The sequence below is a fragment of the Caballeronia udeis genome, from assembly GCF_044909315.1.
GTDB classification, from domain to species: Bacteria; Pseudomonadota; Gammaproteobacteria; order Burkholderiales; family Burkholderiaceae; genus Caballeronia; species Caballeronia udeis_A.
In genome coordinates, this window is the sequence record NZ_JBIYEB010000024.1 from 1 (window position 1) to 56,586 (window position 56,586).

The window sequence follows — 56,586 nt, forward strand, 5'->3', positions numbered from 1 at the left end:
TGCAACTCTTCGCGCGTGATGCCGTAGTTCATGTAGCGCTCAAGATACAGCGCGGTCATGCCGGGGTCGGAGGGGTCGTCGAACCAGCGGCGGCTGCGCAGGCGGGGCGTTGCGGTTTCGTCCGCGCCGTTTGTATGGGTGAGGTTGGGTGGGTTCATAAGCGTGAATGTCTCAGGTTCGTTTTATAGGGGAACAACTGGGCGGTTTGGCGCGTGTATTCGGCAAGCTGCGATTCGCGTTCAAGAGCGCTTGCAGATTGCGTGCAACGAGGCAGGCCATTGCCGTACGGGTTTCTACCGTCACGCCGGATCTGTGCGGTTGCAGCACGATGTTGTCGAGTTCAGCGAAGCCCGGATCGATCGGCGGTTCATTCCAGAATACATCGAGTCATGACGCCGTTCGAGTTCACGCATGGGCTCGTCTGGATACCGATCGAGCACCAGTAAATCCGGCGTGCGCATGTTGTTTCCTCATGCCAAATTGCTTTGCTATTGTTACCGGTAACAGTATCAAACGCATACCGGGATGTCCAGAACAAAAGAGACACGAGAGAGGAGGGCTCGCACGCCCGTTCGGTGGCCTGTTTTTTGGTTCGGTCGGCGACCGGAAGGGGCGCAAGTTCGTGCTGCTCGTGATCATGGCCACCGTTGCTCGGTGTCTATCTGATTGATTTGTCGGTGGCGCGTTCTGGGTGATGGGCGTGTATATGGCAGTGCTATGCATATTGACGCTTACCGATATGTTCCTTTCCACCGAGACGCGCGAGCGGGACCTGACCTTGCTTAACGACGCCGTGGGCAAGGGCAGTTAAGGGAATCGCCGGCAAACCGTTCCGCGAACCAGGGGTTGGTTGTGCGGCAGGTTCCGCCAAGCAATGCAACAAGACACCTTCGATAGCATGTGCGGTTTGCCGAAACCGGCAAACCGCACATGAAGCGTTCGACTGGCTCGCGACGCGTTGTCCTTGCAACGCCGCCTTGCATTAAGCCTAGACAGTAACCTTGGCGACGAGTCCTTCTGCTTCCAAAGCTGCGCGAACGTGCGGCCTCGCAGCCACTCGTTGCTGGAACGCTGCCAATGCCGTGTAATCGCCGAGTTCAAGATTCACGTGGCTTGCCCAATTGGTCACAGCAAAGAGATACGCATCAGCAGCGGTGAAGCGATCGCCCACCAGCCAAGGATGCGATGCCAGACGCTGCTCCAGCAACGCGTAGCAATTGCGCAGGGAATTCTCACGTTCCGTCCTTACAGCCTTGGGTGTTGCGGGATTGAAAAGCGGCGAGTAGCTCTTGTGTAATTCGGAGTTGATGAAGCCGAGCATTTCCTGGAGGCGGTATCGTGCCGGTGTGCCATTTGCTGGCGCCCAGCCGCTTTCCGGGTTGAGGTCGGCCAGGTATTGCACGATAGCCGGGCCTTCTGTCAACAATTCGCCGTTGTCCAGTTCGAGGGCGGGCACGCTGCCCTTCGGGTTGACCTGGTAGAAATCCGCACCGTGTTCGGTACGCTTGGCCTTGATGTCCACCTTGTCGAGTTGCAGTTCAACACCTGCTTCTCGCGCGACGATGTGCGGCGACAGTGAACAGGCTCCCGGAGAGTAATAGAGCTTCATCGAGTTTCCTTGAATGCTTGAGCGAGCGCGCTACGTCCCGAAAGATGACGTGGACCGTAACGCGCACAGCATGGTAGCCGGGCGTATCGTTCGAAGGCTACCCGCCACCCATATAATTCGGTAACTCCAAAGTTACCGGCTATTCCTGGAACTCAAGAACATGGGCCTGCCCTTACGCAAAAGTAAAGCGACCTTACCGCCCATCTGCCAGGTCACCGATGCGCTCGGGTTTCTGCGTGGCGCCTGGGCTCTCAACGTCATCTGGCGGTTGCGTGACCAGGCTCGCCGCTTCGGCGAATTGCGTCACGACATCCCGCGTATTTCTGCACGCGTACTCAGTGCCCGTCTTCATGAACTTGAATCACGAGGACTGGTAACAAGGCGCTCGCTAAACAGCTCGCCGCCTTCGGCCGAATACGAATTGACGGATCTCGGGCGAGAACTGCTGCCCGCTATCGATGTCTTTGCATCGGTAGGCCAGAAGTTGGTCGAGACTTGGGGAACAGAGGGTCCTTAGGGTTGCTGTTGCAGCCCCTCGCCGTTCAACGTGGCGCTGGTGCCGTCCATGTCGACTTCGAAGTGTCGCGGTATTGCTATCCGAGTATCTCGACGGTGGCGGTCGATCCCCGCGCGATCGGGCGGATTGCGGGCGAGATGTTGTTAGCGGCAGCGGCGGCTCGCAAGAGCGGGTTGGAGGCGCTCTCGGAGAAACGGCGGGTGGAGTTTCAGGTGGTCGTGAGGGAGAGCACCTGAGGCTGTTTAACGCCGCCCCTGTGATGGGGCGGGAGTGGACGTCAACTCAACCCTGCGACAGCGAGAATCCTCCCTATTCACTCGCTAAAAGTTTTCATATAACATGCAAACCGGATAACCTGAAACCAACAGCTGAAGCCCGGACCCCAGTGACAAAAGCGCTCACCCTGACCCAGCAGGTCGCCCAGCAAATGACCGGCGATATCCGCGACGGGGTTTACCCGGTCGGCACCAAGCTTCCTTCGGGCAAGGATCTGGCCACGCGCTTTGGCGTCAGCCAGTCGGTCATCCGGGAAGTGACGGAGCGGCTGCGCTCGAATGGGCTGATCGACAGCCGGCAGGGCGCGGGTTGCACCGTGAAGGCCCGCACGGAAACGGGCGGTTTCCGCGTCCCGCACGCGGTCGGCGCGGACCGGGCGGATCTGGCTGACGTCTACGAGCTGCGGCTCGATCTGGAGGGCGCAGCAGCGGCGCTGGCTGCCGTGCGCCGGACGGACGCAGACATCGACGCACTGGCGGCCATTCTCAAATCGCTCGCGGACAACCTCTACACGCCGGACCACGCGGTGGAACTGGATATCGCGTTCCACGTAGCGATCGCCGATGCCACCCACAACCGCTACTACGTCGATCTGCTCCAGTACCTCAACCTCCAGATCCGCCAGGCCGTGCAGACGGCCCGCACGCATTCGCTTGCGCGCCAGCGTCTGCCCGACGAAGTGCACCGCGAACACATCCGCGTATTCGAAGCGATCCGCGCCGGCGATCCGGCGGCTGCGCGTGTTGCCGCGACCTCGCATCTGCAGAATGCGGCCGCCCGCTTGAACCTCGTGTTTCCCGGGCGCGACGCGCTCAACAGCGCCGGCACCCCAAGCCCATTGACGAGCGAATAAATGACCGACTCTTCCTTCCTCCAACGCCTGATCGACAAGCTTGGACCTGATGCCGTCATCACGGCCCCCGATGACATCGCGCCATGGCTGTCGGACTGGCGCGGCATGTACACCGGCCACGCGCAAGCGGTGGTGCGTCCATCAAGCACGGAAGACGTGGCAGCAGCCCTCGCGCTCTGCTCGGACGCCCGCGTGCCGGTCGTGCCACGCGGCGGCAATACGGGCCTATGCGGCGGCGCCACGCCTGATGCCAGCCCCGCGAACGTGATCCTGAGTCTGGACCGGATGCACGCCGTTCGCAGTATCGATACGATCGGCAACACGATGGTCGCCGAAGCCGGCTGCATTCTCGGCAACTTGCGGCGGGCAGCCGCCGATGAACACCGCCTGCTGCCGCTCAGCCTCGCTGCCGAAGACTCATGCCAGTTGGGCGGCAACCTGTCGACGAACGCAGGCGGCGTCAATGTCGTGCGCTATGGCATGACGCGTGAACTTGTACTCGGCCTCGAAGCGGTGCTGCCGAACGGCGAGATCTTTCACGGCCTGCGCACGCTGCGCAAGGACAACACCGGTTATGACCTGAAGCAATTGCTGATAGGCGCGGAAGGGACGCTTGGCGTCATCACTGCCGCGGCGCTGCGGCTGTATCCACGCAACGACGTGCGCGTGGTCGTGCTGGCCGCCGTGAATTCGTCGCAGCAGGCGCTCGATCTTTTCGAACTCCTGTTCGAACGTAGCGGCCCGCGCATGCAGGCTTTCGAATTCTTCACCGCCGAATGTCTCGACATGGTGCTTGAACAAGTCGATGGCATGCGTGCGCCGTTCGCTGAAACTCATCCGGCTTACGTGCTGATTGAACTCGCGGATACCGTCGATGAAGCCGCGTTGCGCGAACTCTTGGAGACGGTGATTGGCGAGGCGCTTGAACGTGAGTTATGCGTGGATGCTGCGGTATCCGAATCAATTGCGCAGGTGAACAGCATGTGGCGGCTTCGCGAGGAAATCTCCGAAGCACAGCGCGCCGACGGTCCGCACGTGAAGCATGATGTCTCGCTGCCGATTGCTTCCATTCCCGCATTCCTTGCCTCGGCGGGCGAGCGTATCGACAAACATCACGCCGGCGTGCGCCTGATTGTGTTCGGCCATTTCGGCGACGGCAATCTTCACTACAATCTCTCGCGCCCAGTAGGTGCGCCGCGCGATTTCTTCAAGCAGCATGGAGAAGGATTGACCGCGGAAGTGCTGGACGAAGTGGCGCGTTATGGCGGCAGCATCAGCGCTGAACACGGCATTGGACAACTCAAGCGCGAGTATTTCAGCCGCTATAAAGACCCGCTGGAAATCCGCTTGATGCGCGAGATTCGAAAGGTCTTCGATCCTCACGGCATCATGAACCCGGGCAAGATTTTCTAACAGAGCCGCAGCAAGGTTCAGGTCGTGGATGGTAGCGTGCCTAGCCTAGCCCTTCGGTGCGCCTAGATTGGCGTTCAACTGGCCGGCGAGTCCGTACAGCACGCTAAGAAACGGCACCGGGATTCCCGCCTTCGCGGCCAGCTCATGAGGTGCACCCAGGATCGCTTCGATCTCCAGTTGACGGCCTGCTTCCACGTCCTGCAGCATAGACGTCTTGAACGCGCCGAGTTTGCGGGTTTGAGCGTTACGCACCTCTGCGGTCATGTTCAGTTCAATCCCGATCTGCTCACCGATCCGCCGCGCTTCTTCCATGATCGAGACAACAAGCTGCGCGGTCAACGGGTCGTCGAGAATCACGTCGGCGGTCGAACGGGTAATCGCGCTGATGGGGTTCATGGTCATGTTGCCCCACAGCTTCGCCCAGATATCGCTGCGGATCTCGCTTGATGTTGTGACGTCAAACTGAGCGAGCCGTAGCAGTTCAATAGCATGGGCCGCGTGAGCGGTGACGCTTGCCGCAGCGGGTCCGACAATAAGCTGGTTGCCATTGCCCTTCCTGATCACGCCGGGTTCGGCTATTGACGAGGAGAGATGCACGACGCAGCCGGAGACTTGCGACGGCGGAAGTGCAGACGACACAACACCCTCAGGATCGACCGATTCGAGCCGTTGCCCTTCAAGGCGGCCACCAAACGCGTTGAGGAACCACCAGGGCACGCCGTTCATTGCCGAAACAATATGGGTGCCGGCGTTCACCAGCGGCGCCAGCGAACGGGCTGACTGTATCAACGCGGGTCCCTTCAGGCAGATGAACACCAGGTCCTGTGCGCCGAGCAAGCCGGGTTGATCGGTTGCGTTGACATTGACCACATAACGGTCGTCACCCTCCATGACGGTCAGGCCATTGCGTTGTATGGCGTCAAGGTGCGGGCCTCGCGCGAGGAGGTTCACCGCGAGGCCGGCGCGCGCGAGGCGCGCGGCAACGATACCGCCAATGGCGCCCCCGCCGACGACGGTTATTTTGGTGGCTTGCTGATTCAAATCTATCCCCTGTACGAAGCGTCGGTGCGATCGACGCGCCGAATGAGTGCGGCAAGGACATTCTCGCCGGCACCGTGTGCGGGAGAGAATTGTAGCGAATCCCGTGTGGTGCCTTTCACGATTTCATCGCTGATGGGCAAGGTATTGCCATGCATGGAATGCGTGACGATCTGAATCTCGCACGCGCGGTTCAAGGTCCATAGCAACGCGAATGCATGAGCCAGCGTGGTTCCGTGCGAGAGCAGTCCGTGGTTCCGAAGGATCAGCAGGCGCTTGTTGCCCATGGAGCCTAGCAGTCTCGACTGCTCTTCGTCGTGGACGGTGATCCCCTCGAACGGATGATAGGCGACCATGTTGTGGAGCTGGGCGGAGTAGAAGTTCGTGTACGACAAACCGCCCTCCATGCACGCGACCGAGAGGCCGGCTGTTGTGTGGGTATGCATGACGCAATGCGCGTCTTCCACATGCTCGTGAATCGCGCTATGAATGACAAAACCCGCAGGATTGATGGGGTAATCCGACGGACTCAGGATCTTGCCGTTCAGGTCGATCCTGACCAGGTTGGAGGCGGTGACTTCGTCGAAAGTCAGCCCGAAAGGGTTGATCAGGAAGTGCTTGTCCGGTCCGGGTACACGCAACGTAATGTGATTGAAAATCAGCTCGGTCCAGCCGAGCATATGAAACACGCGATACGTTGCGGCGAGCTTGAGCCGCGCCTCCCATTCGTCAGGCGAACACCATGCGGGTGCGGGCGGCGTGCTACGTTCGATAGCGGTCATAGTGTGTCTCCTCAGACTGCGGTGTTGCGGGCAGTCACGTTCAGGAATGGTTTATTCTGCGCTTGTGGGCTGCGCACCGCAGCACCTCCCTGTCGATTCAGTAAGCACCATCGCCGGGAGGAGCTGACGCGTCAGGCTGTTTTCCAAACTGTGCGGCAAGGTCCGCGGCGGATTGGATTCATAAGATGGCGCCATTAAACGAAATGAAGACCGATCGCACCCAGCGGACCGTAGTCCACATGGAATGTGTCGCCGGCAAGGGCCTTGACGGGTGCGGTGAACGAGCCGGCGAGAATCACGTCGCCCTCGCGCAGGGACTCATCGTATGGAGCGATCTTGTTGGCGAGCCACGCAACACCGGTGGCAGGATGATTCAGCACGGCTGCCGCCAGGCCGCTTTCTTCTATCGCACCGTTCTTGTAGAGCAACGCGCCGACCCAGCGCAAATCCACGTCGAGCGGACGCACCGGCCGTCCGCCCAGGACGATCGCGGCATTGGCGGCGAAGTCCGAGATGGTGTCATAGACCTTGCGAGGGGCTTTCGTTTCGCGATCGAACTGCTCGATGCGTGCATCGATGATCTCGACCGCGGGCGACACATAAGCGGTCGCATCGAGCACATCGAACAGCGTGACGCCGGGTCCTTTCAACGGCTTGTTCAAGATGAACGCAAGTTCGACTTCGACGCGCGGGGCGATGAATCTGTCGGCGCGTATGTCCTGTCCGCTTTCGATGAACATGGTGTCCATCAATGGCGCGTAGTCGGGTTCGCTGATCTGCGACGCACGCTGCATGGCGCGCGACGTCAGTCCGATCTTGCGGCCCTTGATGACCTGTCCTTCCGCAAGCTTGAGCTTGAGCCATTCGCTCTGGATCGCGTAACCGTCGTCAATGGTCATCTCCGGATAGGTGCGGGAAAAATGCCGCAACTGGGTCCGGGTCTTCTCCGCCTGATTGAGCTGTAACGCAAGGTCGTGAATTGTCTTCTGGTCCAGCATGGTCGGTCCCGTGTTAGCCGCGTTCAGGTCTTGAGGCGGGCGTGAAGATTATTGTGTTTCCATGTGCCTGCTTCGCTGAACTCGTTGATCTCCATCGACAGTGCGAGGCCACGCGTGGCGAATTCATCGGTGAAATCTTCCTTGATCAGGGCGAACAGGGCGTCACCTGCAGCCTGGCGAATTTGAGGCGACCGTCCCATGCCGATCTTGAGGTTAGCGTGTAGAAAGGCGGCGTCGGGCCGTCCGTCGGCGATACAGTATGCGTGGCACCGCAGCGCGCGCACGCGGATGCCGCCTGGCGGAAAGACCCGCTGCTCGCCATCGCGCTGTGCGTCGAGGCAGCGGGCCAGCTTGTTGCATAGTTCACCGATGCGTTCTTCATCGGCAAGGTTGGCGCTATATTCGAGTGTCAGGTGCGGCACGGTAATCTCCTCGGCGTTCGGTCACACGGGCAGCGGCGTCACCGGGAAAATGGCGTTGATCTGCCCGGTTCCCGAACTGCCGAAATAGGGCGTCACCACTTCGGCCTTGCCCTCATAACGGTCCCAGCCAAGCGCTCCCAGGAGCATGGCGGTGTCATGCATGCCGCCTTCACCCCAGCACTTTTCGTTGTAGAGCGGCAGCATCTCGCAGAAGGTCGTCCAGTCGCCGCGTTCCCACAGCTCGACAACCCTGCGATCCATTTGTTCGAGGAACGGACTCCAGACCTTGTGCATGAATTGCTCGGCCGTTCCGTTGTTCGCGAAGTGATGACTCAGCGAGCCGCTTGCGAGGATGGCGACTGTCCCGTCGTAACGCTCCTCTATCGCACGGCGCACCGCGAGGCCGAAACGCGCGCTGGTTTCGAGGTCATGCCACATGCACCAGCCGGCAACGGAGACGGTCTTGAAATGCTGGTCGGCGTTCATGTAACGCATGGGGACCAGCGTGCCGTATTCGAGTTCGAGCGTGGTGTCGCTATGCGCCCGGCTCTTGACGCCCATTTCGTTCGCCACGTCCGCTATCAGATGACCGAGGCCCGTGTTGCCCGGGTAGGCATAGGGCATGTTCTTGATGAAGTGCGGCAGTTCGTTGCTGGTGTAGACGCCTTCGAAGCGGGGGGTGCAGTTGATATGGTATTCGCTGTTGACGAGCCAGTGCACGTCGAATACGACGATGGTGTCGACTCCCAGTTCACGGCAGCGCTTGCCAATCTCATGATGCCCGTCGATAGCGCTCTGACGACATCCCTTGTGCGGACCGTCGAGCTCGGACAGATACAACGACGGCACGTGCGTGACCTTTGCTGCCAGCGCGAGCTTGCCCATCGCGGTCTCCTTTGTTTGATTGCGCAAACGCCGGGCTACAGGCCCCAGCGCGGGATGTGGTGCGATCCGAGCGACACGCAGATATTCTTTGGCTCGAGAAAAACGTCATAGCTCCACGTGCCGCCTTCGCGTCCCACACCCGACGCCTTGGTACCCCCGAACGGTTGCCGCAGATCCCGCACATTCTGGCTGTTGACGAAACACATGCCCGCTTCAATTGCCGCTGCTACCCGATGGGCACGGCCGGTGTTTTCGGTCCAGATATAACTCGACAATCCATACGCGATATCGTTGGCAAGCTGAACGGCGTGAGTTTCGTCGTCGAAGGGAATCAGGCACGCCACCGGGCCGAAGATCTCTTCCTGCGCGATACGCATGCGATTGTCCACGTCCACGAACACGGTGGGGGAAACATAGTTGCCCTTTCTCAGCGACGCCTGCAGGTCAGGTGTTTCCAGTCCGCCACACGCAAGCGTGGCGCCCTCCTTGGGGCCCAGCTCGATATAGCTGCGGACCTTGGCGAGATGGGCCTGACTGATCATGGGACCAATGACCGTCTTTTCGTCGAGCGGATCGCCAACCACAAGCCGCTTCGCCCGCTCGATAAAACGCTCGGCAAACACGGCGTAGATAGAACGCTGGACCAGGATGCGCGACCCGGCCGTGCAACGCTCGCCGTTGTTCGAAAAGATCATGAAGACTGCGGCGTCCAGTGCGCGTTCGAAGTCGGCATCGTCGAAAATGACGAACGGCGACTTACCGCCCAGTTCCATCGAAAACTTCTTCAGGCCGGCCGTTTGAACAATCCGGTTGCCCGTTGCCGTCGATCCGGTGAAGGAGACGGCTCGTACGTCGGGATGGGCCACAAGAGGCTCACCCGTCTCCTTGCCGAAGCCGTGCACCACGTTCAGCACGCCGGCGGGAATACCGGCTTCGAGGGCGAGATTGCCCAGCATGGAAGCGGTCAGCGGCGACAGTTCGCTCATCTTGAGCACTGCCGTGTTGCCGAACGCAAGGCAGGGCGCGACCTTCCATGTGGCGGTCATGAACGGCACGTTCCACGGCGAGATCAGCGCGCAGACGCCAACGGGATGGAACAACGTGTAGTTCAGGTGCGAACTGGTCGGATACGTGTGGCCGTCGACCCGCGTGCACATTTCGGCGAAGTAGCTGAAGTTGTCGGCGGCGCGCGGAATCAGTTGCTTGCCGGTCTGCGAGATGGTCTGGCCGGTGTCCTTCGTTTCGGTTTCGGATAGGTCCGGCACGTTCTTCGCGATCAGTTCGCCAAGCCGCGCGATCAGCTTCGCACGCTCAGCCGCGGGTTTGCCGGCCCACGCGGGAAAGGCCTCTTTCGCGGCACGCACGGCTGAATCGATCTCTTCAGGCGTGCCCCGCGCGACCTCGGCCAGCACCTCCTGGCTGGCGGGATTCACGGTGTCGAAATAGTCGCGTGAGGCATGCGGCCGGCCGTTGATCAGATGTTCGATTCGCATGGTGTTCCCTTGCTCGGTCAAACGCGTCCGAAGTCCGCGTCCGACGCTATGACATTCACAAGCCGGCCGAGACCTTCGATCTCGCACACGACCTCGTCGCCTGCATTGACGTTCACGACTCCCTCGGGTGTCCCGGTGAGGATGATGTCGCCGGGCGCGAGTGTCATGAAGCCGCTCAGATATTCAATCAGTGCCGGAATGTCCGTCACCAGGTCGCGCGTGTTGCCCCGCTGCTGGAGCGTGCCATTGACGATGGTGCGCAGTTCCAGTTGCGTGACGTCGGCGATATTCCCGGCATCAACGAACCAGGGTCCCAGCACGGTCCCGCCGTCGCGATTTTTTACGCGCAGGTTAGGGCGATAGTAGTTCTCGAGGTAATCGCGGATCGCGTAGTCGTTGGCGATCGTATAACCGGCGACGTAATCCAATGCTGCTTCGCGCCGCACGTTCTTCGCGGTGCGTCCGATCACCACCGCAAGCTCGCATTCGTAGTGCATGAAAGCAACGCCGACGGGACGGCGTGTCACCCCGCGATGACCGATGACGGTGCCCGGCCCCTTGAGAAAAACCAGCGGTTCTTCCTGGCTGGAGAATTGCAGTTCCTTCGCGTGTTCGGCGTAGTTGAGACCCAGCGCGAAGATCGTGCCGACTTCAATTGGCGGCAGCCAGACTACCTCGTGCTCCTGCCTGATACGTCCGTCAGCGAGACGGATGTTATCGCCCTCCGGGTAAGCCTCATGAATTGCACCTGCATAGGCTACGCGGCCGCGCATCATGGCTGTTCTCCGTCGCGGGCGTCGTCGCCGATAAATGACACGCACAACGGTGCCCAGGAGCCGATGGAAAGCATGGCTTCATCACCCGCTTGCGCAACTGGCGAGCCGTGCGGTACGCCTAGCGTGAGCACATCGCCTGCGGCCAGCGTCATGAACTCGGTCACATCGGCAATGAGCGTTGCGACGTTACGCACTGAAGACGCGGTGCCGGCAACGAACGCCGGTCTGCCCGCTATTTTCACGGTGATCGTCAGGTTGTCCGGGTCTGCAACGTGACGCCGGGCGACGACCGTCGGGCCGATCACGCAAAATTTGTCGCGCGCACGAAAGCGCACGGACGGCCGGTAGACGCTTGCATGCGGCACGCTGATGTCGGCCACGATGGTGTAACCGGCCACGTAGTCGAACGCCTGGTCGGCATGCACGCGGGTTGCCGTGCGCCCGATCACGATACCGAGCGATGCGCCCACTTCCACGCCCGTTGCATCCTCCGGGATTGCGACCCGCGCACCATGCCCCGCGAGCGTATTGCGCGGTTTCAGATAGAGGATGGGTGCTTTCGGCGGTGCTTTATACGGCGCGGCGTTCATGGTGTCGCCGAGTGCGAGCAGGGCGGCGCGGTCGTTGAGCAAGGTGCCATAGACGGCGCCCGTGACTGGCGGCCTGCACCCGGCAGACGACGATAGCAGCGCGAGCACCTGTTGCGTGTCGACGTCCCGCGGCAACGGGTCACCCTCGATATGGATCAGGTGGTCAGCCAATGCAAACATAGTCCCTGTTCTCTTCAATAAAACACTAACATGTGAGTATTGTGCTGCTTGATATGATCGGGGGTCAACCCATTCCCCTCTGTTCATGGGTTTTCCCTAGGCGTCTCTCCAGCCCGGCCGTTCGTACTTTTATCCTTCGCCATGTCCGCAAAAGCCACTACCCGAACGCTTCATCGAAACTTGCCGATGCTGTTGCTGCGCGCACGAGAAAAAATGATGGAGCGGTTCAGGCCGCTGCTCACCGCGAACGGGCTGACCGAACAACAATGGCGCGTGATTCGGGCGCTCAACGAAAACGGGCCGATGGAACCGCGGCAGATCTCCGATATCTGCACCATCTCCAGCCCGAGCATGGCGGGCGTTCTGGCGCGCATGGAGGCCATGGAGCTCATTACAAAGGAGCGTTTCGCCGATGACCAGCGCAGGATCCTCGTGTCATTGACGAAGAAGAGCATTGGCCTGGTGCGCGTGATCTCGAAGGATCTCGAGGCGCGCTACCGGGAATTGGAGCGCGTGGTAGGGCCGGAAGTGGTGGAGCGCGTTTATAGCGCAATTGATGATCTGCTGGCCGGTCTTGAATAAGCGTCCGGTTTTGCGCGCGGGGATTATTTAGCCGGGCGTGACGCCCGGCATTTGAAAGCTTTCTTCGCGTTTTCCATTTAAACGCGTCGCATTTAGAGCGTGGTATCAAATCGCGAGCAATGATGGGTCCCGCTATTAAAAGCCTGCGCAAGCGTGCCCGGCCTCTACACCGTACTTCATTAAGTCGCTATAAGGTGAAACACGGTTTCGTATTATTTTATTTGGAGAACTGGTATTCGAAAGGTAGTATGTTTAAAAGCTGAAAGAACCGGTCTGTCACGTTATTCAGGCCGGGACATACGAGAGGATTCACAAGATGAAGCCAAGTCTCATTTTGTCCGCGCTCACCGGCGTCCTGCTTTCCGCGCAGGTCATACCTGTTGCCAACGCCGCTGTTTATTCAAACGGCACCAACACCACGACGTTTAACGTCACGCTCACATTACAGGCGAATTGCACGATCTCGGCAACACCGCTGAGCTTCGGCACGAATGGCGTGCTGGCCACTGCGATCAACCAGCAAACTACTCTCGCGGTTACCTGCACGAACACCACACCTTACAACGTCGGACTGGACGGCGGCAATGTGGCGAGTTCGACTGTTACCGCCCGGTTGCTGGCCGGCACGGCCACGGGAAATACCGGTACCACCGTGGGCTTCCAGTTGTATCAGGACGCCGGACACACGACTGTATGGGGCACTACCCAAGGCACGAATACCGTCGCCGGAACGGGCACCGGGTCCTCGCAATCGCTCACGGTATATGGCCAGGTGCCTCCGCAAGCCACGCCGAAACCAGATCTCTACCAGACCACCGTCACTGCAACGGTCTATTTTTGATCGCCGCCGGCAGTGCCATGGTTAGGAGCTCGAATTTCCTTGCGCTCTTGCTGTTAGTAGTATCGCTAAGCATACAAGCCGCCACGCTGCAGATTTCACCCGTGATGGTGGACCTCCAGTCGAACGAAAGCGCAACCGGCATCACACTCCGGAATCCGGGAGACCGCCCGCTTTATGGTCAGGTGCGCGTGTATCGGTGGGACCAGTCGAATCACGATGACACCCTGACGCCGACGCAGGAGCTGGTCGCGAGCCCGCCGTTGATCCAGATCTCCGCGCAGGCCGATCAACTCGTCCGGCTGGTGCGTACCACGCCGGCTCCTGTCGCGGCCGAGCAGAGCTACCGGATCCTTATCGACGAACTCCCCGCGCCGGATGCAGCGCCCACCAGCGGCGTGATGATCCGCCTGCGTTATTCCGTGCCGGTGTTCGTGGAGCCGGCGGGCAAGGCGGCACAACCGGTGCTTTCCTGGCACCTCGTTCGTGACGAGCAGGGCTGGGCCCTGCGTGTTGACAACAATGGTCAGAGGCGTGCGCAGATCGCGGCCGTTCAACTGGTGGACAGCGCGGGCAAGGTCTATGAGATCAACAAGGGACTGCTCGGTTATGCACTGGCCGGGCGTACACGCCAATGGACGGTGCCGCTGCCGGCCGACGCCGACCTGCGCGGCTCCGTGAAGGTACGGGCGGCGGTCAACTCGCTGCCGTCCGAAGCTGTCGTCACGGTGGGACAGCCGGGATAGGCGAGGGCATGACTTCATCGCTGCGTGCCGTATGTCCATGTACCCGCGCAGTGCCGGACGTTGACATGGTGCGTCCCCATTCAATCGATGAGAATCCGACGACGGCCAATACGTCACCTGAACCGCCTCCGCATCGCGCTAGTCGCCACGGGGATGAACGCCGTCCTTGCCTGCATGCCCGCCTACGCGCAAACGCCGCAGCTTCCCTCGCCATTGAGCACAAACCTGCCACACGATGTGTACCTGGAAGTGGAAGTCAACGGCCAGCGCACCTCCATGATCGCCCAGTTTCGTGAGTTGAACGGGCATCTTGCCGCGAAGGGCAAGGACCTGGACAACATCGGGCTGGCACTCGACCGGCTCGGTATTGCGGACACGGCCGAAGTGCAACTGGATTCCATTGCCGGACTTCGCTATACCTACGACGCTGCGCGCCAGACGGTGTCCCTGGAAATTCCGGACAAGCTTCGCAAGCCTTATACCTTCAATACCCGCACACAGGCCAGGACGCCTCCGGCGACTTCGTCTCGCGGGCTGCTGATCAACTACGACGCGTATGCGCAAAGCAGCACGGACGCGCAGCTCGCGATCTGGAGCGAGGAGCGGTACTTCGATCCCACCGGTGTATTCAGCAATACCGGCATCATGTACCTGTATCGCAACGATCGCCGCTATACGCGTTACGACACATCGTGGAGCATGTCCGACCCGGTCGCGTTGGATACAAAGCAGTTCGGCGACACCATCTCGTCGTCGCTCGCGTGGTCGCGCTCGGTGCGCATCGGCGGATTCCAGTGGCGCAGCAATTTCGCGTTGCGCCCGGACCTGGTGACGTTTCCCGTGCCCGCGTTTGCAGGGTCCGCGGTGGTGCCGTCGTCGGTGGATCTTTATATCAACAGCGTCCGGCAGTACAGCGGCAACGTGCCCAGCGGGCCGTTTATTGTCAACAACGTGCCGGGCATTACCGGAGGTGGCCAGGCCACCGTCATCACGCGCGACGCGCTCGGCCGCACGGTCGCAACGTCGCTGCCGCTGTATGTGGACACGCGCCTGCTTGCCACCGGACTTTCCAGCTATTCGTTCGAAGCGGGTTTCCTGCGCCGTTCATACGGCCTGGACTCGTTCGATTACGACCCGCGCCCGGCAGTCAGCGGCTCGGCGCGATACGGCGTCAATGACCTGCTGACGGTCGAGGCGCATACGGAGGCCACCAGCGGGGTCTATAACGCCGGTGGCGGGGCGCTGGTGCGGCTTGGCATGGCCGGCGTCGTGAATGGGTCACTGTCGGCCAGCGCGGGGCGTCTGGCCGGTACGCAGGCAAGCCTTGGCTATGAACTGGTCGAGCCGCATTTTTCCATCGATGCACAGACTATTCGCGCGTTCGGCAACTACGGAGATCTTGCGGCGCGGGACGGTACGCCTGTCCCTACCGCTACGGACCGCGTGACGCTGGCGTTGCCGCTCTTTGCCAGCCAGACCTTCTCGGTGAGCTATATCGGCTTCAAGTTTCCGCAGGCGCAACCTTCAAAAATAGGTTCGGTATCCTACACGGTGAATTTCGGTAACCTGGCGTCGCTCAATCTCAGCGCCTACCAGGACTTCAAGCAGCACGATTCGCGCGGCGTATTCCTGAGCGTGAGTTTCGGCCTGGGCAAGAACACGTCCGTCAACGCCAACGTCGGCAGGCAGAACGGGGAGTCAAACTACAACGTCAACGCCACGCGCCCCCCCGACTATGACGGTGGCTGGGGTTGGGGCGTGCAGGCCGGCAACGCGGGCGCCGCGCCTTATCGTCAGGCTCAGGTGCAGTATCTCGGCAAGGGCGGCGAGGTGACGGTAGTCGGGCAGGATATCAACGGGCAGGGCACCGCGTCGCTCGATGTCACCGGCACCGTGGTGCTGATGGACGGCACCGTGCAGCCGTCGCGGCGCATCTACGACGGCTTCGCGCTGGTGTCGACCGATGGCGTGGCGGGGATCCCCGTGCTGCACGAGAACCGCGTGATCGGCGTGACCGATCGAGGCGGCCATTTTCTCGTGCCCGATCTCAACTCGTATCAGGACAACCAGGTGGGTATCGACGGCATGAGGCTGCCCGCCGATGCACGCATCGACACGACTTCGATGAACCTCGTGCCGCAGGCGCAGTCGGGCGTGCTGGCGCGCTTCGGGGTGACGCGTTATAGCGCCGCCTCGGTGATCCTGCAGGGACCCGACGGCAAGTTACTGCCGCCGGGGGCGGCCGTTCATCACGAGGAAAGCGGCAAGGATACGATCGTCGGCTACGAGGGGCTGACCTTCGTCGAGGGCCTTCAGCCCGACAACCATTTAGTTATCGAAAGTGGTTCGCTGCATTGCGCGGTGGAGTTCGCCTACGACCGTCCCGGCGACGGTTCGCTGCCCACCATTGGACCGTTGACCTGCGGTTCAACTGCCGGGAACGCGCGATGAGACGGATCATGTTTCTCGTGTTCGTCGTGGCATTGGCGCTGGGTGTGCCGGAGCGCGCGAGCGCGCAGAGCTGCGCGGCGGTTGCGACGGCGATCAATTTCGGCTCGGTGAGTCCGATCAGCGGCGCCGCTGTCGCCACGACCGGCAGCGTTAGCGTGACGTGCACGTGGCCTGCCGTCACGCTGGTGCCGAACGCCCAGGTGTGCCTGAACCTGGGCGGTACCAGTCCGCGCTCGATGACCAACGGCACCAACCAGTTGCAGTACGACCTGTATCAGGACGCCGGGCACTCGCTCGCATGGGGATCGATCTATTCCGGCACCACGCCGATATCGCTTACGCTGGTCAAACCCTTGGTTGGCACGAGCACGACCCAGGCCGTGACCATCTATGGACAGGTCAGCGCGAACCAGCCGACCGTGCCGACCATTGGTAACGCCAGTACGGTATACACCCAGGGGTTTGGCGGCACGCAGACATCAATCAATGCGGGCTTTTATCTGCTGGGGGCACCGACCTGCGCGTCGCTGACCGCTTCCGGAGGTACCTTCGTCTTCAGCACTTCAGCAACAGTAGTGAACAACTGCAACATCAGTGCGACGAACCTCAATTTCGGGGCGGCCGGCCTCCTGAGCAGCGCGTTGAAAGCTACCGCGTCCATCACGGCGCAATGCACCAGCGGTGACGCGTACCGGATTGCGTTGAACGGCGGCACGACCGCCAATGTGGCGGCGCGGCAGATGGCGCGCACGGGAGGGGGTGGCGCGGTGAACTACCAACTCTACGTCGATGCGGGCCTGACTACCACCTGGGGCGACGGCACCGCGGGCACGACGCAGGCGACCGGCACGGGCGCCGGCAATTCACAAATACTGACCGTCTACGGTGTAGTGCCCGCGCAAACGACGCCTGCGCCGGGCGTATATACGGACACGATTACCGCCACGATCAGCTTTTGAAACTGCACTGCGGCGAGTGCCCTGGGAGCGCGCTAACGGGTACTTAGAAGCCCACCATCCACACCGTGGACTGCCTGGTGTCGCGACTGGCGTACTGCACCGTTGAGACGGGCAGGGCGGGATCCAGAGCCACGAGCGCAATGTCGTAAGGCTGGCCATGCAGGCACGATACGTTCGGTTTCGCGACGACCGCAGGCTCGGCGGCCGACTGGATCACGCAGCTTTCCTGCACCACCAGGCTGACCGATAGCGTGGCCAGTTCCGTCGGCGATACGTCCGATGCAAACACACCTAGCGTCATTGCCGCGAGTGTGAGCGTTTTGTTTTTCCGCAGCATATGAAATGGAATAGTGGTGCCGTTGGTGCGCACGTGCCCGGTTTGCAGCACGCCGAAAGCGGTCCGACGTCACCGTCGAAGCCGCTTTCTGTGGTATCGGCACATGGATGCGAGACTTTAGGGACATTGCGCAGAATAGGCCTTCCTGGAGGCTATGGCGACGGTTCGACCCGTTCGTTTCGGGCCTTTGAACCCGACGCCTCCTCGCTTCCGGATCTGCAACATGCTGAGGGGCCGATCGGTGTGCAGCGGGTGCATTTGCGCAGGGCATCGGACGACAGCAACCCCGGCTGCCTGACAGTACCCGGACTCAACCGGCCAGGTTCAACTAGACAGCAGCGGGTCTATCCAACACAGGCGGTGGTTCGTCCGCGTGTCCTTGCAGGGTGCGCAACCAGTCGGCAATCGCCTTGCTCGTCCAGACCGGATCGTCGTGGGGCAGATCATGGCCGGCCCAGGCATGCACCGCATGGGCAGTACCCCAACGCGCCGCTATACGCGTGGAGCAGACCGGATTGACCAGCCGGTCCGCCTTCGATGAAAGCAGCAGCGTAGGGCAAGCGGGAGCGTGACTGCCGGCGCGAAAGCGCGCCGCCGCCCAGAGTTGACGCAGACCGTTCGCCGCACTCACAGGGGCGCTCTTCCTGATGGCCGCCCATGCGGCGATGTCGGCGGCCTGGGTGTCGAGCCGGTTGCACGTCAGGTCGTGGATGATCGTTTCGCACTTCATGGGATCCACCCATGAAGCGGCAGCACGCATCAGCGTGGGCCAAACCCCGGGCCGAAGGCGCTCGCTCATGGCGCTAAATGGCCGCATGCTGGTGTTGATCAGCACCAGCCGCCCGATCTCTTCCGGATAGCGTTGTGCCCAGCCGGTCGCGACCATGCCGCCCAGCGACATGGCAACCAGCCGATACGGCGGCAACAGCCCGGCCTCGGCCGCCCGCGAGCGGACGAATTTCACCATGTCGGCTACATCGGGTGGAGCGCTCAGCGCATTCTCACGGCCGTTCCCGGGCAGATCGATGAGCGCAATGCTGCTTGCGTCGCCGTTGAGATCGGCCTCAATGCGCAGTTGCTCCGGAAACGATCCCCAGTGACGACCCTCGCGCGTGAGTCCGCGCAACAAGATCCACGTGCTCATCGTGAAGATTTTCGCTGCCAGTGTTCCATGGCGCGCTCGAGGATCTGCTTTCTCACATCGCCCTTGGGGAGCCATCTATTCGATGCAAACGCCGCGCGGGTCAGGAAGTCCAGGAAGTTGGCGTGACGGCGTAAAACCCGTTCAACCCGGTGCGCCTTGATCGGGTTGAACATGCCGAGGCGGGAAAAGATCTGGCTGGGGTTTTTCCTGATCCAGCGCCATGAGCCCAGTTCCAGGGTCATTGGCAGGAACACGTTCGGCGCGGGCGTCTGGTCATACGCGCAGTCCCACAGGTCGCCGTGAAGCAGGTATTGATGGCTTTGCGGTTCGAACGCGTAACCATGGTGCGGATACGCTTGCTCGAACATGGTCTTGAGCTGGTACATCTCGGGGAGATGCGGCATTTGCTGCTTGGTTCGCGCGTAGGGGAACCAGATGCTGTCGCCCCAGCCGTAACCTGAATGACAGTCGAGTGCAAGGCTCAGCGGGCGTGTCATCAGTTCTTGCTTCACCACATCGAGCAAGGCGGCGCTTTCGAGTTCCAGGGAGCCCTGGGCCGGACCGCGATACCACGGCAGCCACGCACCAATACGCTGGCCGCCGGCAAGGAAGGGGACACGTCCTTCAGCGCTTTGCGGGGCATTGCGCATCAGGTCGACGCCGTTCGGATTCGAGCGGGTTTGCGCCCACATGCCGCCAGGATTCACGATGGGCATGAAAACGAGCCGTACCGAGCGCAATTGTTCGTGCAGCAGTTCGTCCCATTCGAGACGCCGCAGCAGCGCGCGCATGTAGTCGAGGATCAGTTGCGTACCAATGCGCTCCAGGCCGTGCACGCCGCCAAAAAAGCCAATGGCAGGTGCTTCGGGATCGTTCGAGCCGATCGCCGCGGTAATGATTGGGAAAGAATGTGTGCCGGCGCGTACTTCGCCCACTGTGCGCGATTCGAAGCGCGCGCCGCCGGCCGCCAGGATGGCATTGAGGTCATCGAACTCCGCAAAGCTTGCAGAGGGTATGTCTAATGGTCTCATGCCCACGGCCTGTTTCTCGATGTGTCCTGGGGAGGCCGGAAACAAAGCTGGCCGCCTCAGGACGCTTGGCTATGCTCAGGACTTGCCTGGCCTTCCTGTTTTAACTGTCTCGACAGCGGCGACCGCCGCAGTGAGTTGCTCGATGTTGGCGCGCTCAAGTATGAGCAAACCAGCCCGCAAGAGCTCGCCTTTTTTGACGTGCACGCCGTTGGCGAGGCATTTTTGCTTCAACAGGCCGATTTTCTCGTAATCGGACTTGGGCATCGTAAAGCTGTCACGAACCACCTTCTCTTTTTTCGGCCGTTTGACTTTCTCTTCAGCACCGGCGGACTTGACGGGCGCGGCTTTAGCCTTTGATTTGGCGGACGCTTGCGCTGCCTTGACCTGGGGTTCCTTTGACGCCTCGACCGCTGGTTTGGCGGTTGCTTTGCGTTTGCTTACTGCCGGCTCGGCAGCAGCCGTTTCCGCAGTCTTGGGGAAATGAAAAGCCTTCTTGCTAGGGGCCTTCGTAGCGGGTCCGGGCATGGAGTCTCCAGTTGGGTAAAAGTATAAACAGTATATACTCTTTTTGAGATGGCTCGCGCGAGGGTTTTCGAGGAGTGATTCCATACCCGGTTCGGCGGGTTTTCCTGGTCTGCACCGGCTGGACCCCTCGGTTTACCGGTGCAGACAACCGCCCGTTTCAGCGTCAGCCCTGGCGGACGCCGATCACGAACAAGCGTGGAAACGGCAGCAGCACCGTCCCGTCCGGTAACGCCGGATAAGCCTGCGCGACTTCCGTCTTGTAACGCTCCAGAAACGCCAGCCGTTGATCTTCAGTAAGCGGTTCCAGAAACGGCCGCAGGCCACTTCCCTTGAACCACTCGACGACTGCTTGCGCACCACCCGCCAGCGCGTGATGGTAAGTAGTCCGCCAGACATCGGGTTGGGCGCCGCAAGAACGAAGCAGTTCGAAATACCACACCGGACTGGCCATTGGCGTCCGGGCTTTCGCGACCTCGGACAGCTTGCCGGCCCACGGGCCGTCGGCCGCAACCTCACGCATCAGCCGATGCGCCGGCTCCTCGAGATTATCCGGCATCTGAACCGCGAGGCTGCCGCCGGGCGAAAGCTTTGCGACGAGCGCGGGAAACAGGCTGGCGTGGTCGGGCAGCCACTGGAACACCGCGTTCGCGAGGATCACATCGAACGGGCCGGGGGCATTCCATGCGTTGATATCGGCGATCTCGAAGTGAACTTGCGGCAGCCGTTTGCGGGCGGCTTCGATCATGTCCGGTGAACTGTCGAATCCGCTTGCCGCAGCGTGGGAAAATCGCGCCATCAGCGCTTCGGTCGAATTACCGGGACCACATCCCATGTCCACGACGGTGCGTGCGTCGATATCCGGGACGGCCGCGAGCAGATCGCGAATGGGGCGGTTACGCTCGTTTTCAAAGGCTACATACTGCTTGGCAGACCAGCTCATTGTGTAATTCCTCAATAGATGAATGACGGCGCACTGCGGTTTTGACGGGTTCCATAGGCCGCCAACCGCAGGCGTGAATGTTCAGGTTTCTACGCGATTCGACTAAGGTACAGCATGTGTGCAACCGGTCGCAGGTTCTGGCCTGATAAACAGAACATGCGTGGCCGGCTAAAGACCATCGGCGGAAAGCGTAAGGATTGCGAGCCGTCGATGTCCTGTCGGGGCGGGTCATGCTCCACGCGCGGCGACTTACAAACGGAAAGAAAGCACTCCGTACTACGCTGCCGACTTGTGCAGCACGTTCAATGCGGATCCTGCGCGGAACCATTGCAACTGAGCGTCGCTGTACGAGTGCTTGAGCCACACGGTTTCGCTGCGGCCGCTCGCGTGATTGATACGGCATTCGACCGGCTCTTCCGGTGCCAGACGGTCAAGGCCACGCAGGTCGATCCGGTCGTCGGTCAGGATCCGGTCGTAGTCGTCCGGATCGACAAATGTCAGCGCAAGCAGACCTTGCTTCTTCAGGTTCGACTCATGAATGCGCGCGAAACTGCGGGCAATCACCGCCGCGCCGCCCAGAAGCCGTGGTGACAACGCGGCATGCTCGCGGCTGCTGCCTTCTCCGTAGTTCGAATCGCCGATGACCACCCAGGCCTGCCCTGCCGCCCGGTATTGACGGGCCGCTTGCGCAGGCGTGAGACCGCCTTCGCCCGTCAGCACGTTCGTTGTCTTGCCGATCTCGCCCGTATAAGCGTTGGTCGCGCCGTTGAGCAAATTGTCGCTGAATTTATCCAGATGCCCGCGAAAGCGCAGCCACGGCCCGGCCGGCGAAATGTGGTCGGTCGTGGTCTTGCCGCGGGTTTTCAGCACGACCGGCATGCCGGTGAAGTCATGTCCATCCCAAGCTGCCCACGGCTGCATCAACTGGATGCGCTCGCTGGACGGGCTGACGCTCAGCGTGATATCGCGGCCGTCCGCGGGCGGCGCGACATAGGTCGTGCGACCGGGCGCGAAGCGGGCCGACGGCACTTCGGGTGCAGGCTTCGGCGCCGTCAGCATGAAGGGCTTGCCGTCCGCGCCGGTGAGCGAGTCGGTGGCCGGATTGAACGACAGCCGGCCTGCCAGCGCGAGCGCGGTCACTATTTCCGGACTGGCGATCAGGTTCATGGTCGCGGGTGAGCCGTCGTTGCGGCGCGGAAAGTTACGGTTGTATGACGTGACGATGGCATTCGGTGCAGCCGTCGCACGCGGGTCGCGATGCCACTGTCCGATGCAGGGACCACAAGCGTTTGCGAGCACGGTGCCGCCGAGCGCTTCGAGTTCATCGAGCTGACCGTCGCGGGTGATGGTCGCGCGGACCTGCTCCGAACCCGGCGTGACGAGGAACGGGACGACGGCTTTCAGCCCATGGGCGCGAGCTTGTGCGGCGACATCGGCGGCGCGGCTCATGTCCTCGTAGGACGAGTTCGTGCAACTGCCGATCAGCGCGGCGGAGATCGCTTCGGGGATGGTGTTGTCCACGCCTTTGAGTTCTGCCGCGAGTTGCGAGAGCGGTCGTGCACGGTCCGGCGAATGCGGTCCGACAATATGCGGTTCCAGCGCGGACAGGTCGATGCGGATCACGCGGTCGTAGTAGCGTTCCGGGTTGGCTTCCACAGCTGCATCCGGTTCGAACAACGCAGACGTGTATTGCCGGATCAACGGCGCGAGGTCGCCTCGGCCGGTGGCGTCCAGGTACGTGAGCATGTGTTCATCGGCGGGAAACATGGATGTTGTCGCACCGAGTTCCGCGCCCATGTTGGTGATGGTCGCCTTGCCGGTTGCGCTGATGGTGCGTGCGCCCGGTCCGATGTATTCAACAATCGCGTTGGTTGCGCCGGACACGGTGAGCTGGCCCGCCACGTTGAGGATCACGTCCTTGGGTGCGGTCCAGCCGTTAAGCGCGCCGGTCAGGTACACGGCGATATGCTTCGGATAAAGCACTTCCCACGGCAAGCCGGCGATGGTCTCCACCGCATCGGCGCCGCCGACGCCCACCGCGCACGCACCCAGTCCGCCGGCGTTCGGCGTGTGCGAATCAGTGCCTATGATCAACGCACCCGGGAATGCATAGTTTTCCAGAACAACCTGGTGGATGATGCCGGCGCCGGGCTCCCAGAAGCCTGCGCCATATTTGGCTGCTGCGCTGCGCAGGAAGTCGTAGACCTCGCTGTTTTCCAGCACTGACACCCGCAGGTCCGACGCGCCGTCAACTCGTGCCTGGATCAGGTGATCGCAGTGGATGCTGGTCGGGACAGCCACGCGTTCGCGCAGCGTTTGCATGAACTGCAGCATGCCGGTCTGCCCGAGCACATCCTGGAACACGACACGGTCCGGGCGCAGTTTCAGGTAGCTGCTGCCGGGAATAAGTTCCTGATCGGCGGGGTTGTCGAGGTGGCCGAGCAGCACTTTGTCGGCGAGCGTGAGGGGTTTGTCGATCCGGCGGCGCACGATCTCGAGTTTGCGGGCCATCTCGGGATAGAGGCGGGCAGCCATTGCTAGGGGGGATTCGTCAAGAGCGGACATGGTGGTTTCCTCTGCGGGAAGGGGTGTGGGGTGCCGCCAGTTTGCGCATTGCCAACGTCTGCGTAAAATGAATTTATTATTCCGATTGGTTCATTTTTCTTATGAAAATCGACATCCTCGGCGTTCAGGCGTTTGTAGCCATCGCCGATAAAGGCAGCTTTCAGAATGCTGCCGACACATTGCATGTCACGCAGACGGCGATCACGCAGCGCTTGCGCAAGCTTGAAGATTTTCTTGGCGTGACGCTGGTCGAGCGCACCACGCGTTCTATTGCGCTCAGTCTGATCGGCCGGGATTTTCTGCCGCAAGCGCGGCGGTTGCTGGAGGAGTTGGGAGACGCGCTGCTCGAGATACGCGAGACGGGCAAGGCCGAGCGTGGCGATGTATCCATTGCATGCGTGCCCACGGTCGGGGTTCAGTATTTGCCGCGCATCATGCAGGAGTATTCGGCGCGGTATCCGAACAACCGGATCAAGATTCTGGACCATGCGTCGTCGGCGGTGGCCGATGCAGTGCTGCGCCGCGAAGCGGAGTTCGGTATCAACATTGCGGGTGCGCATCATCCCGAACTCATGACCATGCCGCTGCTTGAAGACCAGTATGTGCTGATCTGCCATGAGGATCATCCGCTTGCCAGGCGCAGGCGAGTGGCGTGGAAGCAGTTGCAGCCGTACCCGCTGATATTCGCGGGACAGGTCAGCGGTAATCGTGCGCTGCTTGATACGGCCCTGGGCACGAATGGGTTGGGATTGCAGTCGTTCTACGAGGTGCAGCGGAGTTCGACTGCGGTCGGGCTGGTGGCGGAGCGCATTGCCGCGGCGGTGGTGCCGCGGCTTGCCGTGCAGAAAGGTGCGTATCCGAATATCCGCACGATTGAACTGGTGGACCCGGTGGTGTCGCGGGCGCTGGTGCTGGTGGTTCGCAAGACCGCTCGGTTGTCGCCGGCCGCGCAAGCGCTTTATGACATGATTAAAGTGAGGGCGGTGGCGCCGAAGGGGTGATGCTCGCAAGGGGGGGACGCTCGCGCCGGTGGACGGGGTTGATGCGAGGTGTTTTCGGGGTTAGTGGTGGGGGTTAGTGCCGGGGTGCCAGGTTCTGGGGTTAGCGGTCGGAGTCAGTGCCGGGTTGCTGCTTTCGGCCTTAGCGGTCTGCCTGAGTCGGATTTTCTCTTTATCACTATTAGCCACTGTGCGTGGCAGCGCGTCATTTTTTTGTCCAAAGCGACAAAGAAACGAAGCAAAGAAAACGCTTTCAAACCACGCTACCCTAAGTGTCCACAGCGTGCGGTTCCAATTCATGGGTGCCCCAAAAGCACGGTGCTCGCCAGAGCGGAGGATGTGTGAACCCCTCCTTCTCCGAACACAGATACCCACACGCTTCGCCACCAGTGACTGAACCTGTCCAAGGGGCACCCCGCGCTATCCGCGGACAACCTTCCACCGAATTTGTACGTACGTCGAACCACATCGCCAACCCACGGAGAAACAAGGTCTCAAAAACGCGTGAGGCCGTGCTGACCGTGGGGTGCTGGTGCTTGCCCGAGAGCCCTGGTGGCGAAGCGTGTTCATGTCGGGATTCGCGAGAAAGAGGGGTTCAAACATCCATGGCTCTAGCGAGCACCGTGCTTTTGGGGCACCCATGAATTGGAACTGCACGCTGTGGACACTTAGGGTAGAGCGGTTAAAGCGTTTTCTTTGCTTCGTTTCTTTGTCGCTTTGGACAAAGAAATGACGGGCGCCACGCACAGTGGCTAATAGTGATAAAGAAATTAGCTCACTGATGCAGACCGCTAACGCCGAAAGCAGCAACCCGGCACTGACTCCGACCGCTACCCCTGGAACCTGACAACCCGGCACCAACCCCGACCCCTAACCCCAGAACCTAGCAACCCGGCACTGACCCTGACCACTAACCCCAGAACCACCCAGAACCCAAACCCCGTCCACCGGCGCGAGCACCCCCCCTCGATCAAGCCGCTTCCAGCTCCTGCTCGGCAGAAGCATGCAACAGCACCGGAATAGATTTCGACGTAGGCGTCCCCGCGCCATCGGCAACACTTGACAACGGCACAAGCGGATTCGTTTCCGGGTAATACGCGCCAAGACAACCACGCGGAATGTCATAAGCAACGAGCAGGAAACTGTCCGCACGCCGTTTGACGCCGTCGTCCCAAACGCTCGTGATATCCACGCGCTGACCCGCTTCGAAACCCAGCATCTCGATGTCCAACTGATTCGCGAACAGCACGCGCCGCTGGCCATACACACCACGATAGCGGTCATCGAGACCATAGATTGTCGTGTTGTACTGATCGTGTGAGCGGGTGGTCATGAGCGTCATCAACCGCTCGCCATGAATCGTCCGGGCACGATGAATCGGCGTATCGAACTGGATACCGTGCACGAGGAACTGCGCCTTGCCGCTAGGCGTAATCCACACACGATCGCGCGATGCCACGCCCAGATGAAATCCGCCCGGATGCTTGAGCCGCTCGTTGTAATTCTCGAACCCGGGGATCACTTTCTCGATGCCGTCGCGGATCAGCGCATAGTCGTTCGCGTGCGCAAGCCAGTCCACCTTCGCGCTGCCCAGCGTGGCCAGCGCCATCCGCGCAACGATCGCAATCTCCGACAACAGGTTCGCCGAAGCAGGGCGGTTCATGCCATACGAAATGTGCACCATGCTCATGGAGTCTTCCACGCTCACGCCTTGCGCCACACCGTTCTGCAGGTCAATTTCAGTGCGCCCGAGCGTGGGCAAAATCAGCGCGTCGCGGCCATGAATGAGGTGGCTGCGATTAAGCTTGGTCGTGATATGCACGGTCAGGTCGCATGAGCGCATTGCTTCCCATACACGCGGCGTATCAGGTGTCGCGATCGAAAAATTGCCACCCAGCCCAATAAACACTTTCAGCTTGCCGGCGAGCATCGCTTCAATCGAACCCACGACGTCGTAGCCATGTTCGCGCGGCGGCTCGAAGCCGTACGCGGCACCGAGGCGGTCGAGGAACGATTGCGTCGGCTGCTCTTCAATACCGACCGTGCGGTCTCCCTGCACATTCGAATGCCCGCGCACCGGGCACAGCCCCGCACCCAGCCGGCCGATGTTCCCGCGCATCATCATCAGGTTCGATAGCAACTGCACCGTCGGCACGGAGTTCTTGTGCTGCGTGAGACCCATTCCCCATGTCGAGATCACGGCGCGGCCGCGCACGTAGATATTGGCGAGTTGCAACACGTCCTCCATCGGTACACCCGATTCCGCGACGATCGCATCCCAGCTCTCGGCGCGCAGGTCCTCGGCGAAGGCGTCGAAACCAACCGTATGCTCCGCGATGAACTCAATATCGAGCACGCGCGGCATACCTTGCGCGAGAGCCGCATCGTCGAGTTCGATCACGCGTTTCGCCACGCCCTTGATCAACGCAAAATCCCCGCCAATCTTCGGGCGGATGAACACTGAACTGATTTTCGTGCTGCCGCCGGTGAGCATCTCGACCGGATGCTGCGGGCTCGCGAAGCGCTCGAGGCCGCGTTCACGCAACGGGTTGATCGAGACGATCGTGGCCCCGCGCTTCGCGCACTCGCGCAGTTCTCCGAGCATGCGCGGATGGTTCGTCGCCGGATTCTGGCCGAAGAGCAGCAGGGTATCCGCGTGTTCGAAATCCTCGAGCGTCACGGTTCCCTTGCCCACGCCCACGGTTCCAGGTAACCCCCGGCTGGTCGCTTCGTGGCACATGTTCGAGCAGTCGGGAAAGTTGTTGGTGCCGTACATGCGCACGAACAACTGGTACAGGAATGCGGCTTCGTTGCTCGCGCGGCCCGACGTATAAAACGCGGCGCGGTCGGGATCATCGAGGCGATTCAGGTGGTCCGCGATCAGCGCAAACGCGTCGTCCCAGGTAATGGGCACGTAACGATCACGTTCTGCGTTGTAGACAAGCGGATCGGTCAGGCGGCCATGCTGTTCAAGCTCGAAATCCGACTGCGCCATCAACTGTTCGACGGTATGTTCCTCGAAGAATGCAGGCGTGACGCGCTTGCTGGTGGCCTCGGCCGCGACAGCCTTCACACCGTTTTCGCAGAATTCGAACGTGGATGCATGTTCGCGATCCGGCCACGCGCAGCCGGGGCAATCGAAGCCGTCCGGCTGGTTCTGGCCGAGCAGCGTGCGGTAATTCCCGCCCGACACCTTTTCCTTGAGGAGATTGATGGCGACATATTTGAGCGCGCCCCAGCCGGCTGCGGGGTGTGTGTACGGTTCAATGCGAGGTTCGTTTTTTTTCACAATGCCTGCCACGGATTCATGAGGGTTTTCACCAATGACCCAAGGCTACTGTGTTCCGAAAATGACGCGGTATACAGAAAAATAGATAGACGAGGAGTACAGTTGACGACTTGCCGGGCCGGCTGGCCGTCCGGCCCACTCCCTTTGCTTATTCACCCAACGCTTATTCTCCCAACGTGACGCTCTACGAAAAACTGGCGGCCGAGATCGAAGAAGCCGTACGGCGCGGGGTATTCGCCGTGGGCGAGCGGGTGCCTTCGGTGCGTCAGGCAAGCGCCCAGCATGGCGTCAGCATCAAGACGGTCCTGCACGCGTACGCGCGGCTGGAAAGCCGCGGCGTGCTGGAAACCCGGCCGCAATCGGGTTATTTCGTGCGCGAACTGCCTGCGGCCCAAGCGGTGAATCCAGTTGCCTCGCAGCCGCCGGTCGCATCGAAAGTCGATGTCAGCCGCCTCGTGCTGTCCACGCTCCGCTCCATCCGCTCGCAGGACGCCACGCCGCTGGGGTCGCCTTATCCGGACCCGTCGCTGTTTCCGTGGCGCCGCATCAACCAGTTGGCGAACGCCATTGCGCGGCGGCATTCAAGCTGGAACCTGATGGACGACCTGCCGCCGGGCAACCCTGAACTCATCCGCCAGATCGCGCGGCGTTACGCGGAGAACGGCGTGCCCGTCGACCCTGACGAGATCGTCATCACCGTCGGCGCCACGGAGGCGATCAACCTGAGCTTGCAGGCCGTGGCGAAACCGGGAGACACCGTCGCGGTCGAATCACCGACCTATTACGCAATGCTCCACGCAATCGAGCGCCTCGGCATGCGGGCGATCGAAGTGCCGACACATCCGGCTGAAGGCATCGACATCGACGCGCTCGCGCTCATCATTCGCGAACACCGGATTGCGGCATGCATGGTCATGCCGAACTTCCAGAATCCCCTGGGTTTCGTGATGTCCGATGCAAACAAGGAGCGGCTTGTCGGCCTGCTCGCCGCGCATGAAATCCCGGTGATCGAAAACGATGTGTACCAGGAGTTGTACTACGGCGAGGCCCGGCCGTCGGCGCTGAAGAACTTCGATAAAAAGGGCTTGGTGCTGCACTGCGCGTCGTTTTCGAAGAGCCTGACCGCGTCCTACCGGATAGGCTGGGCGATGCCCGGACGCTACCGCCGCGAGGTGGAAAAGCTCAAGTTCCTGAATACGCTGACCACCCCGTCGGTGCCGCAGGTCGCGGTGGCCGACTATCTTCGCCAGGGCGGTTACGACCGTCATCTGCGGCATGTGCGCAAGGTTTACCGGCAGCAGGCGCGGCTCATGATTGCCATGGTCACGCGCTTTTTCCCCGCCGGCACGCACACGTCCGCGCCCATGGGCGGTTATGTGATATGGGTTCAGTTGCCGGGTAATGTCGACTCGATGCAGCTCTATGAGACCGCGCTGGCGCTCGGGATCACGATCGGGCCGGGCACGATGTTTTCATCGCGCGACGCCTTCCGTCATTTCATCCGGCTCAACTACAGTTATCCCTGGAGCGCACAGACGGAAAGCGCGTTGAAGACGCTGGGCGAACTTGTCGCCGGCATGGCGCGCGGGAAAAGTCGAGGCTAGAGACGGAGACCAAAAACATGAACGAGAGCACGGAAGATGAGATTGACCCGGCACTGATCGCGATCCTCGCGCAGTTATGGCGGGCGGCTCAGGAGACATCCGGGCGGGCGTGGTCGCTCGCGAAGTTATCGAAGCAATCGGGCGTGCCCATGAGCAGTCTGATTCGCCACCTGACCGCGCTGTCCGACGCGGCGTTGCTGACTCCGTCCAGTCCGGATGACACGGACAAGACCGGCGAAAATGCCACGACCTCACCCACGGCCGCGCTAAACGAAGCGGGCCGCGAGCTGTGTGCGCAGTTATTCGCCCAAGCACCCCCGGAGAGTGGCAAATCGTGAACGAACGTGCACTTACACGAGCGCTATTGGTTGCCAATTGGAGATCAGTCGCAACATCACGCCAGCTATTGTGTTCTCGACGGTGGAAATGAGATGCCTTTGTAAGGAATATCGAATTATTTTGTGTTTCATTCGATTAAGTAAAAAATCCTCAGAAAGAGCGATTCCTGGGCACAAACTGTCCATTTATTGCCGATTGTGCGTACCGAAAACGCTATTTTTACCGAAGACTCAAGTATTGGCAGATGCCTCATGCCACTCTTATCAAAAATTACTGATTAAATTCAACAGGTTACAAAGAGGGTCATATTCTTCATACGTTTTGAGTCAACCACAAAATTGAAAGGTTGTTTCAGGAAGTCGCGAATGCTCCGTAATCGTGTTCATCGTTGATCACACTGGAGCGTTAGATGAATCTGAGTAACTTCAAGATAGGCACCCGGCTCGGCGCGGGTTTCGCAGCGATTCTGCTGCTGTTATGCGCGGTGGGCGGGCTGACGCTCTGGCAGGCGTCGCACATCTACGCCGGTACGCTGGAACTGGGCAACGACTGGCTGCCCAGTGTCCAGGCTGCCGGCAGAATGCAGGCCTATGCCAACAACGCGCGCCGCACATCACTGCGCTCGATCCTTGCTGCCGACCCGAAGGAAAAGCAGGAGCAGCGCGCCGAGCATGACGCTTCGGTGGCCAAGCTTCAGGAAGTCTTCACGAAATACGAGAAGCTCGTGTCGTCGCCTGAAGAGCAGCAGCTCTTCGACAACATCAAGGGCGCGTGGGCGCGTTATGCGGTTCTCGACGCAAAACTGCTCGACCTGGCCGACAAGGGCGACGCCGGTTTCAACGACGCCCGTGCACTCTCGAGCGGCGAGGCCGGCACCGCGTTCACGGACATGCTCAAGCTGATCGAAGCGGATGTTGAACTCAACCGCGCCGGCGCTGAAAAGGAGGTCGGGCGCGCAGCATCGACTTATGACAACGCCGTGGTGAGCACGGGCCTGCTGATCGCTGTCGCGGTGTTCGCGGGCATTGCGATCGGCTGGCTGATCACACGCTCCATTACTGCTCCGATCGGACGCGCGGTCGTGATTGCCGAGACCGTCGCCCGGGGTGACCTGACCGCGCAGATCGAGGTGACGGGCAAGGACGAAGCCAGCCAGTTGCTGGCCGCCATGCGCCACATGAACGAACGCCTGGTCGACGTAGTGGGCCGCGTGCGCAACAGCAGCGACAGCATTGCCACGGGCTCGGCACAGATCGCAGCCGGCAATACGGATCTCAGCCAGCGCACGGAAGAGCAGGCGGCTTCGCTGGAAGAAACCGCCGCAAGCATGGAACAACTCACCGCGACCGTGAAGCAGAACGCCGAGAATGCGCTGCAAGGCAATTCGCTGGCTGCCAGCGCGTCGGAGACGGCGGTACGCGGTGGTGATGTCGTCAATCGCGTAGTCCAGACGATGAGCGAAATTTCCAGCAGCTCGGAACAGGTGGCCCAGATCATCACGGTGATCGAAGGCATCGCGTTCCAGACGAACATCCTTGCGCTGAACGCGGCGGTTGAAGCGGCACGGGCGGGTGAGCAGGGCCGCGGGTTCGCGGTGGTGGCGGGCGAAGTGCGCACGCTGGCTCAGCGCAGCGCGTCGGCGGCCAAGGAGATCAAGGACTTGATCAGCGCTTCAGTGCAGCGCGTGAATGCCGGCTCGGAGCTGGTTGACGAAGCAGGACGCACCATGGGCGAGGTGGTTCAGTCGGTCAAGCGCGTGACGGACCTGATGGGCGAAATCAGCGCGGCATCGGGCGAACAGCACACCGGTATCGAACAGGTCAATCAGGCGGTCATGCAGATGGACGAGGTGACGCAACAGAACGCGGCGCTGGTTGAAGAAGCGTCTGCCGCCGCGCAGTCGATGGCGGCTCAGTCGGGCACGCTGCGCGAGCTGGTGTCGGTTTTCCGGATCAGTGCTTCCGATCCCGTTGCACAGACCTTCACGCCGGCGAAAACAACCCCGGCGGTCAGCCGTCCGGGAAGCCGCAGCAAGCCCGCCAAACGGGCGGCGGCTGCGCCCCGGATCGCGCCGGTGGTGGGCAAGGATCCGGAATGGCAGACGTTCTGATCGTTTGAAATTTGAAGCTTGAAAAAAGCCGGCTGCAACGGACTGTGTCGAGTCCCTTGCAGCCGGCTTGATGCATTTGGGCCAGGATCAATAGCTGGCTCGGCAGCTAGCTTAATAAGCGCCCATGTAGTCGCGCTTGCCGATCTCGATGCCGTTGTGGCGCAGGATTGCGTACGCGGTTGTCACATGGAAGAAGAACTGCGGCAGGCCGTAGTGCTGCAAGTAGGCGCTGCCGGCAAGCTTCTTCTCTTTCGGCGTGCCCGGGCGCAGCACGATTTCCTTGTTTTCGCTGCCTTCGAATTGCGCGGCTTCGAACGTGCCGATGTAAGCCAATGCCTTGGCCACCAGCGCTTGCAGATCGGCAAACGTGACTTCGGTATCGGGCCATGACGGCACTTCCACGCCGGCCAGGCGCGAGGTCACGCCTTTGCTGAAGTCAGCGGCGATCTGTACCTGACGGACCAGCGGGAACATGTCCGGGAACAAACGTGCTTGCAGCAGCGCGTTCGGGTCGATGTTCTTCTCGGCGGCGTGCGTTTCCGCTTTCTTGAGCACATCGGACAAGGCGGTCAGCATTTGCTTGAAAACCGGGACGGACGTGCTGTACATGGAGATGGTCATGGTCACTCTTTCATTCAGTCAGTGGGGGTGCCGGCGCGAACAAACAAAATACCGCGCCGGTTTGTTTTATCTTTGGACATACCTGGGGCGGGTGATTGAGCCCGCTTCTGAGCAAACCCTGAGGCAGTTGTGGCGTTTCACCCAGCCCGGTGCCGCGCAAGATTATAAGCGCGCTGCGGAAAATGCCTGGCGCGCAGGACTTCATCTTGTGTGGATGAAGCCGGAAGCCGGGATCGCCCCTACCGTCGATAAGCCATGTGCACCCGGACAACGTTCGCACGTATGTCTGGTGTAATCTGCTTGTCGCGCAGAAAACCCGCCTTGAACGGAACGGGCTGACTACGCCGTTTGCCGAACGCGGACCCGCGGCCGTGCCGCCGGATCCGGTCGTACCCGGCAGCGATTTTTACTTCTTCAGGAGGAGACGCATGACTGTCCGCTGGAATCTGGTGGGGATCATCTTGTCGCTGTCGGTAGCGAGCAGCGCCGCTTATGCGCAGAAGCTCGATTGCAAGAACGCTTCCGATCAGTCGACGCTCAACCAATGCGCCGACAAGGACTTCAAGGCATCCGATGCGAAGCTGAACGAGGTCTACCGTGCGCTGTCGGCGAAAACCAGCCAGAAAGGGAAGACGAACCTGCAAAACGCGCAGCGCGCGTGGCTCGCTTACCGCGACGCGCAGTGCCGGTTCGAGACCATGAGCACGATTGACGGCAGCATTCATTCCATGGTCTATGCGTCGTGCATGGACAAACTTACGCAGGCGCAAACGAAGCTGCTCGGAGCGCAATTGCACTGCGAGGAAGGCGACTTGTCATGCGGCGGTCAATGACGCCGCAAGCAAAAATAGGGCAGCACCGCGTCGTCAGGAGGCGCGTGCTGAATGATTGACCGGCGATCGGCGATCAACATCGAAACGGCAGGCAACACCGGTCCCTCGAAGCGTTGTTCAGCTTCGATTTCCCCGAGTGCCAGTCCAGATGACCGCGAAGGATTACAGCGTCTTACGCGGTCGTGTCCGCGGTAACTTTTGAATAGTCGCAAAACCCCCGGAAATCGCTCACCAGGATCTGCAATAACGCGGTGCCTTTCCGTCCGGTGGTCCGATAAAGCTCGCCGTCGCGGCGGCCAGCCTCCATGCCTTTGCCGAAAGCCTCGGAGTTCAGCATCACGCTGTCGACCGAATGACTGAGCGATGTCCGGTTCTCGGGAAAAATCAAATTGACGACGAGGCCGGTCGCTTCGGCCGGCACATCGGTGCCATCGATGTCCCAGGCCGCGCAGATCGGCATGCAAAATCCGTGGAAATAACCAACGAGTTTGGCCTCCAGGTCAGCGGGGAGGGTCTGGTAAGCAAGCTCTGAGCGTGCAATGGTAGGAATGGTAAGTGATGCGACGATCGCCGCGATCTTGCGGGCGGTCGCCAGTTCTCGAGTCTCTTGCGGCACTTCATGCACTTGATAGGGCTGTTGGAACATCGACGCCTCCTTGTGAACCTGTTTAAGCCTGGGTTTCTACGTACACGCCGGGCAAGGGGTTGATGGAATATGATTCGTAACGCGGGAAACCGCGGGTGGGGCGGCACATTCTCCGTTGGAAACCCGCTCGCCAATAATGGCGTGTGCATAACGGCATGGCAAATGCCCCCCGGGACGGCTGATAGTCAAGCGGGTAGTAGTGCTCTTCGAATGGAGGTTCGGCGGCGGGATGTCGGTCAGACATGAGTTAACCGCCAGATCAGCGGATGCATCGAGGCTGATCCGGCGGGGCCAGGGACGAGAACCGTGTCCTCTATCTAGCAGGGAAGACCGCGACCACAATGACAAAAGCAGAGCAAGCCAGCTGCGCCGGTATCGTGAGCCGTATCAAGCTCGGACTGTCAACGTCCGTTGCTGTCGCTTCGTGCGGCGCTTTTATTGCAGTGGTCATGATGGGCCTGTGCGGCGTGGTCCTGTACCAGAGCCGCCAGGATGCGCTGGACCATACCCGTGACACTTTGCGCGATGTTGCCGTCATCGCACAGCGCGATATAGAACGTAATCTCGAACTTTACGCACTGTCGCTGCAAGCCGTGGTCGACGGGCTGCAGGAAGCGGACGTGATGGCCTTGCCGCCGCGCTTGCGCCGGGAGGTGCTCTTCGACCGCGCCGCCAGCGCGAAATATCTCGGTTCCATGCTGGTGATGGACGCGCGCGGCGACGTCGTCATCGACTCCGCCGGTGACACGCCAAGAGCCGGCAATTTCAGCGACAGGCCGTATTTCACTGTTCAACGCGACAACCCCAATGTGGGTCTCTACATCAGCGATCCCTACCTGTCTCGCCTGCGCAACGCCGCGCCCAGCATTGGCTTGAGCAGGCGGCTGTCCAACCCCGACGGATCGTTTGCCGGAATCGTGCTTCTGGCGGTGAATATTGCGTATTTCCACGACTTGTTCGCCGGCCTGGCGCTGGGTCCGCACGGATCGCTTTCGCTGATCGGAAGAGACGGCTCCATGCTGATGCGGCAGCCGTACGACCCCGCGGTCATCGGGCGAAACATCAAGGACGCGGCCACTTTCAAGCGGTTTTTGTCTGCGCCCGACGGGAGCTTCATCGAAAAATCGAGCATCGACGGCAATCGCCGCTTGTATTGGTTCGCCAACTTTCCGCATGCGCCCCTGATCATCATGGTGGCGGCGTCCGAGGAGGATATCTACGCTCCATGGCGGCGCCGGGCGCTGACGATCGGGTCGATGATGGGCGTATTCGCCGTAGCGTTCATCGCGCTTTCCGTGTTGCTCGGGATCCAGTTGCGGCGGCGCATGCGGGCCGAGTCCGAGCTTGAATTGCTGGCGCGCACGGACGGCCTGACCGGGTTGAACAATCGCCGCAGTCTTGGCGAAATACTCGAACAGGAGTGGCGTCGCGCGAAACGCTCGCAAAGTGTGTTGTCGCTCCTGTTCGTCGATATCGACAGATTCAAGGCCTACAACGACACCTACGGCCATCAGGCTGGCGACGACGCGCTGGCAACTGTCGCACGCTGCATTGCCGACAACATCCGGCGCCCGGCCGACAGCGCCGCGCGCTATGGAGGAGAGGAGTTTATTGTCGTGCTTCCCGATACCGCGGCGCACGGTGCTTCGCTGATTGCCGAGAAGATCCGGTCCGCGATTTGCGCATGCCATATCGAGCATGCAGGCAGCGAGTATGGATGCGTGACCGCGAGTATTGGCGCGGTAAGCCGTGAGCCGCAGATGGACGACGACCTGACGACGGTGATCAAGGCTGCCGATGAAGCCTTGTACAACGCCAAGGCGACTGGCCGGAACAAGGTGTCGAGCGCCGAGGTGTGATGCGTCGGCTCACGGCCGCGGTGTTGTTCAGCCGCGATTCCCGCGCATCAGGCAGGCCGCTGGAACCTCAAGACGAGTTCACGTGCTCGCCGGAAACCGCCGGGCAGTCTTGTCGCAACCGGTGACCGAAGTCCAGGTAAGCACGCGTTTAAGATTAAGCCCCGTGCCTGGAAGGCATTATTATGAAATCGGGTGGGAAAGTTTCGTCAAGCTGAAGTGGCTTGGTGTGAGCTACATCCGTGACTTGCAGGGGTGGGCTACGTCGGCGAGGACCGCTTCATCGCGCTCGATCACGGCGGGCCGGCAAGTGCGCAGGAAGTCGATGCACGTTCGCGTTTTTGCATCGACGAAGCGGCGCGATGCGTAAAGCGCATCGATATTCTTCTTCTGCAAAATGTGCTGGTCCAGGACGCGCACCAGCGGACCGTTGCGCAAACCCCCGGCCGCGGCATACAGCGGCAGCATGCCGATACCAGGACCTTCGCGGATCGCGACCCCGAGCGATCCGGCAATATTCACTTGCAGCGCGCCGCTCGGGCGTACCTGCCACGCGCACGCACTCCGGCGACGCGCACAGGATGCTGAAGGTGACGTTGCGCGGAAGCATTCGATATCATGTGCGCAGTCAAGGCACACCGTTGGAAACCAATAGCCGGTAAACTCCATCAGGCATCGGGCTCGCTGTGCGGCTCGTGCGGCCGGAACCCATGTCGGATGTTCAGCGCGCGCGTTCAAGCACAGCCAGGATATTCTTGTCAGGAGCACGAAATGAATCCGCGTCATCCAGTCGATATTGCCCGCATCATGTTTGTGATCGTCATCCTGTCAGCGTTGATGATCGGCAGCCTTTATGTCCTGCGGCCTTTCATTCCAGGGCTCATCTGGGCGACCACCATTGTGGTTGCGACCTGGCCCGTCATGCTGGCGGTGCAGCGCCGCGTCGGCAATCGCCGGTGGATTGCCACCACGGTCATGCTGATCATCCTGCTGGTCGTGATCGCGTTGCCGCTCTACGAGGCAATTTCGACACTGGCCTCGCATGGGAGCGACATCATGGGGACCATCAAGGGTCTGCCTCAATACGCATTGGCGCCGCCGCCCGACTGGGTCGGCGAGATCCCGCTTGCCGGGCAGCGCGTCGCGCATGAATGGCAGACCTTGTCGGACGCGGGGCCGGGTGGCCTGCTGGCGAAGCTGGAACCCTATCTGACGATCGTCGCGCGCTGGATGCTCGCCCATGCGGCGGCCGTGGGCGTGTTCGTGATTCACATGTTCGTCACGATCATCATCGCGGGCATTCTCTACAGCCAGGGTGAAGCAGCGGCCCGCTTCGTCACGCGCTTCGCATCCCGGCTGGCGGGTCAGCGCGGCGCGGAAGCTGTCAAGCTGGCGGGGCTGGCGGTTCGCGCAGTCGCGCTCGGGATTGTCGTGACGGCGGTGGCGCAGTCCGCGCTGGGCGGGATCGGTCTGTGGATAGCAGGTGTTCCTGCTGCCGGCATATTGACCGCGGTCATGCTGATGTTGTGTCTGGCCCAGATCGGCCCGTCATTGCCTTTGCTCGGCGGGGTCGTGTGGCTTTTTGTGCATGGCTCGACCGTCGTCGCCATTGTGCTGCTGGTCTGGTCGGTTGCAGTCGCCATGCTCGACAGTCTGTTGCGGCCAATTCTGATTCGGCGTGGCGTGAACCTTTCGATGCTGTTGATCCTGGCCGGCGTGTTGGGCGGCATGTTCGCGTTCGGCATAGTAGGTTTGTTCGTCGGCCCGGTGATTCTGGCGGTGACATCGACGCTTCTGGAAGCGTGGATCAGCGAACCTTCCCCCGTACCTGTCGCTGACGCTGCTCAAGCCGCTCGAGTCACAACGGCAGAGAATCCGAAGAACTTCTCCTAGCCGCGAAGGCTTGGGAATTCCTTCCCGCTTCATGACCGATAACATCCGCTATCCGTCATGAAGCGGACCTGGTGAAGGTCCGCTTCCATGCAATCAGCGAGGGTGTCCCAGCCGAGCCTTCGTCGCGTGAATTTCGGCTTGCAGTTCGTCTATGCGCTGCAATAAGGACAGCGCCAGCGCAAGCCCGCGTTGGTCGAGTTCGAAGTCATCGCGCAGCCGCCGTGCCGTTTTGACGGTGACGACATAACGAAGCTGGAACACGCGTGGGGGCGCGCCGGTGTCCACCGGCTTGATGATGCCGGTATCAATGAGGTCTTCAATTTCTTCAATCGATAAACCCGACACCTCCGCCAGATATTCAACCTGGCAAACATCCACGTCGTTAAGCCAGACCGATTCGCTCAATGGTGTGCTCATGGATTTGCTCCTTACGCGAAATGTTTGCGTGGGTTGAAGGTCGATGCCGCTGCCAGTTGCTCCAGCAACTCGTGTTCACGAGCGCTTACCGTCTTCGGCACTTCTATCCTGACCACGGCATACAACGCCCCGACGTTGCCATCGGCCGACGCCAGCCCGCGCTTGGCGAGCCGCAATTTTTGCCCGGCGGTCGTGCCCGGTTTCACGTTGAGCTCCACCGTGCCGGCAAGAGTAGGCACGTGTACGCTCGCCCCCAATACAGCCTCCCACGGCGCGAGCGGCAGGTCGATATAGAGGTCGCGGCCATCGGGCCTGTAAAGCGGATGCGGCTGCAACACAAGTGACACATACAGGTCGCCGGGCCGTCCGCCATTAAACCCCGGGCCGCCCTTGCCGGCCAGCCGCAGGCGCTGACCGTTCGCCGCCGATTTGGGAATGGTGATTCGAAAGGTTCGTGGCACCCGATGCGCGAGGCCATTGGCGTCGTACTCGGGAAGCTCGGCGCTTAGTTCGATCTCGTCTCCGCGATGAATCTGTTCAAGCGTCACCGGCGTGGCGATCTCGTAGTCCTGCCCGGGAACCGGAAAGCTTTGTCTGCGTTGACTGCCAGCGCCGCCGCCCCGGCCAAAGGCTGAAAAAAGATCGGCGAGATCGACGTCGTCAAGACCGGCATCGCCTGTATGGAAATGTTGCTGCCAGTCCGGTGGCGGCGTGAACGATTCACCGGCCGGATGTTTGCCGAGGTTGTCGTAGGCTTCGCGTTTTTCCGGGTCTTTCAGCGTGGCATACGCTTCGGCGACGTCCTTGAACTTCGCTTCGCTGTCCGCTTCGGCGGAGACGTCGGGATGATATTTGTGAGCGAGCTTGCGGTACGCCTTCTTGATGTCCGCCAGTGTCGCGGTGCGCTCGACTCCCAAGGCTTCGTAATAGTCCTTGAATTTCATTTCTAACCTAAAATAAAAGTGGAAGGAGTTTTCGTCTGAGCTGATGCGTTGCGACGGCGGATATCGCGTTTGCCTGGTCTACGCCTGGTCAAGCCACTCAGCTACCTCGATCAATCATATCGCTAGAAGTGTAGGTCAATGCGGCGCAGGACGGGAAATGGCTGACAAGGCCCTGACCACGAGTCAACTGCGCGTGTTCTGCAGCAATTCGCAGGCCAAGGGCGACACGGTGGCGCTGCGTCAGATCGAGGTGATTACCATGCCCACCGAAATCACCAGCATGACTGCTGTCGCCATCCAGCCCAGCGCCCGCAACCAGCCCTTGGCCGCAAACTTTCCCATGATGTCTGGACGACATACTATTTTCATCATCACGAACATCACCGGCACGGCGACCACGCCGTTGAGCACGGCGCTCCAGTAGAGGGCCTTGATCGGGTTGATCGAGGTGAAATTGATCACCATGCCGATCAGCGTAGCCACCGCGATGGTCGCGTAAAAGGCCTTCGCCTCCTGCATTTTTCGCGTGAAGCCCACCGGCCAGTCCCGCGCTTCACCAATCGCATACGCCGCCGATCCGGCGAGCACAGGTACAGCCAGCAGGCCCGTCCCGATCAGTCCGAACGTGAAAAACAGCGCGGCGAATTGCCCGGCGATAGGTCTCAAAGCCTGTGCCGCCTGAGCGGATGTTTCAATATCGACAATACCGCCCGCGTGCAATGTCGCGGCCGTGGTCGCCAGGATGGCAAGCGCAACCAGGTTGGACAATCCCATGCCGGCAAGCGTGTCGACCTCGATGCGATGCAGTGCCTTGGGACCTTGTTCAGGTGCATCGAATAGATCGTGCCGCCGGGGATGCACGTGCATGTCCTCGACTTCCTCATCGGATTGCCAGAAGAACAGGTAGGGGCTGATCGTGGTGCCGAACACCGCGACCACCGCTGTCAGATAAGCCGAGTTCCACACCGGCCGCGGCAGGAGCAGGTTGCTGGCGAGTTGGCCCCAGTTAACGTGGGCCACCGCCAGCACGGCGAAATACGCAAACAGCGACAGCGTGAACCACTTCAGCACCGCTACGTAGCGCGTGTATTGCAGCAGGAGCTGCATCGCGACGCAAATCACCGAGAACAGCAGCACGTAGAGCCACTTGGGACCGGGCAGCAACAGCGCAAGGGCGTCGGCCATGGCACCGAGGTCCGCACCCAGGTTGACGATATTCGCAATCAGCAGAAGCACTACGATCCACTGCAGCAGCCACGCCGAGTAGTGCAGGCGCAGCACGCCTGCTATGCCGTGTCCCGTTGTGCGGCCGATGCGTGCGCTGATCATCTGGATGGCGACCATCAGCGGATAGCTGAACAGAAGTGTCCAGGAGAGTCCGTAGCCGAAGGCCGCGCCGACCTGACTGTAGGTGGCGATGCCGCTCGGGTCGTCGTCGGAGGCACCGGTGATCAGGCCGGGCCCCAGCACGCCGAGCAAATGCGGTTTGGTGGGGCCGATCACTGGATCGCGGCCCTCTGCATCGTATTCCTGGGAAGGCTCGTCCATGATGGCGTGGTGGTGTCAGAAGGAGGGGTTGGAGCCGTGCCCATTGCGCGGGCGCGGTTTTTTTGAAGGCCTGCCGGCGGCAATGCTTCCTGCGGAAAGCTCCACGATTTCCGACGTGATCTCTTCTTGCCTCAGCCGGCGATAGTCGCCGGTCAATGCTTCAAGTTTGTCGTGCACGTTCGTGCGCGCGGCGATCATCGCCCGCATGCGCGCTTCGTTTTCGGCTGCGAACGACAGCATGATTGCCTCGCAAAGCTGCGCGAAGATGTATTCCTCCGCAAGCTGCGATAACAGGCGCCGCGGTGCGAGCGTAATGAGTGGCGGGTCGCCGCGTACGGTTGCCGATGAGGTAGCGGAGAAGCGCCCATAGTCGAACGGCAGCAGCGCCTGCTCCACGATCTCGACGGTGGCCGTCGGGTTCGGCGTCGCGTGGATCACGCTCACGCGAGTCGTCCCCCCGGCGACCAGGCGTTGGAACAGGACGCCGGTGAGGCGATCGGCGAGCGCGGGAACTTCGTCGGCATGGGTGATCATCGGTGCGGACCAGCTAATGTTCAACCCGCGTTCCGTCGCCGCCACGATCCCGCGGTCGCCGAGCATCAGGTATTGCGTCGGCGCAGCGCGCGCGGAACCTGTACTCGATGCCAACGCTGCATCGATCAGATGCTCGTTGAATGTACCGACGAACCCCTGTTCCGCGCACAGCACGATCACCATGGCCGCATCTTGCCCGGTTGCCGCGGTTTCGTGCGACGCGTGATCGTCGATCAGCAGCAGCGCGTCGCCGATCGCCGCACTGACTATCTGCGCGCAGGCCCGAATGCCATCCAGACGACTGCGCGCTTCACGCGAGCGGGCCGCCGCAATGCCACGCATGGCGCCGACCACAGATTCGAGCCCGTGCACGCCATTCATGCGCGCCTGCACTTCGCTAAGTTTATTGCTCATGTCGACGTGGCCTCGGGTGCGGTTTCCTGCTTGACTTCAGGCTCAGGCGCCGCGCCAACTTGCACTGCAAGATCGCGTACGGCCGCGACGAGTCCGCTTAGCGTGGCGTCATCGAGCGTGCCCGTGGCAACCAGCGCGTCGCTCGCGGCAGGGCCGCCATGCGCGTCAAGATGCGCGGCAAGACGCGTGCGAACCGCCGCAATGCAGCCGACCGGCAGCGAGTCAAACACGCCGTCGGCGAGCGCGGCAAGCAGCGCGATTTCATCGATGGGGCGCAGCGGCGCAAAACGCGGCTGTGTGATCAATGCGCGAATGCGCTCGCCGCGGACCACTTGCGCCTTCACCCTTGGCTCCATCGCCCCGCCAAAGCGCGTGAACATTTCAAGTTCAAGGAACTGGGAATAATCGAGCCGCAAGCGCCCGGATACCTTGCGCAGCGCGGGCAACTGCGCTTTGCCACCGACCCGGCTCACGCTCAGGCCAACGTCCACCGCGGGGCGCTGGTTGGCGGCGAACAGCGCTGCGTCGAGCATGATCTGCCCATCGGTGATCGAGATCAGGTTGGTGGGGATGTAGGCCGACAAATTACCGGCATCTGTTTCCGCGATCGGCAGTGCGGTGAGTGACCCGCCACCCAGTTCCCCGGACAGTTTCGCCGCCCGCTCCAGCAGCCGCGCATGCAGATAGAAGATATCGCCGGGATACGCCTCGCGCCCGGGCGGTTCGCGTGTGAGCAGCGCGAGTTCGCGATGCGTCGCGGCATGTTTGCTCAGGTCGTCGATCACAATGAGCGCATGTTGCCCACGGTCACGAAAATACTCCGCGATGGAGAAACCGCTAAACGGCGCGATCCATTGCAAGCCCGGCGAGGAAGCCGCCGGGGCAACCACGAAGACGCATCGCTCCGGCGCGCCGTGGCGGCGCACGGCATCGATCACGCGCTGCACGGCGGTCGCGCGCTGACCGATCGCCACATACACGCAGATCATGTCGGAGTGCTTCTGATTCACGATCGTGTCAATCGCGATCGAGGTCTTGCCGGTCGCCCGGTCGCCAATGATCAGTTCGCGCTGGCCACGCCCGATTGCAAACAGCGCGTCGATCAGCAGGATGCCGGTGGCGACCGGCTGCGCGACCAGATCCCGGTCGATGATGGAAGGCGCCGGGCGCTCGATCGGCAAGTGCATTTCAGCCGGTACGGGTTCGTCGTTGTCGAGTGGCCGGCCGAGCGGATCGACCACTCGCCCGAGCAGTCCGGGACCGACCGGCACTTCCACCACCTGCCCTGTGCCGGTGACGCGGGACCCGGCGGAAATTGCGTCGCCGTCATCGAGAAGCACCGCACCGATAGCATCGGCGTCCAGTGTGAGCGCAAAGCCGAACCGGCCGCCCTCGAAACGCAGCAGCTCGTTCAAGCGCACATCGGGCAGGCCGGAGACAGAGGCAATGCCGTCGGACACGTGCTCCACGCGTCCGACAGTTTCCGCCTGCGCGGCAAACGGAGCGCGGGCGAGGGCGGCGCGGCTGCTGGCGAGCCAGTCGTTGTCTGCTGCAGCGAGGTCGGGCCGGGTGAGTGTCATCAGGTGAGAAGCTCCATTTTGAGGCCGGCGAGATCGTGGCGAAAACTATTGCGCACCACGGCGTGCGGCGCTTCCAGTTCAAGCCCCGCGATCACGGCGGGATCGACGGTGACCTGAACCTGCAACGGGTGCCCGAGGGCCTGGGTGATGGCCGCCTGACACGCGGCCAGTTCTTCGGCACTGAGCGCGCGAGGCACGATCAGGTGGACCGCTTCCTCGTCGCCGGTAAGTTGCGTCCGGGTCGCCTCGGGTAGTGCGGCCAGCTCACGGGCGAGTCCGTCGATGAAACCCGCTATCCGGGCCTCGGCGGGCAGGCGATCGAGCAGCCGCGCGGTGACATCGAGTGCGAATTGTGACGCGCGATCAGAGTCCGCCGCGGCAGCCTCGCGCCGGCTGGCGTCAATCGCGGTTTGCGCGGCCGTGCGCATCTGGTCTGTCTCGGTGCGTGCCGCGTTCTCGAGCGATGCCTTGAGTTGCGCGGCTTCGGCCGTCGCCGCTTCGTGCAGATGCGCGCGTTGCCCGGCAAGTTCAGCACTCTGCGCGGCGGCCTTCTGCTGTTCGTCGAGCGCCGCGGCTTTCGCGGCGGCGGCATCGGCCATCAGAGCCGCCGCTGCGTGCTGGCGTTCCGCCACGATCTTCGCCACCGGCCGGAACAGAAAGCGCGCAAGCAACCAGACGAGCACGAGCGCATTGATTGTCTGCAGGAGAAGAGTCCACCAGTCTATGTGCATGATCAGCGCCCGCTCATTTCACGAACGGGTTGGCGAACAACACGAGCAGGGCGATCACCAGGCAGTAGATCGCCATGGTCTCGATCATCGCCAGGCCGACGAACAGCGTGCGCGAGATCGTGCCGGCGGATTCCGGCTGCCGCGCAAGCGCGTCCATAGCGGCCGCGACCGCACGGCCTTCGCCGAGTGCCGGTCCAATAGCGCCGAACGAGACGGCAAGGGCTGCTGCGAGAATGCTCACTACCTGGATCAGATTGTTCATGGCTGGCCTGCCTCTTTGCTGGAAGTTTTTGTGGAGTTTTCGGCTAGCGCGGCGCCAATGAAGACCATCGCGAGAACCGTGAAGATGTACGCCTGCACCGCGCCGGTCAACAGGTCGAGCGCCATCAGCGGGATAGGTACCAGCAGCCCCGCGAGCGACAGCACGATGCCAACGACAAAGACGCCGCTCATCACGTTGCCGAACAGGCGCACGACCAGCGAGAAGGTTCGCGTGATCTGTTCGACCACGTTGAGCGGAATCATGATCCAGGTGGGCTCGGCAAAGGTAGCGAGGTAACGGCCGAGGCCGCGCGTGCGCACGCCGTAGAAAATGGTCGCGCAGAACACGATCAGGGCCAGCGCGGCGTCGGTTTCCACATGCGCCGTGGGGGGCTCGACACCCGGCAGCAGCGACGACCAGTTGCTGACGAGGATGAACAGGAAGAGCGTGCCTACCAAGGAACGATAGCGTTCGGGCTCGGCTTGCATCGTGTCGCGAATCTGGTCGTCAATGGTGCTGACCAGCAGTTCGAGCACCGTCTGCACTTTCGATGGCGTGAGCGACAAGCGGCGCGTGTACCAGGCGGCGCCTCCGCCAAGCAGGGCCATGATGACCCACGTTGCTACCACCGGCGCCGATATGCCGATCGGTCCGATATGGAACAGCGTGGCGGTAGCGAGAGGCGAGGCAATCATGGCGTGACCTGGACGCGTCGCAGGATAACGCTGCGTGCCAGCAGCAACCCGGCCGCTCCGCATAACAGCGGCCATGCGCCAAGTTTCGCAAGGATACCGAACAAAATGGCCACGCCCGCAAGGCGCAGGAGTTGCAGCCCGATTGCTTTGACCGGCGTACCCGCGATCAGCAGCCGGACGTTCCAGCGCAAGGTCGCGAAGTGGATCGCACCGGCGGCGAGGCCGACACCCACGCCAATCGCGATCTGGGCTGCGAGCGGGAATTGATAAGTCATTGCCGGTCTCTCCGGGTTTGCCGATGCATCCATTTCCATGCGGACCACAGTCCGATGGCAGCACCAACCATGAGTAGCGGCGCAGAAAAGAACACGCCCGTGTTGAAGTGCCGGTCGAGCCAACGCCCAATCACGAGCCCAAGCAGCGTCGGGACGACGATGGTCCAGCCGAGAATCCCGATCTGGCCGAGGCGGGCGCCAAGCGATGGTTCCGGCTCTTTCTGCGCCTGGCGTTCGCGCTCTACGGCTTGCCGAGCGGCGAGGGCCATGCGGTCGGCATCGTCTTCGGCATTGCGCTTCGGGTCGCGCTTGCGCTCTACGTCGTCCGGCGGGGGCTGAGTCACGATCCGGCTCCTTCCGCTGGTTTTGCGCTCGGGCGCAGATAGCGCAGCAACTGGCGCACGGCTTGCGCATGGAGACGGGTTTCATCCACGCGGGCGCGCCGCACCGCGTCGAGTTGCACCGCGCGGGCGGCATCGACTTGCGCCTCGAGCACTTCAAGCGATGTGCCGCTCGCGCCCATTACGCCTTCGCGGCACGCTATCGATACTTCGTGGCCACCCGATACCCGCAGCACACCTTCCTTTACGGCGCAGAATTGTTCGACACCGTCAGCCGCATGCCAGCGCAGCACGGACGGCGCAAGCACGGTCAGGAACGCCGCGTGGCCGGGCAGAATGCCGAAACTGCCGCTGGCATCCTCGGCGCGCAGCGCAACGACCTCCGTGCTGTCGAACAGCACGCGCGCCGGCGTGGCGATGGTCAGATGCAGGAGCGCGCTCATGATTCGACGTGCTCCGCAGCCGGCTTGGCTTGGGCCGCGGGCGCAGTTGACGAGGCCGCTTCGCGAGCGCGGGCTTCATCGAGTGTGCCGATCATGTAGAGCGAGCTTTCCTGCCACGCGTCGCACTCGCCGGCGAGGATTGCCTTGCAGCCGGCGATGGTGTCGGCAACCACCACGGAGCGGCCGGGTACGCCTGTGAACGCCTCCGTGACCGTGAATGGCTGGCTCAGGAAGCGCTGCAGGCGACGGGCCCGCCCAACGATCCGGCGATCGTCCACGCCGAGTTCCTCGACGCCCAGCAGCGAGATCACGTCCTGCAATTCCCGATAATGTTCGATGGTCTTGCGCACCTCGATCGCGACCGCGGCGTGTTCGTCGCCCACGAAAGCCGGATCGAGCAGGATGGACGACGAAGCGATCGGGTCGATGGCGGGATACATGCCCTCGGCGGCCATCGAACGGGACAGGACGATCATGCTGTCCACATGCGCCGCGATGGTCGTCACGGCCGGGTCGGTGAAGTCGTCCGCCGGAACGTAGACAGCCTCGATTGCAGTCACCGACACACCTCCGACCGACACAATGCGCTCCTGTAGCGCCGCTACCTCGCTGGCGAGCGTTGGCTGGTAGCCAACCCGCGAGGGCAGCCGGCCAAGCAGGCCGGAGACCTCGGCACCGGCCTGGACAAACCGGAAGACGTTGTCCATCAGCAGCAGTACGTTCTGGTGGCGTTCATCGCGAAAGTATTCCGCGACAGTGAGCGCAGTCAACGGCACCCTCCAGCGCGCGCCGGGCGGCTCGTTCATCTGGCCGTAGACCAGCACGGTACGCGGCAGTACGCCAGAGTTGCGCATGTCGAGCAGCATCTCGTGACCTTCCCTCGACCGCTCGCCGACTCCGGCGAAGACCGAGATGCCTTTATAGCGTTCGACCATCGCATGGATGAGCTCCATCACGAGCACGGTCTTGCCCACTCCTGCGCCGCCGAAGGTCGCGGCCTTTCCGCCCTGCGCAAGCGGCGTCAACAAGTCGATGACCTTGATGCCGGTCCAGAAAATCTCGGTAGCCGCACTCTGCGATGCAAATGGCGGCGGGGCGCGATGAATCGGGCGACGCGGGACGTCGTCGGCAAAGGGGGCGCCGCGATCTCCCGGCGTGCCGGTGACATCGATCAGACGGCCGAGCATGGCTTCACCTACCGGTACGAGGATCGGCCCGCCGGATGCACGCACCGCCGTGCCGCGATTCAGGCCGTTGGTCGACTGCAGCGCAAGCGCGCGCACCGTGTATTCATCCAGATGCGCTTGCACTTCCGCTATGATCGGCGGTCCGCGGTCAGTGAAGATGGAGAGCGATTCTTCAATGAGCGGCAACGCAGCATGGTCGAACGCGACGTCCACGATAGCGCCTCGCACCGCGACGACGCGGCCTTGCGCTGCGTCGTCGGAAAGCACGCCGGAAGGACGGTTTTTTTGCGGTACGGACTCAACGGCGGCCCGGTCGAACCCCGGAAGCGATTCGGCCGGCGTCGCGTTCGTGTTCTCGACTCCAACCGTCAATGGATGGTTTTCGATGGTGGTGACCGGCTGGCGATGGTTCAATTTGGCTCCTTCAGGCAGACTGCGACCCCGGCACGAGACAGGGGAGGCGCAAGCGCATGGCGGCATGGCGGTCCGCGAACGAACGCGTGCGTGGCGCATGCTGGAGTCAACTGTATCTGCCGATTGGTGCAAACCCTTGATCTGGGTCAACCGTCCATGAGTCACATTCGCGGCAGTTTCGATGCCGCAAAAGGCCGCCGCGTGCCCATCAACTGTCGATCAGCTTCGTTGCAGGTTGTGGGTTGAATCAACCGGCACCGACACGACAATCGCCGTCGCGCCTGTCCCCACAGGCAGTACGTTGCGCCCATGCATCTCGTTGATGATTTCCGCAGCCGACAGATAGAACGCAAGCACCGCTGTAACAAGGCCGCAATAGCCGCCTGCGTGATGCAGCCACACGAGGCCGGTCCATTCGCTTGCAGCCAGCACGAAGAAGGTGATCCACAGCACGAAGAACACCAGTTGCAGCGCACGCGCCGAGCGCCATGTCGCGACCCACATATACAGTGTGAACACGCCCCACAGGAACAAGTACCAGCCGATGAAGGCGGCCGGCACTTTGTCATGGAGGAACACCACGAAAAGCGCGAGCGACCACCAGAACGCCCCATAGCTCAGGAAAGCGGTGGCGCCGAACGTGTTGCCGCGAGGAATCTCCATCAGTCCAGCCACTGCTTGTGCGGTACCGCCGTAAGCGAAGGCGACGGCGAGCACAATGCCCATGGCGTCGCCTGTGAACCATCCGGCGTTGATCATGCTGAGCAGCCAGGTTGTCAAAGCGAATCCGGCAAGCCCGAGCGATGCGGGGTTAGGTGTCTTGAAGTTCATGATGAATGTCTCCTGAAGCAAACGGAAGCTGTCGCGCAGCAGTTACAACGAATCAATGGCCGCGCGACGAACCCGCACGGTTCGACCCTCTTGTGCTTCGATCTTCACGCCGGGTCGGCGAACTGCGCGATCACCTGGGGGTTTTCAACGGTCGACGTGTCTTGCGAGACTTCTTCGCCCTTCGCGACCGAGCGCAACATGCGGCGCACGACCTTGCCGGAACGCGTTTTTGGCATCGCGTCGCCGAAGCGGATCTCCTTCGGTTTCGCAATCGGACCGATCTCCTTGCCGACCCATGCACGCAACTCGTCGGCTATGCGTTTCACGTCGGCACCCGTGGGCCGCAGCCCTTTCAGCACGACGAACGCGACAATGGCTTCGCCGAAGGTTTCATCGGGACGACCCACCACCGCCGCCTCCGCGACCAACGGACAAGCCGCCAGCGCCGACTCGATCTCCATCGTGCCCATGCGGTGACCCGATACGTTCAGCACATCGTCGACACGGCCCGTGATGGTGAAATAACCCGTGTCGGGATCGCGGATCGCACCATCTCCGGCGAGATACAGGTTGCCGCCAAGTTCCTGCGGGTAATAACCGTTGCGAAAGCGCTCCGGGTTGCCCCATACGGTGCGGATCATCGAGGGCCAGGGCTTTCTGATGACCAGCACTCCGCCTTGCCCGTTCGGGACCTCGTTGCCGGTTTCATCGACGATCGCGGCATCTATGCCGGGTAGCGGCAGCGTGCAGGATCCGGGAACCAGCGGGGTGACACCCGGCAACGGGGTGATCATGTGACCGCCTGTCTCGGTCTGCCAGAAGGTGTCGAGTACGGGGCACCCGCCACCGCCGACTTGCTCCGCATACCACGTCCACGCACTTGGGTTGATGGGTTCGCCCACCGTCCCGAGGATGCGCAGCGTGCTCAGGTCGTAGCTTGCAGGATGGACAGCACGGTCTGCGTCAGCGCTCTTGATCAGCGAGCGGATGGCGGTCGGTGCGGTGTAGAAGATCGACACCTTGTGGCGCTGGATCATGTCCCAGAAGCGGCCCGCGTTCGGGTAGGTGGGCACGCCCTCGAAAATGACCTGGGTCGCACCGACGGCAGTCGGTCCATAGCAGATGTACGTATGCCCCGTGATCCAGCCAATATCGGCGGTACACCAAAATACATCGTCCGGCTTGATGTCGAAGGTCCATCGCATGGTGACGGCCGCCCATGTCAGGTAACCCCCTGTACTATGCTGGACGCCTTTCGGCGTGCCGGTGGATCCCGACGTATACAACACGAACAGCGGATGCTCGGCGCCAACCCATTCAGGCTCGCAGGTTTCCGGCTGGTCATTCTCAAGCTCATGCAGCCAGGCGTCACGGCCCCCGATCCACGGAATCCGTCCGCCGGTGCGCCGATAGATGGCGACGGTCTTGACGGCGTCGGTGCCACCCATTGCGAGCGCCTCGTCAACGATCGTCTTCAGCGGCAGGGTCTTGCCGGCACGGACCTGTTCATCAGCGGTAATGACCGCGACCGCACCCACGTTCACCATCCGCTCGTGGAGCGATTTGGCGGAAAAACCACCAAAGACAACCGAGTGCGGCGCACCGATGCGCGCACACGCTTGCATGGCGACGACGCCTTCGACTGACATCGGCAGGTAGATGACCACGCGGTCGCCTTTCTTCACCCCGCGTGCCCGCAATGCGTTGGCGAGCCGGCATACCCTGTGGTACAGCGCCTGATACGTGATGGAAGAGACCCGGCCGTCGTCCGATTCGAAGATGATCGCGGTCTTGTCCGCGTTGCCGTTGATGAGATTCCGGTCAAGGCAGTTATACGACGCATTGAGCTCCCCGTCCTCGAACCATCTGTAGAACGGAGCATTGTCGTCGTTAAGAATCCGCGTAAACGGGCGACGCCAGTTCAGATGCTCGCGGGCCAGACGCGCCCAGAAGGCTTCGTGATCCTGAGCGGCTTCAGCCACGAGTGCGAGATAGGCATCCATTCCGTCAATCGCGGCATGGCGTGTCAAGGGAATACCCTGCGCAGGGATGAGGGGAATCGATTCGATGGTAGACATAGTCTCCTCGCTTGAGTCGTGAGATGGACGGGCAAACGGCAGCCGTCGCCTGGGAGCTCTTGATGGCCCGAGTGGGCTTTGCCCGTGTGAGGGGTTATGCGCCTCTCGCATGGTCGACGCTGGTCGAATCGAGGCACTGCCGCAAGTCAACTATGGGATCTCCACCAGACGACCTGTTGATGCAAATCAAACAGACCGGGCAGACGAATGGACAAATTCGCACAGCGAGGTGATTCCGGCTTTGGGTTGTTTCGCCGGGAACAGGCTGGTTGACATAGGTCAACGACAAGCCTGGGTTGACGCCTAAATTGATAAGTGGACGTTTGGTAAAAATCGCGCGCTTGTTCATCCATAAGAGGAACTGATTCTGGCAACGGGGTTCATCAACCCCTTCACGCGGGCCGCGAATTGAGGAGACGACTATGTCTATGTATCGAAACATCCTGATCGCGGTGGATGGCAGCGAATGCTCCAGGCGTGCATTGCTTCAGGCCGTTCATATGGCGAATGCAGGCTACGAAAAGATAACGGCCGTCTATGTACTCGACCGGTCCGCGATGTTCATGTATGCGGCGAACTTCGATCAGTTCGCGTTTGTCGACACGCTGCGTTGTGACGGCGAGCGTGTACTGGCGGATGCGCGGGCCGTCATGGCGGAGCACGGGCTCAAGTGCGATGTCGAAGTGGCAGAAACCGACAACATCTCGGAGGATGTCGCGGACTGCCTGCTGCGCTGCGCGCAGCGCAATGGCGCTGATCTCGTGGTCATGGGCACGCACGGACGGCGTGGCATGAGCCGGATAACCATGGGTAGCGTCGCGGAGCGTTTTCTGCGGTCCTCGTGTTGTCCTGTCCTGCTGGTCCGTGAGACGCAATAACGGCTTCAGATATCAAGACCGCGCGCCCGCAGGCACGGTTTATCACGGCACAGGCATGACCCCCTGCGGCAGGAAGATTCCAGTTGCATCCACAGTAGCGCCTCCTGAGAGGCGCTACTGCTTTAACCATGCATTGACGAGAGGTGAACGATGAGCAAGACAATGAAAGCGGCTGTAGTGCGCGCGTTTGGCCAGCCGCTGCAGATCGAGGAAGTCACGGTGCCGACGCCCGGTGCGGGCCAGGTGCTTGTCAAGATAGAAGCCTGTGGCGTTTGCCATACCGACCTGCATGCCGCCCACGGAGATTGGCCGGTCAAACCCAATCCACCGTTCATCCCGGGACATGAGGGTGTCGGTTACGTGACTGAAGTCGGGGCCGGCGTGCGCCACGTCAAGGAAGGCGATCGCGTGGGTGTTCCATGGCTGTACTCCGCGTGCGGACATTGCGAGCATTGCCTGGGCGGATGGGAGACGCTTTGCGAATCGCAACAGAACACGGGGTATTCCGTGAACGGCGGTTTTGCCGAATACGCGCTTGCCGACGCGAACTATGTGGGTCACTTGCCGAAAGGGATCGGCTTCATCGAGATCGCGCCAATCCTGTGCGCCGGTGTGACGGTGTACAAGGGGCTGAAGATGACGGATACGAAACCCGGGGACTGGGTCGTCATTTCCGGAATCGGTGGGCTTGGGCATATGGCAGTGCAGTACGCAAAGGCAATGGGTCTCAACGTGGCCGCCGTCGATATCGACGATAAAAAGCTCGAACTCGCCACGCGTCTTGGTGCTGCCGTCACTGTCAACGCAAAGACGACCGATCCTGTCGCGTTCATCAAAAAGGAAATTGGCGGGGCGCACGGGGTGCTTGTTACCGCAGTTTCGCCCCAGGCGTTCTCACAGGCGCTCGGCATGGTGCGGCGTGGTGGCACGGTTTCCCTGAACGGCTTGCCGCCCGGTGACTTTCCCTTGCCTATCTTCAACGTGGTGTTGGGCGGGATCACCGTACGCGGATCGATTGTCGGCACTCGTCTCGATCTTCAGGAGTCGCTGATCTTCGCCGAAGAGGGCAAGGTCAAAGCCACGGTAGCGACCGATAAACTCGAGAACATCAATCACGTATTCTCGCGCATGAGCAAGGGCGATATAGAAGGCCGGATAGTGCTGGATTTTGCAGCCTGAAGTGAATGATCGAATTGCAGAGGGGATTGAATTCCCTCTGCAATTCGTGGGCTGAGCAGGCACCTGCGAGACACCAGCGCTCAATCAGATCTCATCGGCTACATGGCCGGACTACGGGCGCTAGCGTCGCTGACCGACCAGATCGTCCATCAGCGGCACGACTGCCAGCACGACCAGCATGGCCGACAGCGGCAGCGTCGATATGAAACCCACATACTTGAAACCCAGCGCGCCCGCGAGGCCGCCGGTAAAGAACATCCCAAGCAGCGACGCCAGCAGCCAGAGCCGCGACCGGTCCGCCTTCACAGCGGCAACGCCGGGCCCCGACTCGGACACGTTCCAGTAAAAAAGCTTGCCAAGTTCAATGCCGATATCCGTGACGATGCCGGTCATATGCGTGGTGCGAATCTCGGCTTTGGAGATCTTCGTGATGATCGCGTTCTGCAGACCCATCACGTAGCACAGCAACGCCACGGTCGCGGGCACGAACAGGATGCGGTTGTTTTCCAGGTTCGATCCGAGCAGACCGAACACGAGCAGCAGCACGGCTTCCAGCATCAAAGGCAGCGCGTATTCGCTTTGTGCCCGGCGCCGCCGGCCCCAGTTGATCATGATCGCGGAGGTGGCCGCCCCAGCCGTGAACGCCACGAGTGAACTCAGTCCCGCGATGACGAGGCCGAAGTCGCCTATGGAGAGGTTATCGGCGAGTGCCGATACGATTCCCGACATATGCGAGGTGTACTGCCCGACAGCAAGGAAGCCGCCCGCGTTCGCCGCGCCCGCAATGAACGCAAGCCAGCGCCCGAGGCGCCGGTTATTCTGGTCGGTGCGCTGCGGCCGCGCAAAACCTCGCAGGTACTCTATAGGCATGTCCGTTCGCTTTGATCAAACCCCGGCGAGCTTTTCGCTGTCGAGAATATGAACCTGCTTGCCGTTCGTATCGATCACACCCGCTTGCTGCAGCTTGGAGAACATGCGGCTGACGGTCTCGAGTTTCAGCCCAAGATAGCTGCCAATCTCTTCGCGCGTCATGCGCAGGTTGAATTCCGCCGAGGAGTATCCCCGCGTTTTCATCCTCTTCGACAAGTTGAGCAGGAACGCAGCCACGCGCTGCTGCGCGGTCATCGTGCCGAGCATCATCATGAGCCCGGATTCACGCACGATCTCGCCGCTCATCATGCGATGCACATGCTGCTGCATCGCCTTCACGTCGTGGCAAAGGTCCTCGAGCAGGTCGAACGGGATGACACACACCTTGCTGTCCTCGAGCGCGATCGCGTCGCAATTCTGTTCATCGGAGCACACGCCGTCGAGTCCGAGCGGTTCGCCCGCGATATGAAACCCCGTGACCTGCTCGTGACCATCGCGATGCGTGATGACCGTCTTGAAGCAGCCGACGCGCACGGCGTAGATGCTTTTGAATTTATCGCCGGCGCGATAGAGCGTTTCGCCGCGTCTCACGATCCGCGTGGAACACACAATGGCGTCGAGCCGGGCCAGCTCGGTCGTGCTCAGATGAGGCGGCATGCAGATGGGGTGCAATGAACACGCGGAGCAGTTCGTGACCGCACGGGTGCCCGGTGGTGGTGATTCCGTGATGGTGGATTGCGGCCTGTAAGCCAAAGGCATAGCGGTCGAAGAGGTCGAAGCGGTGGGCGCGCAAGCGGTAGCTGAGGTCATGCCTGTCTCCAGAAGAGTCGGATGATCAGTGAATGGATGGACTGACGAGCTGTGCGGACAGGGTGCAGGGCGGTCATGCCGGTTCGCAGGATGCTGGCTCGGAACGAGGAGCACTGGCCAGTTGCGCAATCGTGTCGCGAGCCAGTTCGTACTCGCTGGTCTTGTCGAAGAAATAGCGGGCGCCCGCGCGCTGGCACGCGGCACGAAACGCCGGTCCGGAATGATTGGTCAACACCATGGTCAGGACGGGCGGCGTGGCCCGCCCCAGCGATTCGACAATCTCCATGCCGTTGCCGCCGGCCAGATGTGGGTCAACGATCACGAGATCGGCGCGGGTCATGCGGATGCATCCCAGCGCCGTGTCCGCTTCTTCCGACTCGCCCACGATCACCACGTCGGGCAGCGCGCCAATCAGCGCGCACAGGCGGTGGCGCACAAGGCTTGAGTCGTCGACAAGGAAGATCTTCAGCATGGCCCGCAACCGTTTGAGTTCATGCCTCGAAGTATGGTCGAGGTTATCTCAAAATAAAATCGGCGAGCGGCCAGACATGGTGTAGGGATTTGGGAAGGGTTGTAGGGATCGGACTACACGCATTACACAACCTTGATGCGTAGCGGGTTATCGATATCAGGCGTCGCAGTCGTCGTCGAAGAGCTTGTGGCGCATGGCGTAGCGGACCAGCGCGGTGTCGTGCGGCATCTGCATTTTTTCGAGGATGCGGGTCTTGTACGTGCTGACGGTCTTGGCGCTGACCGACAGCGCCTGGGCGATCTGGGTGATGGTTTCGCCCGCCGCGATCCGCCGGAATACCTCGAACTCACGGTCGGACAGCCGGCTGTGCGGCAGGTCGTCGGCGGGTTCGTTCAGGCTTTGCGCGAGCCGCTCCGCCATGGCCAGGCTGACGTACACGCCGCCTGCCGCCACCTTGCTGACCGCCGTGACCAGCTCGGCGCTCGCGCTTTCCTTCGTCAGATAACCCGATGCGCCCGCCTTGAACGCACGCACCGCGTACTGCTGTTCAGCATGCATCGTGAGGACCAGGATGCGCAGCGCCGGTTTCTCGTCCTTGATCTGCTTGAGCAGTTCGACGCCATTCCTGCCCGGCATCGACAGGTCGAGAACCAGCACGTCCGCCGGGGTGGCGCGGATCATTGCCATGGTGGTCGCGCCGTCGCTGGCTTCGCCGGCGACTTCCAGGCCGCTCGCGCCGCGCAGGATATGGCGTAGCCCGTCGCGTACGAGGGCGTGGTCATCGGCGATCAAGACTCGGGTCATTGCAGCGGTTCTTCCTCGGTGTTTTCCGGATTGTCGAAGAAATCGTCGTCCTGTTGCAAGGTGGCCAGCGGGAACGTCACGGTCACCGCGAACCCCTGTCCAATACCCGACTCGATCGAGACCGACCCGCCCAGCCCGTGCACCCGCTCGCGAATGCCGATCAGACCGAAGGACTTGCGCCCGGCATCCGCACGTTCATGCGCGCCGATTCCGTCGTCGGCAATCCGCAGGATGCAGCGGTCATCTTCCAGGTACAACGCCAGATCGACACGGCTGGCTTGCGCATGGCGCGCCACGTTGGTCAGCGCTTCCTGCACGATCCGGAACACGGCAGTCGCGCCGTCGCGGCTGAAAATGGTGTGTCTCGCGTCGATCCGCCGCTCGACGTCGATGCCGTAGCGGTTCGTGAAGTCGTTCGCAAGCCAGTCTATGGCGGGGACCAGACCCAGGTCATCGAGCATCACCGGGCGCAGGTCGGCCGCAATCCGGCGCATGGAAGCCACGGTCGTATCGATCAGGCGCTGCATGCCGCGCAATTGCGTGCGCGCCTCCGCGTCCGTTCCGGCGCGAAGTTCAAGCGAAGAGATATCCATTTTCAGCGCGGTCAATTGCTGGCCCAGGTCATCATGCAATTCCCTTGCAATGCGGGACTTTTCTTCCTCGCGGACGTTCAAGAGGTTCGCGGAGAGCTCGCGTAATTCTTCGTGCGAGCGCTGCAGCAAGCGTTCCGCGTCGACTTG

General features: G+C 61.5%; 56 protein-coding genes and 1 pseudogene (1 of these 57 only partly in view). 19 read left to right on the plus strand and 38 right to left on the minus strand.

Translation table 11 applies throughout. The features are described 5' to 3' along the window. Positions 1–988: 988 nt before the first annotated feature. Positions 989–1,609, minus strand: coding sequence for a glutathione transferase GstA (gstA, locus tag ABH944_RS30910; RefSeq protein WP_404611201.1), 621 nt, complete (start codon positions 1,607–1,609; stop codon positions 989–991). Positions 1,610–1,769: 160 nt separating this feature from the next. On the opposite strand from gstA, the gene ABH944_RS30915 reads away from it, so the two are divergent. The 4 genes from ABH944_RS30915 (at position 1,770) to ABH944_RS30930 (ending at position 4,668) form a co-directional block, all read left to right on the plus strand. Beyond that, positions 1,770–2,126, plus strand: a complete 357-nt coding sequence (locus ABH944_RS30915) for a winged helix-turn-helix transcriptional regulator (protein WP_404611200.1) — start codon at positions 1,770–1,772, stop codon at positions 2,124–2,126. A 2-nt stretch (positions 2,127–2,128) separates the two neighbouring features. Further along, positions 2,129–2,362, plus strand: a complete 234-nt coding sequence (locus ABH944_RS30920; protein WP_404611199.1) for a substrate-binding domain-containing protein — start codon at positions 2,129–2,131, stop codon at positions 2,360–2,362. A 149-nt stretch (positions 2,363–2,511) separates the two neighbouring features. Beyond that, a complete protein-coding gene (locus ABH944_RS30925; protein WP_404611198.1) occupies positions 2,512–3,255 on the plus strand; it encodes a FadR/GntR family transcriptional regulator in 744 nt (247 codons plus the stop codon). After that, positions 3,256–4,668, plus strand: a complete 1,413-nt coding sequence (locus ABH944_RS30930; protein WP_404611197.1) for an FAD-binding oxidoreductase — start codon at positions 3,256–3,258, stop codon at positions 4,666–4,668. 45 nt (positions 4,669–4,713) lie between these two features. On the opposite strand, the gene ABH944_RS30935 is transcribed toward ABH944_RS30930, so the two are convergent. From ABH944_RS30935 to ABH944_RS30970, 8 genes are all read right to left on the minus strand, one after another. Further along, positions 4,714–5,715 carry a 2-dehydropantoate 2-reductase gene (locus tag ABH944_RS30935; RefSeq protein ID WP_404611207.1) on the minus strand — a complete coding sequence of 334 codons (1,002 nt, stop codon included), beginning with the start codon at positions 5,713–5,715 and terminating at the stop codon, positions 4,714–4,716. Beyond that, entirely contained in the window at positions 5,712–6,488 is a 777-nt protein-coding gene (locus tag ABH944_RS30940) for a class II aldolase/adducin family protein (RefSeq protein WP_404611196.1), read from the minus strand. Before ABH944_RS30940 ends, ABH944_RS30935 begins: the two co-directional genes overlap by 4 nt. Before the next feature lie 194 nt (positions 6,489–6,682). Then, positions 6,683–7,486, minus strand: coding sequence for a 2-oxo-hept-4-ene-1,7-dioate hydratase (hpaH, locus tag ABH944_RS30945; protein WP_404611195.1), 804 nt, complete (start codon positions 7,484–7,486; stop codon positions 6,683–6,685). A 23-nt stretch (positions 7,487–7,509) separates the two neighbouring features. Next, the gene (locus ABH944_RS30950) at positions 7,510–7,908 is read right to left on the minus strand and encodes a 5-carboxymethyl-2-hydroxymuconate Delta-isomerase (protein WP_404611194.1); all 399 of its coding nucleotides are present in this window, start codon (positions 7,906–7,908) and stop codon (positions 7,510–7,512) included. A 21-nt stretch (positions 7,909–7,929) separates the two neighbouring features. Continuing rightward, the gene (hpaD, locus tag ABH944_RS30955) at positions 7,930–8,793 is read right to left on the minus strand and encodes a 3,4-dihydroxyphenylacetate 2,3-dioxygenase (protein ID WP_404611193.1); all 864 of its coding nucleotides are present in this window, start codon (positions 8,791–8,793) and stop codon (positions 7,930–7,932) included. Between the two features lie 35 nt (positions 8,794–8,828). Beyond that, complete coding sequence (gene hpaE / locus ABH944_RS30960) at positions 8,829–10,286, minus strand: 5-carboxymethyl-2-hydroxymuconate semialdehyde dehydrogenase (RefSeq protein WP_404611192.1); 1,458 nt, start codon at positions 10,284–10,286, stop codon at positions 8,829–8,831. 17 nt (positions 10,287–10,303) lie between these two features. After that, on the minus strand, positions 10,304–11,062 hold the full coding sequence (locus ABH944_RS30965; protein WP_404611191.1) for a fumarylacetoacetate hydrolase family protein: 759 nt from the start codon (positions 11,060–11,062) through the stop codon (positions 10,304–10,306). After that, entirely contained in the window at positions 11,059–11,832 is a 774-nt protein-coding gene (locus ABH944_RS30970) for a fumarylacetoacetate hydrolase family protein (protein ID WP_404611190.1), read from the minus strand. The genes ABH944_RS30965 and ABH944_RS30970 overlap by 4 nt, the downstream gene beginning before the upstream one ends. Positions 11,833–12,018: 186 nt before the next feature. On the opposite strand from ABH944_RS30970, the gene hpaR reads away from it, so the two are divergent. The 5 genes from hpaR (at position 12,019) to ABH944_RS30995 (ending at position 17,408) form a co-directional block, all read left to right on the plus strand. Beyond that, positions 12,019–12,414 (plus strand): homoprotocatechuate degradation operon regulator HpaR, encoded by a 396-nt coding sequence (hpaR, locus tag ABH944_RS30975; protein WP_404611189.1) that lies wholly within the window; start codon positions 12,019–12,021, stop codon positions 12,412–12,414. Positions 12,415–12,730: 316 nt separating this feature from the next. Next, positions 12,731–13,255 (plus strand): Csu type fimbrial protein, encoded by a 525-nt coding sequence (locus tag ABH944_RS30980; protein WP_404611188.1) that lies wholly within the window; start codon positions 12,731–12,733, stop codon positions 13,253–13,255. 17 nt (positions 13,256–13,272) lie between these two features. Further along, positions 13,273–13,998: a fimbrial biogenesis chaperone gene (locus tag ABH944_RS30985; RefSeq protein ID WP_404611187.1), complete on the plus strand. Its 726-nt coding sequence runs from the start codon at positions 13,273–13,275 to the stop codon at positions 13,996–13,998. 153 nt (positions 13,999–14,151) lie between these two features. Continuing rightward, positions 14,152–16,449: a fimbria/pilus outer membrane usher protein gene (locus tag ABH944_RS30990; RefSeq protein ID WP_404611186.1), complete on the plus strand. Its 2,298-nt coding sequence runs from the start codon at positions 14,152–14,154 to the stop codon at positions 16,447–16,449. Continuing rightward, positions 16,446–17,408 carry a Csu type fimbrial protein gene (locus ABH944_RS30995; RefSeq protein ID WP_404611185.1) on the plus strand — a complete coding sequence of 321 codons (963 nt, stop codon included), beginning with the start codon at positions 16,446–16,448 and terminating at the stop codon, positions 17,406–17,408. The genes ABH944_RS30990 and ABH944_RS30995 overlap by 4 nt, the downstream gene beginning before the upstream one ends. A gap of 43 nt (positions 17,409–17,451) precedes the next feature. On the opposite strand, the gene ABH944_RS31000 is transcribed toward ABH944_RS30995, so the two are convergent. The 6 genes from ABH944_RS31000 to ABH944_RS31025 form a co-directional block, all read right to left on the minus strand. Continuing rightward, entirely contained in the window at positions 17,452–17,796 is a 345-nt protein-coding gene (locus tag ABH944_RS31000; protein ID WP_404659599.1) for a hypothetical protein, read from the minus strand. Between the two features lie 277 nt (positions 17,797–18,073). Beyond that, positions 18,074–18,889, minus strand: a complete 816-nt coding sequence (locus ABH944_RS31005) for an alpha/beta fold hydrolase (protein ID WP_404611183.1) — start codon at positions 18,887–18,889, stop codon at positions 18,074–18,076. After that, positions 18,886–19,920 carry a M14 family zinc carboxypeptidase gene (locus tag ABH944_RS31010; RefSeq protein ID WP_404611182.1) on the minus strand — a complete coding sequence of 345 codons (1,035 nt, stop codon included), beginning with the start codon at positions 19,918–19,920 and terminating at the stop codon, positions 18,886–18,888. Before ABH944_RS31010 ends, ABH944_RS31005 begins: the two co-directional genes overlap by 4 nt. Before the next feature lie 75 nt (positions 19,921–19,995). Continuing rightward, entirely contained in the window at positions 19,996–20,445 is a 450-nt protein-coding gene (locus tag ABH944_RS31015) for a hypothetical protein (protein WP_404611181.1), read from the minus strand. Positions 20,446–20,608: 163 nt separating this feature from the next. Then, entirely contained in the window at positions 20,609–21,385 is a 777-nt protein-coding gene (tam, locus tag ABH944_RS31020) for a trans-aconitate 2-methyltransferase (RefSeq protein ID WP_404611180.1), read from the minus strand. Between the two features lie 276 nt (positions 21,386–21,661). After that, a complete protein-coding gene (locus tag ABH944_RS31025; protein ID WP_404611179.1) occupies positions 21,662–23,950 on the minus strand; it encodes an aconitate hydratase in 2,289 nt (762 codons plus the stop codon). A gap of 101 nt (positions 23,951–24,051) precedes the next feature. Here ABH944_RS31025 and ABH944_RS31030 point away from each other — a divergent pair, with 101 nt between their 5' ends. After that, positions 24,052–24,951, plus strand: coding sequence for a LysR family transcriptional regulator (locus ABH944_RS31030; RefSeq protein ID WP_404611178.1), 900 nt, complete (start codon positions 24,052–24,054; stop codon positions 24,949–24,951). Between the two features lie 967 nt (positions 24,952–25,918). Here ABH944_RS31030 and ABH944_RS31035 read toward each other — a convergent pair. Continuing rightward, a complete protein-coding gene (locus tag ABH944_RS31035; protein WP_404611177.1) occupies positions 25,919–28,237 on the minus strand; it encodes an FdhF/YdeP family oxidoreductase in 2,319 nt (772 codons plus the stop codon). 176 nt (positions 28,238–28,413) lie between these two features. Between ABH944_RS31035 and ABH944_RS31040 the strand changes: the two genes are divergently transcribed. The 3 genes from ABH944_RS31040 (at position 28,414) to ABH944_RS31050 (ending at position 32,290) form a co-directional block, all read left to right on the plus strand. Beyond that, a complete protein-coding gene (locus tag ABH944_RS31040) occupies positions 28,414–29,841 on the plus strand; it encodes an aminotransferase-like domain-containing protein (protein WP_404611176.1) in 1,428 nt (475 codons plus the stop codon). A 17-nt stretch (positions 29,842–29,858) separates the two neighbouring features. After that, positions 29,859–30,179, plus strand: coding sequence for an ArsR family transcriptional regulator (locus tag ABH944_RS31045; RefSeq protein WP_404611175.1), 321 nt, complete (start codon positions 29,859–29,861; stop codon positions 30,177–30,179). Positions 30,180–30,589: 410 nt separating this feature from the next. Continuing rightward, positions 30,590–32,290 carry a methyl-accepting chemotaxis protein gene (locus ABH944_RS31050; RefSeq protein WP_404611174.1) on the plus strand — a complete coding sequence of 567 codons (1,701 nt, stop codon included), beginning with the start codon at positions 30,590–30,592 and terminating at the stop codon, positions 32,288–32,290. A 111-nt stretch (positions 32,291–32,401) separates the two neighbouring features. On the opposite strand, the gene ABH944_RS31055 is transcribed toward ABH944_RS31050, so the two are convergent. Beyond that, positions 32,402–32,911, minus strand: a complete 510-nt coding sequence (locus ABH944_RS31055) for a DUF1993 domain-containing protein (RefSeq protein ID WP_404611173.1) — start codon at positions 32,909–32,911, stop codon at positions 32,402–32,404. Here ABH944_RS31055 and ABH944_RS31060 point away from each other — a divergent pair. Beyond that, positions 32,910–33,206 carry a hypothetical protein gene (locus tag ABH944_RS31060; RefSeq protein WP_404611172.1) on the plus strand — a complete coding sequence of 99 codons (297 nt, stop codon included), beginning with the start codon at positions 32,910–32,912 and terminating at the stop codon, positions 33,204–33,206. The two genes, ABH944_RS31055 and ABH944_RS31060, sit on opposite strands and share 2 nt — an antisense overlap. Positions 33,207–33,339: 133 nt before the next feature. Further along, positions 33,340–33,744: a lysozyme inhibitor LprI family protein gene (locus ABH944_RS31065; protein ID WP_404611171.1), complete on the plus strand. Its 405-nt coding sequence runs from the start codon at positions 33,340–33,342 to the stop codon at positions 33,742–33,744. A gap of 172 nt (positions 33,745–33,916) precedes the next feature. On the opposite strand, the gene ABH944_RS31070 is transcribed toward ABH944_RS31065, so the two are convergent. Continuing rightward, complete coding sequence (locus tag ABH944_RS31070; RefSeq protein ID WP_404611170.1) at positions 33,917–34,390, minus strand: hypothetical protein; 474 nt, start codon at positions 34,388–34,390, stop codon at positions 33,917–33,919. Between the two features lie 341 nt (positions 34,391–34,731). Between ABH944_RS31070 and ABH944_RS31075 the strand changes: the two genes are divergently transcribed. Continuing rightward, complete coding sequence (locus ABH944_RS31075; RefSeq protein ID WP_404611169.1) at positions 34,732–36,249, plus strand: sensor domain-containing diguanylate cyclase; 1,518 nt, start codon at positions 34,732–34,734, stop codon at positions 36,247–36,249. Positions 36,250–36,480: 231 nt separating this feature from the next. On the opposite strand, the gene ABH944_RS31080 is transcribed toward ABH944_RS31075, so the two are convergent. Beyond that, positions 36,481–36,768 carry a type 2 periplasmic-binding domain-containing protein gene (locus tag ABH944_RS31080; protein ID WP_404611168.1) on the minus strand — a complete coding sequence of 96 codons (288 nt, stop codon included), beginning with the start codon at positions 36,766–36,768 and terminating at the stop codon, positions 36,481–36,483. Between the two features lie 249 nt (positions 36,769–37,017). Between ABH944_RS31080 and ydiK the strand changes: the two genes are divergently transcribed. Further along, positions 37,018–38,139 carry an AI-2E family transporter YdiK gene (gene ydiK / locus ABH944_RS31085; protein ID WP_404611167.1) on the plus strand — a complete coding sequence of 374 codons (1,122 nt, stop codon included), beginning with the start codon at positions 37,018–37,020 and terminating at the stop codon, positions 38,137–38,139. 93 nt (positions 38,140–38,232) lie between these two features. Here the strand turns inward: ydiK and ABH944_RS31090 are convergent, their stop codons facing one another. From ABH944_RS31090 to acs, 14 genes are all read right to left on the minus strand, one after another. Next, positions 38,233–38,556, minus strand: a complete 324-nt coding sequence (locus ABH944_RS31090; protein ID WP_062085112.1) for a chaperone modulator CbpM — start codon at positions 38,554–38,556, stop codon at positions 38,233–38,235. An 11-nt stretch (positions 38,557–38,567) separates the two neighbouring features. Then, positions 38,568–39,500, minus strand: coding sequence for a DnaJ C-terminal domain-containing protein (locus tag ABH944_RS31095; RefSeq protein ID WP_404611166.1), 933 nt, complete (start codon positions 39,498–39,500; stop codon positions 38,568–38,570). Positions 39,501–39,740: 240 nt separating this feature from the next. Beyond that, positions 39,741–41,048, minus strand: coding sequence for an NRAMP family divalent metal transporter (locus ABH944_RS31100; protein WP_404611165.1), 1,308 nt, complete (start codon positions 41,046–41,048; stop codon positions 39,741–39,743). A 15-nt stretch (positions 41,049–41,063) separates the two neighbouring features. Next, complete coding sequence (locus tag ABH944_RS31105) at positions 41,064–41,996, minus strand: F0F1 ATP synthase subunit gamma (protein WP_404611164.1); 933 nt, start codon at positions 41,994–41,996, stop codon at positions 41,064–41,066. Beyond that, complete coding sequence (locus ABH944_RS31110) at positions 41,993–43,576, minus strand: F0F1 ATP synthase subunit alpha (RefSeq protein ID WP_404611163.1); 1,584 nt, start codon at positions 43,574–43,576, stop codon at positions 41,993–41,995. Before ABH944_RS31110 ends, ABH944_RS31105 begins: the two co-directional genes overlap by 4 nt. After that, positions 43,576–44,307 (minus strand): F0F1 ATP synthase subunit delta, encoded by a 732-nt coding sequence (locus ABH944_RS31115; RefSeq protein WP_404611162.1) that lies wholly within the window; start codon positions 44,305–44,307, stop codon positions 43,576–43,578. The genes ABH944_RS31110 and ABH944_RS31115 overlap by 1 nt, the downstream gene beginning before the upstream one ends. A gap of 13 nt (positions 44,308–44,320) precedes the next feature. Beyond that, positions 44,321–44,569 (minus strand): F0F1 ATP synthase subunit C, encoded by a 249-nt coding sequence (locus tag ABH944_RS31120; protein ID WP_031359402.1) that lies wholly within the window; start codon positions 44,567–44,569, stop codon positions 44,321–44,323. Further along, on the minus strand, positions 44,566–45,264 hold the full coding sequence (locus ABH944_RS31125; RefSeq protein ID WP_404611161.1) for a F0F1 ATP synthase subunit A: 699 nt from the start codon (positions 45,262–45,264) through the stop codon (positions 44,566–44,568). Before ABH944_RS31125 ends, ABH944_RS31120 begins: the two co-directional genes overlap by 4 nt. Further along, a complete protein-coding gene (locus ABH944_RS31130) occupies positions 45,261–45,539 on the minus strand; it encodes an N-ATPase subunit AtpR (RefSeq protein WP_404611160.1) in 279 nt (92 codons plus the stop codon). The genes ABH944_RS31125 and ABH944_RS31130 overlap by 4 nt, the downstream gene beginning before the upstream one ends. Beyond that, positions 45,536–45,883, minus strand: coding sequence for an AtpZ/AtpI family protein (locus ABH944_RS31135; protein ID WP_404611159.1), 348 nt, complete (start codon positions 45,881–45,883; stop codon positions 45,536–45,538). Before ABH944_RS31135 ends, ABH944_RS31130 begins: the two co-directional genes overlap by 4 nt. Beyond that, entirely contained in the window at positions 45,880–46,323 is a 444-nt protein-coding gene (locus ABH944_RS31140) for a F0F1 ATP synthase subunit epsilon (protein WP_404611158.1), read from the minus strand. The genes ABH944_RS31135 and ABH944_RS31140 overlap by 4 nt, the downstream gene beginning before the upstream one ends. Then, positions 46,320–47,777, minus strand: coding sequence for a F0F1 ATP synthase subunit beta (gene atpD, locus ABH944_RS31145; RefSeq protein WP_404611206.1), 1,458 nt, complete (start codon positions 47,775–47,777; stop codon positions 46,320–46,322). The genes ABH944_RS31140 and atpD overlap by 4 nt, the downstream gene beginning before the upstream one ends. A gap of 366 nt (positions 47,778–48,143) precedes the next feature. After that, a complete protein-coding gene (locus ABH944_RS31150) occupies positions 48,144–48,755 on the minus strand; it encodes an acetate uptake transporter (protein WP_404611157.1) in 612 nt (203 codons plus the stop codon). Positions 48,756–48,859: 104 nt separating this feature from the next. Next, positions 48,860–50,833 carry an acetate--CoA ligase gene (gene acs, locus ABH944_RS31155; RefSeq protein WP_404611156.1) on the minus strand — a complete coding sequence of 658 codons (1,974 nt, stop codon included), beginning with the start codon at positions 50,831–50,833 and terminating at the stop codon, positions 48,860–48,862. Positions 50,834–51,261: 428 nt separating this feature from the next. On the opposite strand from acs, the gene ABH944_RS31160 reads away from it, so the two are divergent. Together ABH944_RS31160 and adhP are read left to right on the plus strand one after the other, a co-directional pair. Next, a complete protein-coding gene (locus ABH944_RS31160) occupies positions 51,262–51,711 on the plus strand; it encodes a universal stress protein (protein ID WP_404611205.1) in 450 nt (149 codons plus the stop codon). Between the two features lie 150 nt (positions 51,712–51,861). Next, complete coding sequence (gene adhP / locus ABH944_RS31165) at positions 51,862–52,890, plus strand: alcohol dehydrogenase AdhP (RefSeq protein WP_404611155.1); 1,029 nt, start codon at positions 51,862–51,864, stop codon at positions 52,888–52,890. Between the two features lie 120 nt (positions 52,891–53,010). Here adhP and ABH944_RS31170 read toward each other — a convergent pair whose 3' ends face one another. The 5 genes and pseudogenes from ABH944_RS31170 to ABH944_RS31190 form a co-directional block, all read right to left on the minus strand. Further along, entirely contained in the window at positions 53,011–53,760 is a 750-nt protein-coding gene (locus ABH944_RS31170) for a YoaK family protein (protein ID WP_404611154.1), read from the minus strand. A 15-nt stretch (positions 53,761–53,775) separates the two neighbouring features. Then, entirely contained in the window at positions 53,776–54,570 is a 795-nt protein-coding gene (gene fnr, locus ABH944_RS31175; RefSeq protein ID WP_404611153.1) for a fumarate/nitrate reduction transcriptional regulator Fnr, read from the minus strand. A 73-nt stretch (positions 54,571–54,643) separates the two neighbouring features. Further along, on the minus strand, positions 54,644–55,042 hold the full coding sequence (locus ABH944_RS31180; protein ID WP_404611152.1) for a response regulator: 399 nt from the start codon (positions 55,040–55,042) through the stop codon (positions 54,644–54,646). A gap of 156 nt (positions 55,043–55,198) precedes the next feature. Further along, positions 55,199–55,846 carry a response regulator gene (locus ABH944_RS31185; RefSeq protein ID WP_097271092.1) on the minus strand — a complete coding sequence of 216 codons (648 nt, stop codon included), beginning with the start codon at positions 55,844–55,846 and terminating at the stop codon, positions 55,199–55,201. Continuing rightward, positions 55,843–56,586: pseudogene (locus ABH944_RS31190) on the minus strand (PAS domain-containing sensor histidine kinase) (its annotated part continues 528 nt past the right edge of the window); the annotation flags it as partial. The pseudogene ABH944_RS31190 and the gene ABH944_RS31185, both read right to left, overlap by 4 nt.

Bases quoted from the DNA above. Each gene is read 5' to 3' on its own strand.
- gstA (WP_404611201.1), bottom strand. From the start codon at position 1,609: ATGAAGCTCTATTACTCTCCGGGAGCCTGTTCACTGTCGCCGCACATC.
- ABH944_RS30915 (WP_404611200.1), top strand. From the start codon at position 1,770: ATGGGCCTGCCCTTACGCAAAAGTAAAGCGACCTTACCGCCCATCTGC.
- ABH944_RS30930 (WP_404611197.1), top strand. From the start codon at position 3,256: ATGACCGACTCTTCCTTCCTCCAACGCCTGATCGACAAGCTTGGACCT.
- ABH944_RS30940 (WP_404611196.1), bottom strand. From the start codon at position 6,488: ATGACCGCTATCGAACGTAGCACGCCGCCCGCACCCGCATGGTGTTCG.
- hpaH (WP_404611195.1), bottom strand. From the start codon at position 7,486: ATGCTGGACCAGAAGACAATTCACGACCTTGCGTTACAGCTCAATCAG.
- hpaD (WP_404611193.1), bottom strand. From the start codon at position 8,793: ATGGGCAAGCTCGCGCTGGCAGCAAAGGTCACGCACGTGCCGTCGTTG.
- hpaE (WP_404611192.1), bottom strand. From the start codon at position 10,286: ATGCGAATCGAACATCTGATCAACGGCCGGCCGCATGCCTCACGCGAC.
- ABH944_RS30965 (WP_404611191.1), bottom strand. From the start codon at position 11,062: ATGATGCGCGGCCGCGTAGCCTATGCAGGTGCAATTCATGAGGCTTAC.
- ABH944_RS30970 (WP_404611190.1), bottom strand. From the start codon at position 11,832: ATGTTTGCATTGGCTGACCACCTGATCCATATCGAGGGTGACCCGTTG.
- hpaR (WP_404611189.1), top strand. From the start codon at position 12,019: ATGCTGTTGCTGCGCGCACGAGAAAAAATGATGGAGCGGTTCAGGCCG.
- ABH944_RS30980 (WP_404611188.1), top strand. From the start codon at position 12,731: ATGAAGCCAAGTCTCATTTTGTCCGCGCTCACCGGCGTCCTGCTTTCC.
- ABH944_RS30985 (WP_404611187.1), top strand. From the start codon at position 13,273: ATGGTTAGGAGCTCGAATTTCCTTGCGCTCTTGCTGTTAGTAGTATCG.
- ABH944_RS30990 (WP_404611186.1), top strand. From the start codon at position 14,152: ATGAACGCCGTCCTTGCCTGCATGCCCGCCTACGCGCAAACGCCGCAG.
- ABH944_RS30995 (WP_404611185.1), top strand. From the start codon at position 16,446: ATGAGACGGATCATGTTTCTCGTGTTCGTCGTGGCATTGGCGCTGGGT.
- ABH944_RS31005 (WP_404611183.1), bottom strand. From the start codon at position 18,889: ATGAGCACGTGGATCTTGTTGCGCGGACTCACGCGCGAGGGTCGTCAC.
- ABH944_RS31010 (WP_404611182.1), bottom strand. From the start codon at position 19,920: ATGAGACCATTAGACATACCCTCTGCAAGCTTTGCGGAGTTCGATGAC.
- ABH944_RS31015 (WP_404611181.1), bottom strand. From the start codon at position 20,445: ATGCCCGGACCCGCTACGAAGGCCCCTAGCAAGAAGGCTTTTCATTTC.
- tam (WP_404611180.1), bottom strand. From the start codon at position 21,385: ATGAGCTGGTCTGCCAAGCAGTATGTAGCCTTTGAAAACGAGCGTAAC.
- ABH944_RS31025 (WP_404611179.1), bottom strand. From the start codon at position 23,950: ATGTCCGCTCTTGACGAATCCCCCCTAGCAATGGCTGCCCGCCTCTAT.
- ABH944_RS31030 (WP_404611178.1), top strand. From the start codon at position 24,052: ATGAAAATCGACATCCTCGGCGTTCAGGCGTTTGTAGCCATCGCCGAT.
- ABH944_RS31045 (WP_404611175.1), top strand. From the start codon at position 29,859: ATGAACGAGAGCACGGAAGATGAGATTGACCCGGCACTGATCGCGATC.
- ABH944_RS31050 (WP_404611174.1), top strand. From the start codon at position 30,590: ATGAATCTGAGTAACTTCAAGATAGGCACCCGGCTCGGCGCGGGTTTC.
- ABH944_RS31060 (WP_404611172.1), top strand. From the start codon at position 32,910: ATGGTCACTCTTTCATTCAGTCAGTGGGGGTGCCGGCGCGAACAAACA.
- ABH944_RS31055 (WP_404611173.1), bottom strand. From the start codon at position 32,911: ATGACCATCTCCATGTACAGCACGTCCGTCCCGGTTTTCAAGCAAATG.
- ABH944_RS31065 (WP_404611171.1), top strand. From the start codon at position 33,340: ATGACTGTCCGCTGGAATCTGGTGGGGATCATCTTGTCGCTGTCGGTA.
- ABH944_RS31070 (WP_404611170.1), bottom strand. From the start codon at position 34,390: ATGTTCCAACAGCCCTATCAAGTGCATGAAGTGCCGCAAGAGACTCGA.
- ABH944_RS31075 (WP_404611169.1), top strand. From the start codon at position 34,732: ATGACAAAAGCAGAGCAAGCCAGCTGCGCCGGTATCGTGAGCCGTATC.
- ydiK (WP_404611167.1), top strand. From the start codon at position 37,018: ATGAATCCGCGTCATCCAGTCGATATTGCCCGCATCATGTTTGTGATC.
- ABH944_RS31090 (WP_062085112.1), bottom strand. From the start codon at position 38,556: ATGAGCACACCATTGAGCGAATCGGTCTGGCTTAACGACGTGGATGTT.
- ABH944_RS31095 (WP_404611166.1), bottom strand. From the start codon at position 39,500: ATGAAATTCAAGGACTATTACGAAGCCTTGGGAGTCGAGCGCACCGCG.
- ABH944_RS31100 (WP_404611165.1), bottom strand. From the start codon at position 41,048: ATGGACGAGCCTTCCCAGGAATACGATGCAGAGGGCCGCGATCCAGTG.
- ABH944_RS31105 (WP_404611164.1), bottom strand. From the start codon at position 41,996: ATGAGCAATAAACTTAGCGAAGTGCAGGCGCGCATGAATGGCGTGCAC.
- ABH944_RS31110 (WP_404611163.1), bottom strand. From the start codon at position 43,576: ATGACACTCACCCGGCCCGACCTCGCTGCAGCAGACAACGACTGGCTC.
- ABH944_RS31115 (WP_404611162.1), bottom strand. From the start codon at position 44,307: ATGCACATAGACTGGTGGACTCTTCTCCTGCAGACAATCAATGCGCTC.
- ABH944_RS31120 (WP_031359402.1), bottom strand. From the start codon at position 44,569: ATGAACAATCTGATCCAGGTAGTGAGCATTCTCGCAGCAGCCCTTGCC.
- ABH944_RS31125 (WP_404611161.1), bottom strand. From the start codon at position 45,264: ATGATTGCCTCGCCTCTCGCTACCGCCACGCTGTTCCATATCGGACCG.
- ABH944_RS31130 (WP_404611160.1), bottom strand. From the start codon at position 45,539: ATGACTTATCAATTCCCGCTCGCAGCCCAGATCGCGATTGGCGTGGGT.
- ABH944_RS31140 (WP_404611158.1), bottom strand. From the start codon at position 46,323: ATGAGCGCGCTCCTGCATCTGACCATCGCCACGCCGGCGCGCGTGCTG.
- ABH944_RS31150 (WP_404611157.1), bottom strand. From the start codon at position 48,755: ATGAACTTCAAGACACCTAACCCCGCATCGCTCGGGCTTGCCGGATTC.
- acs (WP_404611156.1), bottom strand. From the start codon at position 50,833: ATGTCTACCATCGAATCGATTCCCCTCATCCCTGCGCAGGGTATTCCC.
- ABH944_RS31160 (WP_404611205.1), top strand. From the start codon at position 51,262: ATGTATCGAAACATCCTGATCGCGGTGGATGGCAGCGAATGCTCCAGG.
- adhP (WP_404611155.1), top strand. From the start codon at position 51,862: ATGAGCAAGACAATGAAAGCGGCTGTAGTGCGCGCGTTTGGCCAGCCG.
- ABH944_RS31170 (WP_404611154.1), bottom strand. From the start codon at position 53,760: ATGCCTATAGAGTACCTGCGAGGTTTTGCGCGGCCGCAGCGCACCGAC.
- fnr (WP_404611153.1), bottom strand. From the start codon at position 54,570: ATGACCTCAGCTACCGCTTGCGCGCCCACCGCTTCGACCTCTTCGACC.
- ABH944_RS31180 (WP_404611152.1), bottom strand. From the start codon at position 55,042: ATGCTGAAGATCTTCCTTGTCGACGACTCAAGCCTTGTGCGCCACCGC.
- ABH944_RS31185 (WP_097271092.1), bottom strand. From the start codon at position 55,846: ATGACCCGAGTCTTGATCGCCGATGACCACGCCCTCGTACGCGACGGG.